Raw genomic sequence first — 57,066 nt, forward strand, 5'->3', positions numbered from 1 at the left:
ACCGCGGCCCGGGGCGGCGGGGCGTCCGGCGGCTGGGTGACGACGTAGGCGCCGCCCGCGACGATCGTGGCGCCCGCCGTCATCGCCACGGCCGGCTTGGTGAGCGCTCCGAGCAGCTTGGCGGACCAGCCGGCGGACGTGGCCGCCACCGCGGTCTTGCCGCCGAAGGCGAGCGACAGCGTGAAGCCGACGGGCAGCGGGACGAGGGCGATACCGACCAGGAGGCGTTCGGCCGGTACGACGGCCTCGCGGGTACCGCCGCAGTAGCCGCAGCCGCGGATGTGCCGGGCCAGCCGCTTGCGCCACACCGAGTCGGGCCGGCCGTCCCAGCGGCCGGTCACCTCGCGCAGGCCGGGGCAGGCGCCGTCCAGGGCCCGGACGATGCCGCGCGAGGTCTCCAGGCGTTCCTTCATCCGCTGGACGCGCACGGCGGCGTGCTGCCGGGTGACGCCGACCGCGGCGGCCAGTTCGCGCCGGGTCAGTTCGCCCGCGACCTCGAGCCACCACAGCGACAGCAGCTGCCGGTCCTCGCCGTCCAGCCAGCGCACCGCCTCGGCGACCTCCCGCCGCTGTCCTTCCAGCTGGAGCCGCAGCACGGTCAGCTCGGCGAAGTCGGAGGCCGCCGCCTCCTCCAGCCGGTCCGGGGTCTTCCGCCGGGCCCGGTCGCGGATCTGCCGCATGGCGATCGCCACCAGCCAGGACCGGAAGCTGTCCGGGTCGCGCAGCGAGCCGAGGTTGCCGACCGCGCGCAGCATGGTCTCCTGCACGACGTCGTCGACGTCGGCGTGGCCGTTCAGGGCCCGGCCCACGATGTTGTAGACCAGGGGCAGCCACCCCGCGACCAGCTCGTCCAGCGCCCGCCGGTCGCCGTCCTGCGCCGCCGTGACGACGGCGCGCCAGTGCTCACTGTCCACGGGGCCCCTCGCCGGCTGGGATCGGTGCTTTTCCGCACGCACCCTCTCAGGCGGCACGGGGGTCTTGGCTATGTGCGGGATCACATGCGGGGAGACGCCGTGAAGGTTTCCGGGATAACAGTTTTTCTCAACCGCTGAGCACCGGGGTGGCCACCGGCGCGGACAGCGCCTCCAGCCGCTTGATCCGCTGCCGTACGACGTACAGCGGGATCACCCCGAACACCCCGAAGGCCATGTCGATCACCGACCACCAGAAGGGGACTATGGGTTCCGCAGGCAGCGGAACGGCCCCGGGAGAGGCGGAGTGCCGCCCGGGGCCGTGAGATCAAAACCGCGTGGTTACGCGTCCAGCGACGTCATCACGTGCTTGATCCGCGTGTAGTCGTCGAAGCCGTACCCCGAGAGGTCCTTGCCGTAGCCGGACTTCTTGAAGCCGCCGTGCGGCATCTCGGCGACCAGCGGGATGTGGGTGTTGATCCACACGCAGCCGAAGTCGAGCTTCTTGGACATCCGCATGGCGCGGCCGTGGTCCTTGGTCCACACGGAGGAGGCCAGCGCGTACTCGACGCCGTTGGCCCACTCCACGGCCTGCGCCTCGTCGGAGAAGGACTGCACGGTGATGACCGGGCCGAAGACCTCCTTCTGGATGATCTCGTCGGTCTGCTTCAGGCCCGAGACGACGGTCGGCGCGTAGAAGTAGCCCTTGTCGCCGACCCGCTTGCCGCCGGCCTCCACGCGCGCGTGCGCGGGCAGCCGGTCGATGAAGCCCTCGACCTGCTTGAGCTGGTTGGGGTTGTTGAGCGGGCCGAACAGCACGTCCTCGTCGTCCGGCTGCCCGGTCTTCGTCTCGGAGGCGGCCTTGGCCAGCGCGGAGACGAACTCGTCGTGGATGGACTCGTGGACGAGCACGCGGGTGGCGGCCGTGCAGTCCTGGCCGGCGTTGAAGTAGCCCGCAACCGAGATGTCCTCGACGGCCTTGGCGATGTCGGTGTCCTCGAAGACCACGACCGGGGCCTTGCCGCCCAGCTCCAGGTGGACCCGCTTGACGTCCTTGGAGGCGGACTCGGCGACCTGGATGCCGGCGCGGACGGAGCCGGTGATGGAGGCCATCGCCGGGGTCTCGTGCTCGACCATCAGGCGACCGGTGTCGCGGTCGCCGCAGATGACGTTGAAGACGCCCTTGGGGACGATCGAGCCGATGATCTCGGCCATGAGGACCGTCGAGGCCGGGGTGGTGTCGGACGGCTTCAGCACGACGGTGTTGCCCGCCGCGATCGCCGGGGCGAACTTCCACACGGCCATCATCATCGGGTAGTTCCAGGGCGCGACCTGCGCGCAGACGCCGACCGGCTCGCGGCGCACGATGGAGGTCAGGCCCTCCATGTACTCACCGGCCGAGCGGCCCTCCAGCATCCGCGCCGCGCCCGCGAAGAAGCGGATCTGGTCGACCATCGGCGGGATCTCCTCGGAGCGGGTCAGCCCGATGGGCTTGCCCGTGTTCTCCACCTCGGCCGCGATCAGCTCCTCGGCGCGCTCCTCGAAGGCGTCCGCGATCTTCAGCAGGGCTTTCTGGCGCTCGGCGGGCGTGGTGTCGCGCCAGCCGGGGAAGGCCTCGGCGGCCGCCGCCATCGCGGCGTCCACGTCCGCCTGCCCGGACAGCGGAGCGGTCGCGTACGCCTCGCCCGTCGCGGGATTGACCACCTCGGTGGTCCGTCCGTCGGCGGCGTCCCGGAACTCACCGCCGATGTAGTTGCGCAGACGACGCAGCTCGGTGCTCACTGCCGGCCCTCCAGTTCGGATGTCCAGTACTTGAGACACCCACCCTAGTCGGCAGACCCACGTTTTCAACACCCCCGCTCCCTTCGATCGTGCGGAATTCGCAGGAGTCGAGGGCTCAAACAACGGATTTCATCGATCGAGGCTTGCGGAAGTGTCGAGACCTCGTGCACAGTGACCTCGTGGCCAGTCGAAGCGCAGACCAGAAGGGCTCGCGGGAGTCCCGCGAGCCCTCCCGCGAGTCCAGGAACGGCAGCTCGCCCCAGCTGGACGCCGTCTCCCTCGCCATCATCGAGCAGCTCCAGGAGGACGGCCGCCGGCCGTACGCCGCCATCGGCAAGGCCGTGGGCCTGTCGGAGGCGGCCGTGCGCCAGCGCGTCCAGAAGCTGCTCGACCAGGGCGTGATGCAGATCGTCGCCGTCACGGACCCGCTCACCGTGGGCTTCCGCAGACAGGCCATGGTCGGCGTCAACGTGGAGGGCGACGTGGAGTCGGTCGCGGACGCGCTGTCGGCCATGTCCGAATGCGAGTACGTGGTGATGACCGCAGGCTCCTTCGACCTGATGGTGGAGATCGTCTGCGAGGACGACGACCACCTCCTGGAGGTCATCAACAAACGCATACGGGCGGTGCCCGGAGTGCGCTCCACCGAGAGCTTCGTCTACCTCAAGCTCAAGAAGCAGACCTACATGTGGGGAACCCGATGATCGTGAGGACCCGATAGCCGTGAGCAAGGACCTCTCCCAGACCGCGTACGACCACCTGTGGATGCACTTCACGCGCATGTCGTCGTACGAGAAGGCCCCCGTCCCCACCATCGTCCGGGGCGAGGGCACCTACATCTACGACGACAAGGGCAAGCGCTACCTGGACGGCCTCGCCGGCCTCTTCGTGGTGCAGGCCGGGCACGGCCGGGTCGAGCTCGCCGAGACCGCCTTCAAGCAGGCGCAGGAGCTGGCGTTCTTCCCGGTGTGGTCCTACGCCCACCCCAAGGCCGTCGAACTGGCCGAGCGCCTCGCCCACCACGCCCCGGGCGACCTGAACAAGGTCTTCTTCACCACCGGCGGCGGTGAGGCGGTGGAGACCGCATGGAAGCTCGCCAAGCAGTACTTCAAGCTGGTCGGCAAGCCCACCAAGCACAAGGTCATCTCCCGTGCGGTCGCCTACCACGGCACCCCGCAGGGCGCGCTGTCCATCACCGGCCTGCCGGCCCTGAAGGCCCCCTTCGAGCCGCTGGTCCCGGGCGCCCACAAGGTCCCGAACACCAACATCTACCGCGCCCCGATCCACGGCGACGACCCCGAGGCCTACGGCCGCTGGGCCGCCGACCAGATCGAGCAGCAGATCCTCTTCGAGGGCCCGGACACCGTCGCCGCGGTCTTCCTTGAGCCGGTGCAGAACGCGGGCGGCTGCTTCCCGCCCCCGCCCGGCTACTTCCAGCGGGTCCGCGAGATCTGCGACCGGCACGACGTACTGCTCGTCTCGGACGAGGTCATCTGCGCCTTCGGCCGCCTGGGCACGTACTTCGCCTGCGACAAGTTCGACTACGTGCCGGACATGATCACCTGCGCCAAGGGCATGACCTCGGGCTACTCCCCGATCGGCGCCTGCATCATCTCCGACCGCCTCGCCGAGCCGTTCTATAAGGAGGACAACGTCTTCCTGCACGGCTACACCTTCGGCGGCCACCCGGTCTCCGCCGCCGTGGGCCTGGCCAACCTCGACCTGTTCGAGCGCGAGAACCTCAACCAGCACGTCCTGGACAACGAGGGCAACTTCCGCGCCACCCTGGAGAAGCTCCACGACCTGCCGATCGTCGGCGACGTCCGCGGCAACGGCTTCTTCTACGGCATCGAGCTGGTGAAGGACAAGGCCACCAAGGAGTCCTTCAACGACGAGGAGACCGAGCGCGTCCTGTACGGCTTCCTCTCCAAGGCGCTGTACGACAACGGTCTGTACTGCCGCGCCGACGACCGCGGCGACCCGGTCGTCCAGCTCGCCCCGCCGCTGATCTCCGACCAGTCGACGTTCGACGAGATCGAGCAGATCCTGCGCGCCACCCTCTCCGAGGCGTGGACCAGGCTCTGACCCGCGTCGCTCCGATCGTCTGCCTGGATGATCAACACCGGCCCCGGTGCCGCCCGTCCGAGTGAGAAACGGCGGCCCGGGGCCGCGTGCTGTCCGGCCTCCCGCCGCCTTCTGCCTAGCGTGCCCAGTGACCGATCGGCCCTGCCTTCGTTCCCCCGCACGGGGGACGGCACGGGAACTACGGATCTGAACCGAGGTGTACGCGCATGGAGGCCCAACCGGACGACGACGTGCTCTGGGCACGCGCCCTGCACTTCCAGCACGACGACGGCTCGCCCGCGCTCTGCGGCGTCTCGCTCGGCGTGCGCGAGGGCGAGATCCTCGCCATCGGCGGACCGCGCGGCAGCGGCAAGACGACCCTGCTGCGGTGCCTGTCCGGCCTGGTGCCCGTCCGGCGCGGCGAGGTCTGGTTCAACAGCGTGCCCGTGCACACCATGGGCCCCCTCACCCGCGAGCGGCTGCGCCGCGACCGCTTCGGCTGGATCGACCCGGCCCCCTCCCTGGTACCGGAGCTCAACGCCTGGGAGAACACCGCCCTGCCGCTGATGCTGCGCGGCACCAGCAGGCGCCGCGCCAAGACCGCGGCCCTGGAGTGGCTGGAGCGCCTGGACATCGGCGACAGCGCCCGCAAACGGCCGCACCAGCTGGTGCAGGCCGAGCGCCAGCGGGTCTGCATCGCCCGCGCCCTCGCCCCCGCGCCGTCAGTGCTGTTCGCCGACGAACCCACGGCGCCCCTGCACCGCGCCGACCGGGCCCATGTGCTGCGTACGCTCACCACGGCGGCCCGCTCCCACCGCATCACCGTCGTCCTGGCCACCCACGACGCCGAGACGGCGGCCCTCGCCGACCGCACGGTGTCCCTGCTCGACGGGCGGCGCGTGCAGACGGTCCACCTGCCGCCGGTCGCCGAGACCAGCAAGCCGGAAGGCCGGGCCGCGTGCTCGCTCTCCGTCTGACCCGCGGCGCCCATCCCGCCGTCCAGCTGCGCCGCCTCCTGGTCACGGCGGCCTCCGCGGGCACGGGCTTCCTGCTGCTCTGCGCCCTGGGCTACGCTCTGGGCCACCCGGGCTCCCCCGGCTCCGCCGCGCTGCGGCTGGCCTGGTGCGCGGCCCCGCTGGCCGCCACGGTGTACTTCGCGGTCGCGGTGGCCCGTACCGACCCAGGAACCAAGCCCCGCTCCGGCCTCTCGGCCATCGGCCTCGGTCCGGTCCGCATGATGGCCGTCTCGGCGACGACGACGGCCCTGTCCTGCACCCTGGGCGCGATGCTGGCCCTGCTCGTCTTCCTGCACCTGCGGGGCGACCTGACGGGCATGCCCTTCGACGGCGCCGCCGCCGAGTCCCTCGCCGCGGGCCGGCCCCTGCCGCTGCCGGGCGCCCTGACCCTGCTGGCGTTCGTGCCCGTCGGCGCGTCGGTCGCGGTGGCACTGGCCCTGCGCCCACACGAGGCGGCGCCGGCCGCGCCCCGGGCGGCCCGGACGTACGGCCACTTCGGCGCCCACCGGCGCACCAGCACCCGCGAGACCTTCGGGGCGTACGGCCGGTTCGGCCGGCAGATCATTCGGCCCACGGACGGCCGTGGCACCGAGCCCGCCACGAAGAGCGGCCCGCCGGCGGCCCGGAACGGCGGGTCGGCCGCGGCGGCGGCCGCAGGCCCCGGCGGGACGGTGAGCGCGGTCGCGGACCCCGCTCGACCGTCCGCGGTCGACCCGTCCGCGGTGGGCTCGGGCGGCGTGGGCCCGGGCGCGGTGGACCTGGGCTCCGTGGCCCCGTCCTCGGTGGACCCGCGAGCCGTGGGCCCAGGCGCCGTGGGCCCAGACGCGGTGGACCTGCGAGCCGTGGGCCCGGTCGTGGACGTCACTCCGCCCGCCGCCCCCCACCACCCGGGCGCACCGGAAGCGGCGGGCGCGAGGGGCCCGGCCGGCGATCCCGTCCATCGGCTCAGCGCGCACGCGGCGGCGCCGGACGCGGCCGGGGCCATCAGCCCCGCCGGGGCCCTGGCACAGCACCCGGGCCCCGAGGCGCCCGACACTCCCGATGAGGCCTCCGACGCGGCCCTGCCGGACACCATCGCCGCTCCCTCCGGTCTCCCCTGGGGCATCACCGTGCTGGCCGCGGGCCTCGCCGTGGTGAGCTACACGGGCCGTACCAGTCCGACACCCCCCGACCTCTCCTTCTCCGGCGCCTCCCCGGGCGTGCTGGCGGGCTGGGCGCTGGCCGCCGTCGGCCTGGCCCTGGCCGGTCCGGGCCTGACCCATCTGTGCGGACGGTTGCTCCAGTCGGCCCGCCCCGGCGCCCTGCGGCTCCTGGCCGGCCGCATCCTCATGGCGGAAGCCGTCCGCATCGGGCGCCCCCTGGGCGTCGTCTGCGCGGTGCTGTCCGCCGCCTGGGCCATGGCACTGCTGCACGCCCCGGACGGGCTCTCGCTCGGCCCGCTCACCACCCTCGGCGTGCTGCTCGTGACCGGCTGCACCACGGCGACGCTCCTCACGGCGGCCGTCGAGGCCAGGCAGGCCCACGCCGGCACCACCGCCGCGCTGACGCGGCTCGGCGCCACCGCCACGACACTGCGCAGCGCCGCCGCCCTCCGCACGGGCGCGCTGCTCGCCGTGTTCGGTCCGCTCACCCTGACGGTCGCCGAACTGGCGGCGCTCCCCCTGGCGCGCTGAGTCCCGCGGCCGCAAGAAGACTCGTACGAAAAAATCCGGCGATGAGTTCCGGCGGGGCGCCCGGTCTATACCCGCGTAACGACACGCACTTGATGGGAGAGACCTCGCATGTACCAGCAGATGATCTTCGTGAACCTGTGCACCGGCGACCTCGGCGCCTCCAAGAAGTTCTTCACGGAGCTCGGCTTCACGATCAACGAGCAGTTCAGCGACGACACCACCGCCTCGGTCGTGATCAGCGAGACCATCGTGGTGATGGTGCACACCAAGGAGAAGTACGCGCAGTTCACCAAGAAGGACATCGTGGACTCGACGAAGACCAGCGAGGTGCTGCTCGCGCTGAGCGCCGAGAGCCGCGAGAAGGTCGACGAGCTGGTCGAGAAGGCGGTCGCGGCGGGCGGTTCGGTCTCCGGCGAGACCCAGGACCACGGCTTCATGTACGGCCGCGCCTTCGACGACCTGGACGGCCACACCTTCGAGGTCGTGTGGATGGACCCGGCGGCCGTCCAGGGCTGACGGCGGCTGTGCCAGCATGGGCGCGTGCAGACGATGCCCGCCCATGCGGCCCACCACGACGACCGTGAGATCGAGACCCTCGAGGAGTTCGACGCGACCGTCTCGGCGCGCGGCACCCTCGCCGGATACCGCGTCCAGGCCGTCGATCTGACGGACCGTACCCGCGAGCTGCTCACCACGGACACGGCGGACGCGGTCTTCCTCGGCTGCGCGATGCGCGAGGACGCGGCCGCGAAGGTCCGCAGCGACGGCGCCCTGGTCTTCCCTCCGGTCCCGGGCCTGCCGTTCGACCCGTACCGCGGCCTGGTCTACTCGCCGGACGAACTCTTCGCGTCGCTGGCCGACGGCTACGAGGCCACGCCCGACGCCCTCGCCTACGCCTGGTTCCAGCGCACGAAGGCGGACCGCGACATCCACGCGTCGATGCTGCGCTCGATCCACGACGACTCCGTCTCGGACGCGCTCGACGAACTCCTGTCCGGCGCCCGGGTCGTGGGCGTCATGGGTGGCCACGCGATGGCCCGCGGAACCGAGGAGTACGCGGGCGCGGCGCGCCTCGGCCGGGAGCTGGCCCGCGCCGGCTTCACGATCGCCACCGGCGGCGGCCCAGGCGCGATGGAGGCGGCGAACCTCGGCGCGTACGCCGCCCCCTTCGGCGACGAGATGCTCAGCGAGTCACTCGAACTCCTCGGCAAGGCACCGCACTTCACCCCGTCGATCACCCAGTGGGCCGCGGCCGCCTTCGAGGTGCGCACCCGCTGGCCGCAGGGCGGCCGTTCGGTCGGCATCCCGACCTGGTTCTACGGCCACGAGCCGCCGAACGCCTTCGCCTCCCACATCGCCAAGTACTTCGCCAACGCCACCCGCGAGGACGGCCTGCTGGCCCGGTCCGACGCGGGTGTGGTGTTCCTGCCGGGCGCCGCCGGGACCGTACAGGAGATCTTCGACAACGCGACGCCCAACTACTACCAATCGCGCGGCGAGCCGACGCCCATGGTGCTGGTGAACCGCGTGCACTGGACGGAGAAGCTGCCCGCGTGGCCGCTGCTCCGGTCGCTGGCCCAGGGCCGCTCGATGGAGGCGCGCATCGCGCTGGTGGACCGGATCGAGGAGGCGCCGGAGGCGTTGAAACGTCTCGGCGGTTAATAAGAAGGCAAAGCAAGTGCTTGCAACCTGCATATGCGTTGACACTACTTATGCAGCGCTTATAGACCTGTGAGCCTCCGGTAGTGCTGATGTCCTGTCAACACTGCCTCCACCCCCCGCTTGAGCAATCCTGTAAGGACAAACGTGGCAGCTCTGTCCGTATCCCGCCGCGCACGTGCCGTGCGCGTCCTCGGTGTCGTCTCCGCCTCGGCCGCGCTCGCGCTCGGTACCGCCGGCAACGCGCTCGCCTGCGACATCAGCGAGTTCTCCGCCGAGGCGAAGTGCGATGGCGACAAGGGCGTCATCACCGTCACCGACGTCGACCCCGCCGGCATCGCGGCGACGGTCACCGTGTACCTGGAGAACAACGGTGCCGACGTCAAGAAGGTCGGCGAGCAGGAGGTGAAGGGCTCGCGCGAGGGCACCACCATCACCTTCGCCGAGAACTGGAAGCCGAACGCCGAGTACCGCATCCACGTCAAGGCCGCCGGGTACGTCGACGAGGACATCAAGCCGAACCTCGTCACCCCGGCCACGGCCTGCAAGAAGGAAGAGGAGGAGCCTCCGGCTTCGACTCCCCCGGCGACGCCGACCCCGTCGGCGTCCCCCTCCAAGCCGGCCGAGAAGAGCGAGAACCCCGCTCCGGAGCCGTCGGAGAGCCAGAGCACCTCGCCGGCGGGCAACGTGCCCGCCCCTGCCGGTGACTCCAACCTCGCCGAGACCGGTGCCGACTCCAACACCGGGATCATCGCCGGCATCGCGGCGGCCCTGGTCGCCGTCGGTGGCGGTGCGGTGTTCTTCGGCATGCGCCGTCGCGGGGCGAGCAGCGACAGCTGACGCCCGCGGCACACACCGTGACGTGGCCCGCCCCCGGCCGGGGGCGGGCCACGTCCTGTCTCAGCCGAAGGTGGCCCGCTCCAGCCAGAACTCCAGCAACTCCCGCTCGCCCAGGACCTCCAGCTCCTTCGTGTCCAGCGGCAGCCGGCGGTAGAACGCGAGCAGCACGAAGGTGAGCGGCCCGCGCAGGGCGACCGTGGCCTTCTCGTGGCCCCGGCGCCAGCGGACACCGTCCTCGGTGAGCTCGACGACCCATTCGGCGTTCAGGTCCGGTCCGGTGTCGGTGGCGTGCAGATGGATGCTGCGGCCCGGGCCGACCAGTTCCCCCACCACGTCCTGCGGCTCCGTCCGCTGCACGTACTCCACGATCTGGAGCCATTCGTCGATCGCGTCGGCGGCGACCTCGGGCGCGACCTCGTAGGGCAGCCCGGCGGCCAGTGCGGCGTCGGCGCGGTGCACGGTGATCTCGTGCGTCATCCTGCGGGCCCAGAACCCCGAGCTCTGTATCCCGGCCCAGCCCCACACCTTCGCGTCCGGTCCGGCCTCCCGCAGCGTGGCGACGATCTGCTCGCCCGTCTCCGCCAGCCAGGCGTCCAGTGCGGCGGCGTCACCGGCGGCCTGCGGACCGGCCCCGCCCGGCACCCGCTCCTCGGGCACCTCCTCCACGGCCCGGGTCCGCACCATCAGCTCCGCCCAGCGCAGGGCGGCGCCCGTGTGCCGGACGAGTTCCTCCAGCGACCAGTCCGGGCAGGTCGGCACCGTGCCGGACAGATCTGCCCCCGAGGTCACCACCTGCCGCAACAGGACGATCTGGTGGGCGATTTCGTCGCAGTAGCGGTCGTGCGCGAGTGGCGTCATGCCTCGCACCCTAGTGCTGCGACCGGAAAGGTTCACCGGCTTGCGACGCCCGGCACGGCACCTCGCCGCGTTGTCGCATCACCCGAGTACATCCAGTACGCGGGCGATGCTCCGCCTTGCGATGCACCGCACCGGACGCCACAAGCTTTCCGGCAAACCTTTCCGGTCACAGCACTAGGCGGGGACGGTCAGTTGAGCACCACGATTTCGGCGGCGTCGAAATCCACGCCGACCTCGTCCCCGACCTCCGGTGCCGCCCGCAGCGCGCAGGCCGCCTCCAGGCGTGGGGCGTCCTCGGGCTGGAGGTGCACGGCGACATGAGTGCCCCGGAAGGTACGCGCGGCCACCGTGCAGCGCAGGCCCGAGTCGGCGGGCACCAGGTGCACTCCTGCGGGCCGCACCAGCAGGGTCCGCGTGCCCTGCGGAGCACCCTCCGGCACCGGCACCTTGCCCCAGGGCGTGTCCGCGGCCTGCGCCCCGACCGTCGCCTCGACCACGTTCTCGAACCCGAGGAAGCGGGCGACGAACGCGTCGGCGGGCCGCTGCCACACCTGAAGGGGCGAACCCGACTGGGCGATCCGCCCGTCCCGCATCACCACGACCCGGTCGGCCAGCGCGAAGGCCTCCCCCTGGTCGTGCGTCACGGCGAGCACGGTCGTGCCCAACCGGCCGAACAGTTCCCTCAGTTCGACGACCAGCCGCTCCCGCAGCGACCGGTCGAGCTGCCCCAGCGGCTCGTCCAGCATCAGCAGCCGCGGACTCGGCGCGAGGGCCCTGGCCAGGGCGACGCGCTGCTGCTCTCCGCCGGACAGTGCGGCGACGGCCCGGCGGCCCGCGCCCGGCAGCCCCACGAGGTCCAGCAACTCCTTGACGCGGTCGGCCTGTTGCCGCTTCGACTCGCCGTGCATCCGCAGCCCGAAGGCCACGTTCGCGCCCACGTCCCGCTGCGGGAACAACTGGTGGTCCTGGAACATCAGCCCGACGCCCCGCTTGTGCGCGGGCACGCCCGCCTGGTCGCGACCGTCGAGCACCACCCGCCCGGAGTCGAGGGGTTGCAGCCCTGCCACCGCCCGCAGCAGGGTCGACTTGCCGCTGCCGCTAGGGCCGAGCACGCACACGATCTCGTGCTCGGCGATCTCCAGATCGACGGCGTCCAGCACCGCCCGCTCACCGAAACGAACCGTCGCCCCCCGCAGAGCCAGCAGCATCAGAACTCCCCCGTCCGGTCCGTGCGAAGCCTCTCCAGTACCAGCAGGGCCACCGCGCACACCATCATCAGAATCGTCGAAAGGGCCATCGCCTGGCCGTAGTTGAGGTCACCGGGGCGTCCGAGCAGCCGGGCCACGGCCACCGGCAGCGTCGGCCGGTCGGGCCGTGCGATGAACACCGTCGCGCCGAACTCCCCGAGGGACACGGCGAAGGCGAATCCGGCCGCGATCAGCAGCGCCCGCCGCACGATCGGCAGGTCCACCTCCCGCCACACCCGCCAGGGCGAGGCCCCCAGCACGGAGGCCGCCTCCCGCAGCCGGACGTCCACCGCTCTCAGCACGGGCAGCATCGTCCGTACGACGAACGGCACGCCGACCAGGGCCTGCGCGAGCGGCACCAGGATCCAGGAGGACCTGAGGTCCAGCGGCGGCTCGTCGAGGGAGATCAGGAACCCGAAGCCGACGGTCACCGCCGACACCCCGAGCGGCAGCATCAGCAGCGCGTCGAAGCCGCGCACGAACCGCCCGGCGTCCCGGCGGGTGAGCGCGACCGCGGCGAGAGAGCCGATCACCACGGCGATGATCGTGGCGGCGACGGCGTACGACAGGGAGTTGCCGATCGCCTCGATCGGCGGGACCAGGAAGAATCCGCCGTCCTCGCTGGTCAGCGCCCGGTAGTAGCCGAAGCCCGGGGCGCCAAGGGACCGCTGCACCAGCACGGCGAGCGGCAGCACGAGCAGCACGGCGACGGTGACGAGCACCCCGCCCAGCAGCGCCCGCTGTCCCGCGCCGCGCGGCCGGCGCGCCGTCACGGACGCGTCCACCAGCCGCAGTGCGGTCTCCCGCCGCCGCACGGTCCAGGCGTGCAGGGCGAGGATGGCGCCCACCGCGACGAACTGGATGAGGGTCAGCACGGCCGCCGTCGACAGGTCGAAGATCTCCGACGTCTGCCGGTAGATCTCCACCTCCAGGGTGGAGAAGGTGGGTCCGCCGAGGATCTGCACGACACCGAAGGAGGTGAAGGTGAACAGGAAGACCATGAGCGCGGCAGCGGCGACGGCCGGGGCGAGGGCAGGGAGAGTCACCTGCCGCCAGGCCCTCAGCGGAGACGCCCCGAGCATCCGCGCGGCCTCCTCCTGCCGCGGGTCCAGCTGCGCCCAGAGCCCGCCGACCGTCCGGACGACGACCGCGTAGTTGAAGAAGACGTGCGCGAGCAGGATCGCCCACACGGTGGTGTCCAGCCGTACGCCCCACAGCTCGTCGAGCAGCCCGCCCCGCCCGACCAGCGCCAGGAACGCCGTACCGACGACGACCGTCGGCAGCACGAAGGGCACGGTCACGACCGCCCGCAGGACCTGCTTGCCCGGGAAGTGGAAACGCGCGAAGACGTACGCGCCGGGGAGCGCGACGATCAGCGTGAGCGCGGTGGAGACGAACGCCTGCCAGGTGGTGAACCACAGCACGTGCCGGACGTCGGACTGCGCCAGTACCTCCCCGATCCGCCCCAGGTGCCAGGTCCCGTCGGCCTTCAGGCCACGCGCGACGATCGCGGCGACGGGGTAGGCGAAGAAGACCGCGAAGAACGCGACGGGCACGGTCAGCAGGCCGGACCGAGCCGCCGCGCTCCGCCTCCGGGCGGCTACTTCAGTACGAGTGAGGTCCACGACTTGACCCACTGGTCACGGTGGTCGGCGATCTTCGCCGGGTCCATGGTCTCCGGGTCCTTCGCCTGCGGCCCGTACTTCACGAACTCCGGCGGCACCTGGACGCCCTCGCGCACCGGGTACACGAACATGTTCATCGGCATGTCCTCCTGGAACCTCTTGCCGACGAGGAAGTCGAGGAGAGCCTTGCCGCCCTTGGTGTTCTTGGCGTTGCTGAGCAGCCCGGCGTACTCGACCTGCCGGAAGCAGGTGCCCTCGGCGACCCCGGTCGGCGCCGTGCCGGGCCTGGGGTCGGCGAAGACGACCTCGGCGGGCGGCGAGGAGGCGTACGACACGACGAGCGGCCGGTCGCCCTTGGCCTTCTTGCCGCCGGCCGAGCCGGAGAACTCCTCGTTGTAGGCCTGCTCCCAGCCGTCGACGACCTTCACGCCGTTGGCCTTGAGCTTCGTCCAGTAGCCCTCCCAGCCGGAGTCGCCGTACTTCGCGGCGGTGCCGAGCAGGAAGCCGAGGCCGGGCGAGGAAGCGGAGGCGTTCTCGGTCACGAGCAGGTTCTTGTACTGCGGCTTCACCAGGTCGTCGAAGCTCTTCGGCGGCTCCAGCTCGTGGTCGGCGAAGTACTTCTTGTCGTAGTTGACGCAGATGTCGCCGGTGTCGACGGGCGTGACACGGTGCTTGTCCTGGTCGACCCGGTACTCCGCCTTGATCCGGTCCGACCCCTTCGCCTCGTACGACTGGAAGAGGCCGTTGTCGAGGGCGCGGGACAGCAGGGTGTTGTCGACGCCGAAGAGGACGTCGCCCTGCGGGTTGTCCTTGGTCAGGATGGCCTTGTTCACGGCCTGCCCGGCGTCGCCGTCCTTGAGGACCCTGACCTTGTAGCCGGACTGCTTCTCGAAGGCCGCCATGACGTCCTTGGACGCGGCCCACGAGTCGTGGCTGACGAGCGTCACGGTCTTGGAGTCGCCGGACCCCTGGCCGCCGTCGGACGACCCGCACGCGGCGAGCGTGCCGGACACGCCGAGCGCGACGGCCGCCGCCGCCAGCCGCTTGATGTTGTTGCCCACTGGATTCCTCCTGGAGTGACCAGGAGAAGACGCGGCCCCGCCCGGGACCTCCGGGGTCCCGGGCAGGGCGCAACAGCTCGAGTGATGACCGATCTCCCTACCCAGAATGACCTGGGCCAGGTTCGGAGGGTCTGCGGCCGTGTGCCGCACTCTCAGCGCTGTGGCGCTCCCCTGTCGGAATATGCAGATGTTCTTACGGCGGTCAGACTACCGTTCGGTGGCCGCGAGCTGACCACACGCCCCGTCGATCTCCTGACCACGGGTGTCCCGGATCGTCACCGGCACACCATGGGCGGCGATCGCCTCCACGAACGCCTTCTCGTCCTCGGGCCGGGAGGCGGTCCACTTGGAGCCGGGCGTCGGGTTCAGCGGAATCAGGTTCACGTGCACGGGCTTGCCCTTGAGCAGCCGCCCGAGCCGGTCACCCCGCCAGGCCTGGTCGTTGATGTCCCGGATCAGCGCGTACTCGATGGACAGCCGCCGCCCCGACCTGGCGCTGTACTCGAAACCGGAGTCCAGCACCTCCCGGACCTTCCAGCGCGTGTTCACCGGCACGAGCGTGTCGCGCAGCTCGTCGTCGGGGGCGTGCAGCGAGATGGCGAGGCGGCACTTGAAGCCCTCGTCGGAGAACCGGTGGATGGCCGGGACGAGCCCGACCGTCGAGACGGTGATACCGCGCTGCGAGAGCCCCAGCCCGTCGGGCTCGGGGTCGGTGAGCCGCCGGATGGATCCGACGACCCGGTTGTAGTTGGCGAGCGGCTCACCCATGCCCATGAAGACGATGTTGCTGAGCCGCGCGGGACCGCCGGGAACCTCTCCGTCCCGCAGGGCCCGCATCCCGTCCACGATCTGATGGACGATCTCGGCGGTGGACAGATTCCGGTCGAGACCCGCCTGCCCGGTCGCACAGAACGGGCAGTTCATCCCGCACCCGGCCTGGGAGCTGATGCACATGGTCACCCGGTCCGGGTAGCGCATCAGCACGGACTCGACGAGCGTCCCGTCGAACAGCCGCCACAGCGTCTTGCGGGTGGTGCCCTGGTCGGTCGACAGATGCCGCACGACGGTCATCAGCTCGGGCAGCAGCGCCTCCTGCAGCCGCCCCCGGGCACCGGCCGGAATATCGGTCCACTGCTCCGGATCATGCGCGTACCGCGCGAAGTAGTGCTGCGAGAGCTGCTTGGCACGAAACGGCTTCTCCCCGACAGCGGCAACGGCCTCCTTGCGCTCGGCAGGAGTGAGATCGGCAAGATGCCGCGGCGGCTTCTTGGCTCCGCGGGGGGCGACGAATGTGAGTTCTCCGGGTGCAGGCATAACTCTCCCAGTGTGGCAGATCAACTGCCACAGCCCAGGCCGGAGCGGGGTGGGGGTGGTCACCCGTGGGTGCCGACTGTCAGCGTTGGTCGGCTTCGGACGGCCCAGGGACGGCCCAGCCAGCGCCGCAGACCTTACAGTTTAAATTAACGCAATTCTAGAATGCTATGCAATTCTTGCAACTTATTGGCACAGTCACGCATTCCGATATAATTCACGGAGGCATGCTCCGACCCCCTTTCCAGTTCGGCAATAGCTTGATGGTCTGATCCCAGAATGTACCGGGCGATCGCAAGGATCCTTGTCACATGGGGTGAAATCTCCCTGTGGTAAGAGTTGACGCGATCGCTCGTATACTCCATAAGCCTCGCCGAGCGTTCTTGGAATGGGGCATTGGAGTGCCAGTGCATGTACGGATCGTTTCGCTCCCATACTGCACAGAACGAAATGCCTCGCCGAGCGTTCTTGGAATGGGGCATTGGAGTGCCAGTGCATGTACGGATCGTTTCGCTCCCATACTGCACAGAACGAAAGAAGGAGTTCCCTTGCGGCGGTGATGTCTGCGAGCAGGAGTCCCACTTGGTCGGCTGCGGCTGTCGCGTCCCTTACTGCGCTTGCTTCCGCGTGCCGCTTCCACACTGCCAGCACCTCTGGTGGATACGCGTCAGGCTCACTATCGATGATCTTCGCGCATGTCTTACACAGCCAGATGCCATTCTGAATTGATTTCCGCTCGGCCGATGTCATGGCTGCGTTATATCTCGGGCCATTAGGGCTCGCGGCATAGATGTGAGCTGCATCGCCCAAGTTGAGAAAATCCTCTGCATCCTGCCATGCCGGACGGGTAGTTAGGCGTCGACATGTCAAGTTACTACAGCGGTAACCGGCCCGGGCCGCCAATGAGGACTTCGTCTTTGCAGTGAAATTATCGCGATTCGTCCCAGCCATCTCTTGATCGTAGCGACTCACGGAGGTCGGCGGAGTCTTAATGGTCGAGTAAAGGGCCTCTGATGGGCCGCTGGTGCTGTCAGGCGTCGGTCTCGGCGGCCTCTTCGAGCAGGTCCATGGCGTGGTTGTGGAAGCGGCGCTCGGCGTCCCGGCATGGGGCGGTGAAGAAGGCTCGTTGGGCTTCAGCAAGATCGCAGTTCAGCAGGCCCATGGTCACGAATACGGCTTCCACTCCGTGGCACCCGTTGTCCTTGAGGAACTGCTGGAGTGCGTCCGTGTCGCCGGTGGCCTCCCAGACGGGCCGGGCGGTTTCCTGCATGGCAGTGATGCGTGCTGTTCGTTCTGCGTCGAAGCCCACTGGACCCACCTTCCTGGTTTGGCCCGCAGGCTACCGCCGGGTGGGCGGGCCCGCCGCCATGCGCGGATGCGCCATCTTCGCGTCCTGTTCAGTCGGCGCCATGCAGCCGAGGGTACCCAGCTCAGACGACATGCAGCCTGTTGGCCAGGTCCGCCAGACTGCGGCTCGGCCGGCCTCGCTGGTTCCGGTCCCAGGTGAGCACCAGCTCGCGGGCGAGGTAGTGGCTCCGTACCTGCTCGGGCGCCCAGCTCTCCGCTTCGAGGATCTTCGCCAGTGCGTCGTCCATGCGGTTATGAGCGCTGAGGGCTCGGGCCACTTCGAGATTGTGCCGGGTCCGGCGCTCGGTCGGCAGGCAGGCACGTCGGCCACCAGCGGGAGACGGCGGTATTGCGGTCGGCAAGAGCCCCGGTCCGAGACGCCGAGCTTTCCGTCGAACAGCCATGGGGTTATGCCTGATGCTGAGACCCATGAACTTCGGGCAAGGCAGCCGTGTCTCACAAACTGACGTGCGTTGAGCAGTGCCGTCCGTGCACACTCCACGCATGGGTGCTGACATCGTCGTTTCGCTGCAGGAAAAGGCTCTGCAACATGTCGCGGCTTCATGTGGAGGAGAGCCGCTCGCTGGGGACCTCCGGGTGACGATGCACTTTCATCCCGATCGTCCCGCAGGAGATCGTCTCGTCCTGGCGCAAATGGCGGAAGACGGCGTTTACCGGTCACAGTTCATGACAGGCACGAGCAACGGTGGTGTAACCGCTCATCCTGGTGGAGACCGGTGGCGCTGGGAGAGCCGTATCTTCGGCGGTGCGTACGACGAGGCCCCGGCTGACCAACGTCCCGTATACGGTGCGCTGAACTACCGCCGTGATCCGGTCGGTGGTGCACCGCGGTTCGGCTCTTCGTACTTCAGACTCAACACCGAGACCCTGAGACGCACCACGTTCTGCTACCCGGACAGTTCCACCGAGCCTGCCGACTTCGGCAAAGCCGACCGTTGCTCGCTTATCGAACTGGCGGAGGCGGGCGAGTCGGACGTCCTGGACTGTCACATTGAGGCACAGATCCACGGACTGGTCAGGTTCGACTGTGACGTCGAGGCGCTGGTGCTGGACCCCAGCTATCGCGGCACAGAGGTTGAATTCGCAGCTCATCACCTCCCGTGCCCAATCGAATGGCATCCGGGTTTCAGGCTCAGCGTGGCTGAACTACGGCGTCACTCAAGCTACCGGGGACAGGAATACGTTGACCTGGGTGCTGAGATCGCCGTTGATGACGTGCTGAACCCCAAGGTGATCGGGGATGCAGCCGGAACTGGCCGTTACGGCCTTCAGGACCTCAAGAAGGTCTGGCACTGTCTGGCGCGCTTCGGAGTGCGCACCGCCTGCTGAGTAGCAACGCCCCTTCGGGGCCGGACCGGCTGGCTGCCAAGGAATTACGACTCGGACTGCGGCCCGGGCTCCTGATAGGGCGTGACTCGGTAGCTCCGAGGGCAGCGAGGTAGCCGGCCCAGCGCGGGCAGCATCCGGTCGGGAAGCCACACTCAGGCCACCGTTGGGTGCACGATTCCTTCGGCAGCCTTCAGCCGTGCTCGGTCAGCCCGACGGTGATGCCCTCAGAGCCACTGCGGTGGCATCTACCCGCCCGTCTCCTCCAGCCGGTCCTTGAGGAGCTGCTCGTTGCGCGGGAGTTCCTTGCGGACCTGGGGGCGTGCCACGAGGGGGACCAGGACCTTGCCCATGCCGTGGCCCTCGAAGTCGATGGCGATGGTGACGTGGGAGCGCCGGCCCTCGTCGTACGGTTCGACCTCTCCGTGCACCTGCGCCCGGACGGGGCCGTCGACGCCGCGCATGCCCCAGCTGTGCGGAGGGTCGTACTCGGTGACCTCCATGGTCATCGGCATGACACGACGGCCGATGTGCCGGGTCACCCGGACCTGGGTGCCGACGCCGACGGGCCCCTCGTCGAGGCGCTCCGCGGAGACGGCGCTCAGCTGCCACTCCGGCATGCGCTGAGGGTCCATGACGTACTGGTAGACCTCCTCCGGACGGCGGTCGACATCGATGCTCTCTCGGATGATGGCCATGATGGCCTCCTTTGGGAGGTACATCTGAATCGTCCCACTTCAGGCCCCCGGGCGTCTCCCCGGGACGACAGCGAGCCCCTGCCCATCGGGGCAGGGGCTCGTCGACGAGGGTCGCCTCAGCCCGACCCGACGAACACCACGAACAGCAGCCACACCACCGGAGCCGTGGGCAGCAGCGAGTCGAGCCGGTCCATGATGCCGCCGTGGCCCGGCAGCAGCGTGCCCATGTCCTTGATACCGAGATCCCGCTTGATCATGGACTCGCCGAGGTCGCCGAGCGTGGCGGTGACCGCGACCGCGAGGCCCAGCACCAGTCCCTGCCACCAGGCACCGTCGTCGATGAGGAACTGCATGCACAGGGCCCCCGCGACCATGGCGAAGGAGATCGCGCCGAGCAGGCCCTCGCGGGTCTTGCCGGGGCTGATGCGCGGGGCGAGCTTGTGCCGGCCGAACCGCCAGCCGACGGCGTAGGCCCCGGTGTCGCTGACGACCGTGAGCAGCAGGAAGGTGAGCACCCGCCGCGGTCCGTCGTCCGCGGTCAGCATCATCGCGACGAAGGTCGCCAGGAACGGCACGTAGAACGCCGCGAAGACGCCCGCGGTGACGTCCCTCAGATAGTTCTCGGGCGGTTCGGTCATGCGCCAGACCAGGACGGCCAGTGCCGTGAGCGCCATCGCCACCCACGCGCCCTCGGCGCCCCGGACGTACCCGGCGACGACCATCGCGGCCCCGCCGAGCGCGAGCGGCACGAGCGGTGCCCGGATGCCCTTGCGCTCCTCCAGCCGCTTGGTCAGCTCCCAGAGGCCGACCACGACGGCGACCGCGACGACACCGACGAAGACTGCCTTGACGACGAACAGCGACGCGACGATCACCGCACCGAGCCCGACACCGACCCCTATCGCGGCGCTCAGGTCGCGACCCGCGCTCTTCTTCGGCGGCTTGGGCGCCGGCTGCGAGGCGTCGGGCATGGGCTCCGCATTCGTGTCGTTTCGGACCGGGGTGCCGCTCAGCCGAGCAGCTCCCCGGTCGTCATCCTGGTTTCCGCCGAAGTCGGTCACGTCGGGCACGATGGGCATGGGGCGAGTCTGAGGCGCTTCATACGCATCGTATGCGGGACCCGCCGGGCCGGCCCCTTGGACGTGCCCGGGGCCGGGTCCCTGGATGTGCCCGTGACCATGCCCTTGGTCAGTGGGTCCCCAGTACCCGGCCTGTGGCGGCGCCCCCCAGGAAGAGTCGTTCATCAGACCTCGAGCAGCTCCGCTTCCTTGTGCTTCAGGAGCTCGTCCACCTGCGCGACGTACTTCGCGGTGGTGTCGTCGAGCTCCTTCTCCGCACGGCGGCCCTCGTCCTCGCCGACCTCGCCGTCCTTGATCAGCTTGTCGATGGCGTCCTTGGCCTTGCGGCGCACTGAGCGGATGGAGACCTTGGCGTCCTCACCCTTGCTCTTGGCGACCTTGATGTACTCGCGGCGGCGCTCCTCGGTGAGCTCGGGGAACACCACCCGGATGATGTTGCCGTCGTTGCTCGGGTTGACGCCCAGGTCGGAGTCGCGGATCGCCTGCTCGATGTTGCGCAGCGCGCTCTTGTCGAAGGGGGTCACCACGGCCATACGCGGCTCGGGCACGGAGAACGAGGCCAGCTGGTTGATCGGCGTCGGCGCGCCGTAGTAGTCGGCCACGATCTTGTTGAACATCGCCGGGTGCGCACGGCCGGTGCGGATCGCGGCGAAGTCCTCCTTGGCGACCACGACGGCCTTCTCCATCTTCTCCTCGGCCTCGAGGAGGGTCTCTTCGATCACCACTTGCTCCTGCGTGTCTTGAGTAGGCCCGGCTGCGGTTCCATGTGGGGCGGCGGCCGGCTGCGTCGCGTCTTCTTCTGAACGGTTCCCGACCGGCGGGACATTGTCCATCCCCCCGGCCCGGCTCCGTCCCGTCCGTCCCCCGGACGGGGTGGTTCTCGGGTCTCAGTCCCGGCTGCCGGGGTCCCCCACCAGCGTGCCGATCTTCTCACCCTTGACGGCGCGGGCGATGTTGCCCTCCGCCAGCAGCTCGAAGACGACGATCGGGAGCTTGTTGTCGCGGCACAGCGTCACGGCCGTGGCGTCGGCGACCTTCAGATCGCGCGTGATGACCTCGCCGTAGCCGAGGTGGTCGAACTTCACCGCGTCCGGGTTGGTCTTCGGGTCGGAGTCGTAGACCCCGTCCACGCCGTTCTTGCCCATCAGCAGCGCCTCGGCGTCGATCTCCAGGGCGCGCTGGGCGGCGGTGGTGTCGGTGGAGAAGTACGGCATGCCCATCCCGGCGCCGAAGATCACCACACGGCTCTTCTCCAGGTGCCGTACGGCGCGCAGCGGGATGTACGGCTCGGCGACCTGGCCCATGGTGATGGCGGTCTGCACGCGGCAGTCCACGCCCTCCTTCTCGAGGAAGTCCTGGAGGGCGAGGCAGTTCATGACGGTGCCGAGCATGCCCATGTAGTCGGAGCGGGCCCGGTCCATGCCGCGCTGCTGGAGTTCGGCGCCGCGGAAGAAGTTGCCGCCGCCGATGACGATCGCGATCTCCGCACCGTCGCGCACGACGGCCGCGATCTCGCGGGCGATCTTGTGCACCACGTCGGGGTCGACGCCAAGGCCGCCGCCGCCGGAGAAGGCCTCTCCGGACAGCTTCAGCAGAAACCGGCCGCGCACTTTGCCGTCGTCGCTCTTCTGGGCCTTGGTCATGGGGGATCCCGCCTCTTTCACGTGTTGCACATACCAAGAAGGCCATTGCCGGTGGGGCGTGTTTCGCATCCCATACGGCAATGGCCTCCTTGTCAGATCTGCTGTCGTCCGCCACCCATGCGACGGCGTACGCGGACGACTGCTGTCGACCTTATCGGGGTCGGGCGTCGAGCGCGGTACGGACTCAGATGCCGACCTTGATGCGCGTGAAGCGCTTCAGGGTGACACCGGCCTCGTCCAGGACCTTCTGGACGGACTTCTTGTTGTCGAGCGCGTACGGCTGGCCGAGCAGCGTGGCGTCCTTGAAGAAGCCGTTGAGGCGACCCTCGACGATCTTCGGCAGGGCGGCCTCGGGCTTGCCCTCGGCGCGGGTGGTCTCCTCGGCGACGCGGCGCTCGGACTCGACGACCTCGGCCGGCACGTCCTCCTTGGAGAGGTACTTCGGCGCGAAGGCGGCGATGTGCTGGGCGACGCCCTTGGCGATCTCCGCGTTCGGCTTGTCCAGCTCGACGAGGACACCGATCTGCGGGGGCAGGTCGGGCATCGTGCGGTGCATGTACGCCGTCACGAAGCCGTCGGCGTACTGCGCGAAGCGGTCCAGGACGATCTTCTCGCCCAGGTTGGCGTTGGCCTCGTCGACGAACGCCTGGACGGTCTTGCCGGCCTCGATCTCGGAGGCGAGCAGGGCCTCCAGGTCGGCCGGGGAGGTCTTGGCGACGTGCTCGGCGATGGTCTTGGCCACGGCCTGGAACTTGTCACCCTTGGCGACGAAGTCCGTCTCGCACTTCAGCTCGACGAGGACACCGGAGGAGTTGTCGTCGGCGATGATCGAGACGACGGCACCGTTCTCGGCGGAACGGCCCTCGCGCTTGGCGACGCCCTTCTGGCCCTTGATGCGGAGCGCCTCGACGGCCTTCTCGACGTTGCCCTCGGCCTCGTCCAGCGCCTTCTTGCAGTCCATCATGCCGGCGCCCGTGAGCTCACGGAGCTTCTTGACGTCGGCGGCGGTGTAGTTCGCCATGAGTCTGTGAATCTCTCTCGAAGTCTGGAAGATCGAAGATCTCTGCGGATCCTGCGGATGCGCCCTCCATGGAGCCGGAGGGCGCTGTCCTTCCGCTGACCTACGGGTGAACGACGGGAGCGGACTTCACCGCGCCGAGGGCGCTGGTGGATGCGGTACCGCTCCCGCCGTCACCACGGGACTGACGGGTCAGGCCTGCTCGGCCTCGGCCGGCTTCTCGCCCTCGGCCGGCTTCTCGGTCTCGGCAGCGGGGGCCTCGTCGGCCGGAGCGGCCTCGGCGGCGGGGGCAGTCTCGGCGACCTCAGCGGCCGGAGCAGCGTCAGCGGCGGGGGCGGCCTCGGCGGCGGGGGCCTCGTCGGCCTTCTTCTCGCCCTCGAGCAGGTCGCGCTCCCACGCGGCCAGCGGCTCGCCCGCGGCCTTGTCGCCCTTGCCCTCGGTGGCGACACCGGAGCGGGAGATGAGGCCCTCGGCGACCGCGTCAGCGATCACACGGGTGAGCAGGGTGACGGAGCGGATCGCGTCGTCGTTGCCCGGGATCTTGTAGTCGACCTCGTCGGGGTCGCAGTTGGTGTCGAGGATCGCGACGACCGGGATGTTCAGCTTCCGGGCCTCACCAACGGCGATGTGCTCCTTCTTGGTGTCCACGATCCAGACGGCGCTGGGCACCTTGGACATCTCGCGGATACCGCCGAGGGTCTTCTCCAGCTTGGCCTTCTCGCGGGAGAGGACCAGCAGCTCCTTCTTGGTGAGGCCGGAAGCGGCCACGTCCTCGAAGTCGATCTGCTCGAGCTCCTTCAGGCGCTGCAGGCGCTTGTAGACGGTCGAGAAGTTGGTGAGCATGCCGCCCAGCCAGCGCTGGTTGACGAAGGGCATGCCGACGCGGGTGGCCTGCTCGGCGATGGCCTCCTGCGCCTGCTTCTTCGTGCCGACGAACATGACCGTGCCGCCGTGGGCGACGGTCTCCTTGACGAACTCGAAGGCGCGGTCGATGTACGACAGCGACTGGAGCAGGTCGATGATGTAGATGCCGTTGCGCTCCGTGAAGATGAAGCGCTTCATCTTCGGGTTCCAACGACGGGTCTGGTGACCGAAGTGGACGCCGCTTTCCAGCAGCTCCCGCATCGTGACGACGGCCATGGCCGTATCTCCTTGATTTTCTCGGTTGTGCCGCGGACGCCGGACGGCCTCCGCGCCTGACGCCCACTGCGCGCCGTTCCACCAGGGACCGAGGGGCGCTGACACGGGCCCGTTGCCGGGGTTCGTGTCGGGGCGTGCGAAGTCGACCCGATGGCTCGGGTCGCCACCAGAAGTGTACGGGACCCGTGGGGTGCCGGGTGACGCCGTTGTCCACAACCGCGCACCCGCCCACAGCCGGGAGCGGCGGCACCGGCGCTCCGGGACGCTTTCCGCATGCGAGCGAACCGATGTGCACGCCTGTGTGCACGCCTGATCCTGCTGCTGATCGTCACGGCGGCGGCCCTGCTGGCCCCGCCACCACCGCTGTTCGCGGCGGACGCGCCCCCCGCGGACGCCACCGTGCCGGCGATCGGCCGCACCTGGCCCGTCGGCTTGCGTCCCCGGGTCCTGCGGGGCTGGGAGCCCCCGGCTACGCCCTACGGCCCCGGCCATCGGGGGGTGGATCTGACAGCGCCCGCGGGCACACCGGTTCGAGCGGTGACCGCGGGCCGGGTCTCCTTCGCGGGCCGGGTGGCCGGCAAGGGAGTCGTCTCGGTGGACCTCACGGGGACGGGTGATCCGCCCTTGCGCACGACGTACGAACCGGTGACGGCGACGGTCGAGGAGGGCGAGGAGGTGGAACCGGGCGAGGTGATCGGCACGGTGGACGCGAGCGGCTCGCACTGCACGGCGGCCCCGTGCGTCCACTGGGGACTGCGCCGCGGCACGGTGTACTTGAACCCGCTGTCGCTGCTGCCGCCATGGCTCCTGCACAGAGGCCCGTCGAGGCTGCTGCCGCTCGCCTGACTTTCCGCGGATGGCCGCTCGCCTGACTTTCCGCGGGTGGCCGTGCCCTGACTTTCCGCGGGTGGCCGTGCCCTGACTTTCCGCAGGCGAGCGTGCCCTTCGGGCCGGCACGGCCCGCTGTCGCTGCCGCCGCCATGGCTCCTGCACACGCGCCCACCGAAGCTGCTGCCGCTCGCCTGACTTTCCGCGGGTGGCCGTGCCCCTCGGGTCAGCACGGGTGGCCCTGTCGGCACCCCGCCCCGCCGGCTGCGGGAGGGGCACTCCTAGCCCCGGACCCACCGCCGGCTACGGGACGGCGCCTCCTAGCCCCGGACCCCCCGCAGAGCCATGGAAACCGCCGCATCGACAATGGCGGCCGGTTCCTCCGCGGCTCCCAGCTCGATCCTCCGCACGGCCGCGTCCACGACCCCCTGCAACAGCATGGCCGCCAGCCGGGGCTGCGCGTGCCCCAGCTCGCCCAGCGCCTCGACGATCATCGCGACCAGTCCGCCGTGCGCCGCCCTGATCTTCTCCCGCGCTCCCGCGTCCAGCTCACTCGCGGAGATCGCGACCACAGCCCGGTGTCTCCGGTCCCCGACCAGTTCCAGTTGCTGCCGTACATACGCCTCGACCTTGGCCTCGGCCGTGCCGGCCCGCTCCATCGCCGCCGACACGTCCGCCGCCCAGACCGGGAAGTCGACCTCGCACAGTTCCTCGACCACGGCCGCCCGCGACCGGAAGTACTCGTAGACGGACGATCGCGCGAGGCCCGTCCGCTCGGCGAGGGCCGGGAAGGTCAGCGCCTCCGTACCGCCCTCGGACAACAAGGAACGAGCCGCGTCCAGCAGGGCGGCTCGCTGCATCGACCGGTGCTCGGCCACGGAGGCCGCTCGAATCCTTGGCACGTCAACACTCTACGGACGCGGCCCGCCGTACGGGAGTGGTTGATGCCGAACCGAGGGCATCCGGCCTGGTCAGCGGCCGAAGCTCGCCAGCTTCGCTCTCAGCTGCAGCACTGACTTGGTGTGGATCTGGCTGACCCGGCTCTCGGTCACACCCAGCACGTTCCCGATCTCGGCCAGGGTGAGGCCCTCGTAGTAGTACAGCGTGACCACGGTCTTCTCCCGGTCGGGCAGCGTGTTGATCGCCCTGGCCAGGAACCTTCTCAGCTCCCGGTCCTCGGCGACCTCGACGGGGTTGTCGGCGGTGGTGTCCTCCAGCGTGTCCATGACGCTGAGCCCGTCGCCGCCCTCACCGCTCCCGTGCAGCAGCTCCTCCAGGGCCACCACGTTGGCCAGCGACAACTGACTGAACACCGCGTGGAGTTCCTCGACGGCGATGCCCATCTCGGAGGCCACCTCACCCTCGCTCGGAGTCCGCCGCAGCCTGGCCTCCAGCGTGGCGTACGCACGCTCGACGTTGCGCGCCTTCTGCCGCACCGAGCGGGGGATCCAGTCCAGCGCCCGGAGTTCGTCGATCATCGCGCCGCGGATCCGGGTGATCGCGTACGTCTCGAACTTGATCTCGCGGTCGACGTCGAACTTCTCGATCGCGTCGATCAGTCCGAACACTCCGGACGAGACGAAGTCCGCCTGCTCGACGTTGGACGGCAGGCCCACGCTGACCCGTCCCGCGACGTACTTGACGAGCGGCGAGTAGTGCAGGATCAGCTGCTCCCGCAGCCGCTCGTCCCCCGTCGCCTTGTACGACCGCCACAGCTCGTCGAGCGTCGAGGGAGCGGGCGGCCGCACGCTGCCACCGTCACGGGCGGCTGGGGGGATCGCCGCCCGGTCGGACCCGGAGGTGTGCTGGGGCATTCGTCGCCTTGTGCCGTTCTGCTGCGGAGTGGTGCTGCTGAGATGAGCTGTCTGTCTGATGTCGAGTTGCCTGTCCGTGTCGGGATCCTCGTGAGCGTAGCGTGACTGCGGAGTCGCGGTGCGCGAAGGGAGGAGGCCAAGGCGGGCGCAGATACGTTCCCGAGGACGTCCCGCCGGGGCGTCGCGGTGGCCCGGTGTGATCACCCGAAGGCTCAACTGGGCGCATTTCCAAGGGTTGTCGGGATTCCCCCGGACGGCCGAACGGGCACGGTCAACCCGGCCCTCGGCCGTCGCGGACCGACATCACCGCCTGGCGTGTCAACTTCCAGCCGTCGCCGTGTCGTTCGACGTAACCGAGTGCTCGGAGTTCGTACAGTCTCGCGATCGCGTCGTCCTGTGCGGTCTGTGCGGAGCGAGCGATCTCGTCCGGCCGGGCCGCCCCGCGCCCGGGCAGTGCGGCGAGTACCTGCCGGGTGGCCGGTTCCAGCAGGTCCCGGGGCAGGACGGGGCCGCGCCGGTCGGGGGCCAGCTCTCCGATCTCGCCGACCAGTTCGACGACGTCCGCGACGTCGGTGACCAGGACGGCCTCCCCGCGCAGCAGATCGTGCACGCCGGCGGAAAGCCCGCTGGTGGCGGGCCCCGGCACGCCCATCGTGTGCCGGCCGAGGCGCTGTGCCGCCCGCGCGGTGACCAGGGAGCCGCTGCGGTGGGCGGCCTCGACGACGACCGTGCCGCGGGTGAGTGCGGCGATCAGTCTGTTCCGCAGGATGAACCGGCTCGGGGTCGGGTGATCACCGGGTGGCAACTCACCGATCACCAGCCCCTGTTCGGCGATCCTGTTGATCAGCCGGGTGTGGCCGCGGGGGTAGGGCCGGTCGACGCCGCAGGCGAGGACGGCGACGGTGGCGCCGCCGGCTCCGAGCGCTCCGCGATGGGCGGCACCGTCGACTCCGTAGGCGCCGCCGGACACCACGACCCAGCCCTGCTCCGCGAGGCCGGCGGCGAGGGTCGCGGCCATGTGCGCCCCGTACTCGGTGCAGGCCCGGGCGCCGACCACGGCGACCGACCTCAGCGCCCACATCCGCAGACTGGGCCGCCCGCGCACCCACAGCGCCAGGGGCCGTGCATCCCCCAGATCGTCGAGCTGCCCCGGCCACTCGGCGTCGCCGGGAGACACGAACCGCACTCCGGCGTCCCGGGCGGCCTCCAGATCCCGTCGTGGCCGGGCGGCCTGCGCCCTGGCCACCAGCCCGGCCCACCGTGTCCCGCTCACACCCGGCAGCGGGGGCCCGCCCTTCGCGAGCCGCCGCACCACCTCCCCGACACCGAGCTCCCGGACCCACCGCCCGCCGACCTCGTCGCCGGGCTCGATGACACGGGTGAGCAGGACCCGGCCGAGCAGCTCACCGCCCGGTTCACCGGCGATGCTCATGTCAGCGCCCCGATGGCCATGGGGACGCCTCGCGGCACTCCGGTGCGCAGCTGGAGCGCGAGGGCGACGTCCGTGGCGTCGGGCCGGTCGTGGCCGACGAGGTCGGCGACGGTCCAGGCCACCCGTAGGACGCGATCGAGGCCGCGGACGGTGAGGACGCCCCGCTCCAGGTTCCGCTCGGCCTCGTCCATCGCGCCCGGCACGGCATACCAGCGGTTGCGCAGTTCACGGCCCGGCACCTCGCTGTTCGTGCACCAGGGGGTGCCGGCGAGGCGGCCCGAGGCCCGTTCCCGGGCCGCCCTCACCCGGTCGGCGACCGTCGCGGTCGACTCGCCCCTGGCGCCGGAGGCGGTCAGCTGGGTGCGGGTGACGCGGTCCACCTCGACACGCAGGTCGACCCGGTCGAGCAGCGGGCCGGAGAGCCTGGCCTGGTAGCGGCGGATGGCCGAGGGCGGGCACTCGCACAGGTCGTCTCGCTGTGAGAACCGGCCGCACGGGCAGGGGTTGGCCGCGAGCACCATGAGGAACTTCGCGGGGAAGCGCACGACTCCCGCACTGCGCGCGATCACGACGTGCCCCGCTTCCAGCGGCTGCCGCAGCGCGTCCAGGACATGGCTGCTGAATTCCGGCGTCTCGTCCAGGAACAGCACCCCGCGGTGGGACAGCGACACCGCGCCGGGCCGGGCGACGCCCGGGCCACCGCCGACGAGTGCCTGCATGGTGGCCGAGTGGTGCGGGGCGCAGTAGGGGGCGACGTCGATCAGCGGCTTGCCCGGGGGCAGCAGGCCCGCCACCGAGTGGACCGCGGTGACCTCAAGCGACTCCTGCCGGCCGAGCCGGGGCAGGATGGTCGGCAGCCGCTCGGCGAGCATCGTCTTGCCGGCGCCGGGCGGTCCTTCGAGGAAGAGATGGTGCCCGCCCGCCGCGGCCACCTCCACGGCTGTGCGCGCCGAGGTCTGCCCGACGACATCGGCCAGGTCATGGCCGTGGTCGTGCCGGGCAGCGCCGACGCTGGGCATGCCCGTGGCCGCGCCGGTCCCCGGCATGCGCAGCCCGGCGAGCAGGGGGTCCGGGCGGCCCTGCTCGTCCGGATCCTCGTCGGGCACCGGTTCGTCGGCCAGGATGGCGATCAGCTGCCGCAGGCTGCGGACGCCCAGCACCGACACGCCGGGCACGAGGGACGCCTCGGCGGCGGCGCCCTCCGGGACCACCACCTGCTCGTACCCGGCACCGGCCGCGGCCAGGACGGCAGGCAGCACTCCGCGCACCGGCCGCACCCGACCGTCCAGCCCGAGTTCGCCGATCATCACGATGTCGGCGAGGACGCGCGGGTCGATGCGCTCCGCCGCGCCGAGGACCGCCGCCGCGACGGCCAGGTCGAATCCGCTGCCGGACTTCGGCACGGAGGCCGGGCTCAGGCCGACGGTGAGCTTCTTCTGCGGCCAGGCCGCGCCCGAGTTGACGACCGCTGCGCGTACCCGGTCCCGGCTCTCCGTGAGGCTCTTGTCGGGCAGCCCCACCAGGGTGAAGGCCGCGACGCCCGGTTCCAGGTCCGCCTGGACCTCGACGACCACGCCCTCGACGCCCACCAGTGCGACCGAACACGTACGGGCGAAAGCCATTCAGGCCACCCCCCGCACATGCTCGACCACGGCGGCGCCCCGGGCGGGCAGCAGCACGCCGACCAGGTCGATGCGGACTCCGCCGGGCGGTGCGCCTCCGTGGGCCTGGATCCACCGCTCGGCCAGGTCCCGCAGCCGCTCCGCCTTCTGGGGGGTCACGGCCGCCATCGGATGCTCGAAGGGGCCCTCCCTGCGGGTCTTCACCTCGCAGACGACCAGGACGTCCCCGTCCCTGGCCACGATGTCGATCTCGCCGGTCCGGCCGGAGCGCCAGTTGCGCTCCAGGATCGCCAGACCGGTCTCGGCCAGCCGCCGCGCGGCCAGGCTTTCTCCGTACTTGCCCATGGCACTGCGTGCCAGATGTGCGGTCATGTCGGCACCACCTCCGGTGCCAACGATCAGCCGTCCGCCGCCACGAAGTGGATCTTGGTGGACAGCTCGGCGGCTGTGGACAACCTCGTCACCCTTCGGGGTGACCGGGTGGGCATCACCCGCTCGGCAGCTCCAAATCGCTCTTGTTCAGCTCCTCGATGTTCACGTCCTTGAACGTGAGGACCCGGACCTGCTTCACGAACCGTGCCGGCCGGTACATGTCCCACACCCAGGCATCCGCCATGGACACCTCGAAGAACACCTCACCCTGGACCGAGTGCACCTGCATCTCATAGTCATTGGTCAGGTAGAAGCGCCGCTCGGTCTCGATCACGTATTTGAACAGACCGACGACATCGCGGTACTCCCGGTAGAGCTTCAGCTCCATCTCGGTCTCGTACTTTTCGAGGTCCTCGGCGCTCATGGCATGTTCCCCTTCAGCCGTGCGATCCCCCCATTGTGCGCCAGTCCCGTGAGCCCCTAGACGATTTCCGGGTCAAGGATCACAGGCCTGGCCGGGGGACCTTCGTCGAGCAGCGTGTGCAGCAGCCCGGCGAGTCTGGTCGGATACACCGTCTCATGTGCCCGGCTCAGTTCCGGACACGTCCACCAGCGCGCTCCGGCGACACTGCGCCGTTCCAGCTCGGTCAGTCCGGTGGCGGCCACCTCCGTACGGTCCGTGCGGGCGAGGTAGTACCACTCGTCCTGGTCCCAGCGGCGTCCGGCGAAGGGGAAGGAGCACCTTCGCCGCCACAGAACCGGGCCGAGCTCGACCTCGGTGATGCCCGTCTCCTCGGTGAGTTCCCGCAGGGCGGCCTGCTCACGGGTCTCGTCGCCCTCCACACCCCCGCCGGGGGTGAACCACCAGTCGTCGGCCGGATCGTCCGGCTCGTGCCCGTGGAGGAGCAGGATGCGGTCCTGCGGGTCGAGCAGCACGACCCGGGCGACCTTGCGCAGCCCGCCCGCGTAGGTGTCCTCGCCCGTTTCCGCGGCCTCAGCGGGCACCTGTGGGCTCCGCACTCCCCCGCCGGGCCCGGGCCGCGCCCGCGCGCTTGGCGACGGGCCCGTAGGCGCCTCCGCCCAGGACGAGCACGGCGCCGGCGATCACAAGGAAGGTGATCGTCCGCAGCGGGCCGGGCGAGGAGAGGGTGCTGAGCGCCTCGAAGCCGGTGGGGCGCTCCAGCATGCCCTTCATGGGCCAGACGACGGCGTCGACGCGTGCGTCCACGGCGGTACGCGCCACTGTGCCATTGGCGGCGTCGGTCAGGTGGGCGGTGGAGTCCACGGAGTTGCCACGCTCGTCGCCGAGCAGGAAGAGGCGGCCCTCGGGGACGGTCACGGTCGGGAAGTTGCTCATTTCGGCCGGTGTGCCCTTGGGCAGGTACGTTTCGTCGATCTCCTTGCCATTGACCTTCAGCCTGCCGTCCTGGCAGCAGGAGACCGTGTCGCCTCCGACGGCGACCACGCGCTTGACCATGGGCGCGTTGGCCCAGGTCGCGTCCTTGAAGACGACGACGTCGCCGCGGCGCACCTCGCCGCCGTCGACGCGCTGCGCCAGGATCCTGTCGCCCGCGTCGATCGTCGGTGTCATCGAACTGGTGGGGACGGTGTACGGCCGGTAGACCACCGCTCCCCAGGCGAACCCGCCGAGGAACAGCACAAGGCCCAGTGCGACGGCCAGCCCGGACAACCGCTGTCCGGTCCGGCTGCCCACCGGGCCCGTCCCTGAGCCGCCGCTGCGCGGGGCCGTGTGCGTCATGCTCTCGCCACCCATGGGTCCGCACCCTACCGGGGGGTACCGGCCAGGGTCAGCCCATGGCCGGGATCACCGCTTCCGGCGACGCCAGAGCACCACCGGCACCACACCGAGGAGCGCGATCCCCTGCGGCGCGACCGGCAGGCCCGCCGCGTTCGGCTGGGCGTTCAGACCGGACTGGTCGAAGGTGTCCGGCACCGGCAGGGTGCCCCAGCGGTTGATCGGCCAGGCGACGACGACGGCGCGTCCGACGACGTCCTTCACCGGGACCATGCCGTGGTTCTTGTCGGACTGGTTGTAGCGGGAGTCCCGCGAGTTCTGCCGGTGGTCGCCCATGACCCAGATGTAGCCCTCGGGGAGCTTCACCTTGAACTGGCCGCCCTGGTCGTCGGCGCTGCACGGCGTGTTGCCCGCGTAGACGTAGGAGCGCTCGTCCAGTGCCTTGCCGTTCACCGTGAGCGGGCCGGTGCCCTTGCACTCGATGGTGTCACCGCCGACGCCGACGACGCGCTTGATGAGGTCCTTCTCCTCCGCGGACGGCATGAGGCCGATCCAGCTGAGGAAGGTCTGCAGGGCGTTCGGGTCCGTGGTCGGCTCACCGGCCAGCCAGTTGTCCGGGTCGTGGAAGACCACGACCTCGCCGCGCTCGGGCTCGGAGCCGAACCAGGGGGTGAGTTTGTCGACCAGGACGCGGTCACCCTGCTGGAGGGTGTTCTGCATCGAGTCGGAGGGGATGGAGAAGGCCTGCACCAGGAAGGTCTTGATCAGCAGCGCCAGCACCAGCGCGATACCGATCAGGATGGGCAGCTCCTTCCAGAAGGAGCGCGGCTTCTTCGGTGTCCGGGCCGGTCCGCCCGGCCCCTCGTCATCGGCTGTCGTGTGTTCGTCCGTCACCCTGCCGTCCTCGGCTGCCCCGGAGTCACTCCCGGAGGTCACGGCGCTGTCCGCGGCCGGGACGGCGGATTCCGCGGGGCGTCCGCGATGCTCCTCGCCGTCGTGTCCGGACCGTGCGCCAACCGCCACATCCCCCACGCCAACTCCTCACTCTGTGCCGCCGCCTGCCCCACACACGGCGCAGGCCCACCACTCCCATAACGAGCGGGAGTTCCGCAGGGGTCGGGAGCTGGATCGTTCCGTTCGAATCGTAAGGGGCAACCCTATGCGACAGTCCGGGAGCAGCGGTCGACCCGGTGGCCGAGTCGGACACGGAGGCGTACGTATTCGGTTCCTCCAGCATGTTCCAGTGCCCGAAGGGCCAGGCGATGACCATGGCGCGGCCCACCACCTCGTCCTCGGAGACGGTGCCCCCGTAGTCGGTGTCCTGGTGGGCGCGGGAGTCCGCGGAGTTGTTCCGGTGGTCGCCCATCACCCACAGCCGCCCCTGGGGGACGGTGATGTCGAACGGCGTGTCGGACGGGGCGATGCCGGGATACAGGTAGTCCTCGACCAGCGGGACGCCGTTGACGGTCACGCGCCCCTGCGTGTCGCAGCACTTGACGCGGTCGCCGCCGACGCCGACGACCCGCTTGATGAGGTCCTTCTCGTTCTCGGACGGCAGCAGGCCGATGAAGGTGAGCCCTTCCTTGACCTGTTTGATGACGACGGGGTCGGCCTTCTGCGTGGTGGGCTGCTCGTCCTGGAGCCAGCCGCCGGGGTCCTTGAAGACGACGACGTCCCCGCGCTGCGGCTTCGAGCCGAACCACGGGGTGAGTTTGTCGACCAGGACGCGGTCGCCGATCTGGATCGTCTGCTCCATGGAGCCGGACGGGATGACGAAGGCCTGCACGAGGAACGTCTTCAGCACGAGCGCTATCAGGACGGCCACGCCCACGAGGAGCGGTATCTCCTTGACGGCACCTCGCCTGCGGCGCCGCTTGACCTTGCGCTGGAGCTTGCGCCGCTCGGCGCGTGTCCGGCCACTGGAGGCGCCGGCGGCGCGCCGGGCGCCGGTGGGCAGCAGGTTCTCCGCTGGGCTCGCGGGGACGCCACGCGGTTTGCCGCGGTTACCCATGGGCGCCCGCCCTTCCGGCGGCGGGCACGCGCGCGTAGGCGTCGGGGCGGTGCAGCCGGGTGGCGTGGCCGAAGGGCCAGATGATCCAGTCGGCGCGTCCGATGACGTCGCCGACGGGGATCATGCCGCCGCCCGGCGAGCCGAGGTGGTCGCGGGAGTCGCTGGAGTGGCTGCGGTGGTCGCCGAGGACGAACAGGGTGCCGCCGGGCACGACTACGTCGAAGGGCACGGCGGACGGACTGTCGCCGGGATACAGGAAGCCCGACTCGTCAACCGGCCGGCCGTTCACCTGGATCCTCCCCTCCCTGTCGCAGCAGAGCACGCGGTCTCCCCCCACACCGGCAACGCGTTTGATGTAGTCCGCGTGCCCGAAGTACCCGGTCCCGTCGAACACGACGATGTCTCCCCGCTGCGGCACGGCACCGAAACGGTACGCCAACTTATTTACGAGAACCCGGTCCCCGATCCTCAATCCCTGCTCCATGGATCCGCTGGGGATCTGGAACGGGCGCAGCACGAACGTGCTGAGCAGCAGCAGGAAGAGCAGGCAGACGAGCAGCGTGAGAGTGATCCGGCCGCCCGGGATCCAGGCACTGACACGCGACACCAACGCGAAACGCGACCGGTCCTCCGACCCTGCGGCCTCCGAGGTGGTTCCCTCGGATGCGGAAGGGCGGGAGGAGCGGTCGCGCTCCGTCGGCTGTGCTTCGGTGTCCATCGGAGCCAGATGCTATCCGGCCCCGGCATGAACCCCGGAGAGCGCTCAGTTCTCGCGCTTCTCCTTGATCTTCGCGGCCTTGCCGCGCAGCTCGCGCAGGTAGTACAGCTTGGCGCGGCGGACGTCACCCTTGGTGACGAGCTCGATCTTCTCCACGATCGGGGTGTGCACCGGGAAGGTGCGCTCGACGCCGACGGAGAAGGAGACCTTGCGGACCGTGAAGGTCTCGCGCACGCCGGAGCCCTGGCGGCGGATCACGACGCCCTTGAACTGCTGCACACGGGAGCGGTTGCCCTCGATGACGCGGACGTGGACGTTGACCGTGTCGCCCGGGCGGAAGGCGGGGACGTCGCTGCGCAGCGACGCGGAGTCGACGGTGTCGAGCAGGTGAGACATTTCGTCTGCTTTCCTCGCTGATGCCACAGGTCATCAACGGAAACTAGGTGTATCGGGATCAGGTGTGTGCGGTCGGGCGGACGTCGTCTCCCCCTGTGGCAGGGGCGCACGCCGGACGGACGCACAACAGCTGGCTATTCTTCCACGCCGTCGGTCCTGCGCCAAAATCGGCCGTACGGCTCCCCCGCCGGGTCGGGTGCCCAGCCGAGGATGGAGAGCATCTCGCGGTCCTTCTTGTCGAAGGCCTTGGGGTCGCACCGCTCGATGAGGTCGGGCCGGTGGGCGGTGGTGCGCTTGAGGGCCTCGTCGCGGCGCCAGCGGGCGATCTTCCCGTGGTGGCCGCTGAGCAGCACGTCGGGGATGTCCCGGCCGCGCCACTCGGGCGGCTTGGTGTAGACGGGCCCCTCCAGCAGGCTCGCCATCGCGCCGGGCGCGAAGGAGTCGTCCCGGTGGGACTCGGCGTTGCCCAGGACCCCGGGCAGCAGCCGCGCCACGGCCTCCGTGACGACGAGGACGGCCGCCTCGCCGCCGGCCAGCACATAGTCGCCGATGGACACCTCGTAGACCGGCATCCGTATCGCGTACTCGTCGACGACGCGGCGGTCGATGCCCTCGTAACGGGCCGGCGTGAAGATCAGCCAGGGGCGCTCGGAGAGGTGGACGGCGAGTTCCTGGGTGAAGGGTCGGCCGCTGGGCGTGGGCACGATGAGGGCCGGCTCGTTGGAGCCCGTCTCGTAGCCGTCGGCCAGGACGGAGTCCAGCGCGTCCCCCCACGGCCCGGTCTTCATGACCATGCCGGGGCCGCCGCCGTACGGGGTGTCGTCGACGGTGTTGTGGCGGTCGTAGGTCCACGAGCGCAGGTCGTGGACGTGCACGTCGAGCTGTCCCCGCGCGCGTGCCTTGCCGACGAGGGAGACGTTCAGCGGTTCCAGGTACTCGGGGAAGATCGTGACGACGTCGAGGCGCATCTACGGCTCTTCCCGGCTGGACGCGATCTCGGCGCGGTCGTCGATCAGGCCGGGCGGCGGGGTGATGACGGCCCTCTGCTCCTCCAGGTCGATCTCGGTGACGATCTCCTCGACGAAGGGGATCAGCACCTCGCCGCCGTCGGGGCGCTCCACGATGAACAGGTCCTGCGAGGGCAGGTGGGAGATCTCCGTGATCCGGCCGACCTGGGTGCCGTCCGCGGTGACCACGTCGAGGTCGATGAGCTGGTGGTCGTAGTACTCGTCGTCGTCCTCGGGGCGTTCCTCGGGATCGACCTCGGCGATCAGGAGTGTGTTGCGCAGGGCCTCGGCGCCGCTGCGGTCGCTGACGCCCTCGAAGCGCAGCAGGAGGCGGCCGCTGTGGACGCGGCCCGTCTCGATGGTGAGCGGTCCCGTGGTGGCGGGATCGGTGGCGAGCACGGCACCGGGGGCGAGCCTCAGCTCCGGCTCGTCGGTCCGTACCTCGACGGTGACCTCACCCTTGATGCCATGGGCACGGCCGATCCGTGCGACTACCAGCTGCACGTGTCCAAGTCTCCTGTCATACAGCGACGGGCCGGGGACGGCCCTCAGGCCCTCCCCGGCCCGAGCCGGTTGCGATAAGCGTCAGCGGACGTGATCCACGTCGACGAGGTCGACGCGGACTCCGCGACCGCCGATGGCGCCCACGACGGTACGCAGGGCGCGTGCGGTGCGGCCGTTGCGGCCGATCACCTTGCCGAGGTCGTCCGGGTGGACCCGGACCTCGAGCACGCGACCGCGGCGCAGGTCGCGCGAGGCGACCTGCACATCGTCAGGGTTGTCGACGATGCCCTTCACGAGGTGCTCGAGAGCCTCCTCGAGCATGCTCAGGCCTCGGTCGAAGCGGACTCAGCGGCGGCGTCGTCCTTCTTCTCAGCCTTCTTCTTCTGGGTGATCGCCTCACCCTTGCCCTCGTCGTCGCCGCCGATGGCCTCGAACGACGGACGCGCGGCCTTCTCCGGCTGCGTCAGCAGCGGAGCCGGGGCGGGCTCGCCCTTGAACTTCTGCCAGTCGCCGGTCTTCTTGAGGATGGCCATCACGGGCTCGGTCGGCTGCGCGCCGACACCGAGCCAGTACGCCACACGCTCGGCGTCGACCTCCATCACCGACGGGTTGTACGTCGGGTGGTACTTGCCGATCTCCTCGATGGCCCGGCCGTCACGGCGGGTACGGGAGTCGGCGACGACGATGCGGTAGTGAGGCGAACGGATCTTGCCCAGACGCTTCAGCTTGATCTTGACTGCCACGGGAGTGGGTTCTCCTGGTTTTGACGTGGTTGGGCACGGCGGAAATGCCGCGTGGGGTTGCGGTACCCGAGTGCCCGATGGACGCGTCAGCCGGAGGCGAGAGGGTTCCTGTGCGGCTGTCGAGTACAGCTAGCCATTGTGCCACACCCCGGGGGCCGCTCCGGGCCGGGGGCCTGCTCCGGTGCGCGGGCATGCCGACGGCGCACCCGGCGTGGCGGTGAGACACGACGGGTGCGCGACACGGCTCGAGCCCCGCGCCGACGACCGGCAGCCACGAGATGCCGGTGGAGGGCCTCAGCTCGCTACCGCTCCGACGACGTCCGGGATCCGGAACGGCTTGCCGCAGCCGCCGCAGACGATCGGGGCCTGGGCGAGGACCGACGGGACGACCCGGACGTTGCGGCCGCAGTCGCACACCGCCTTGACACGGACGCCGCCGCCGGAGGAGCCGTGCCGGGCGGCCGGCCCCCGGAAGGTACGGGAGGTGTCGGAGGAGGTCGCGGCGGTGTGCGCCTTCAGGGCGCGCTGGAGACGCTCCATCGTCGGGCGGTAGCGCCGCTTCGCCTCGGGGGTGAGCGTGACCAGGGAGAAGCCGCTGCTGGGGTGCGGTTCCTCGGGGTGGTCCAGGCCCAGCTCCTCGGCGATCGCGAGGAATCTGCGGTTGTGGTAGCGGCCGGCACGGGAGGTGTCGCGGACGCCGCGCGAGGCGGCGATGCCATGGACTGCCTCATGGAGCAGTCGCTCGAAGGAGAGTTCGTGACCGCACGCGGACGACGACTCCCCGATCAGGGACTCTGGCGCGGCAAGGTCGGGCAGCTCGGGGTGGTACCGCTGGATGTCGGCCCACGCCTGTGCCAGCTCTGCGGCGAGAACAGGTGGTGTCTGTGTCGTGCTCACGTAATGACAACGAGCCGGGGTGCCTCAGTGTTCCGATTCCGGGCCATCCCAAATAATTTGCACGTACCCGTCAGTTGCCTCTGATGCGTCCCGACGAGGGCGGGTGCGCTGATCTGTGGAGAAGCCACGCAGCTCACCACAAGGTGGTGCGTAGTCCCGCGTACGCCCGTCCGTCTTGCGCCACCGCCCTCAGACGAGGCCCTTCAAGCCGCCCTCTGCATCGGCGCGTAGTGGACATCCGCATGCCGGGGCACCAGCGACGCAGGTACGCAAGAGGGGTTTCGGCCGCCTTGCGCCCCACGCGGTCAGCGCGTGCGACGAAGGAGCAAGCGGGTGCGACGACCGCGACGTTACCGGGGACGTCGTCGACGTCCGGCACCGCCCCGTCCTCGGCGACCGGACGGGGTGAGAACGGGTGCCTCGGCCATGGCGGGATGGTACGTGCCCAGGTTGCCGGAATGTGAAATCTCGCCATAGGCACATGACAACTCATAAGCACTGCCGCATTCCACTGGACGACAGGTCGAGGGGGGAGTTTCCTGGCATACGGGGGTAGTGCGAGCGCACTGTCACGGGGGCCATGGAATCGGGCAAGAGGCAACTCTCGGCGGATTGGGGCGCTTACTTATGACACCTACGCTCGTGCGGCAGCACCTGCCTCACGCGGGGGCCGCACCCCGCGTGGACCTGCGTGCACGCGCGCGTGACTGGTCCGAGATCCAGGAGCGGATGCTCGTACCGCTCTACGAGGCCGTCTACGAGCGACTGGAAGTGGGTCCGGCCACGCGGCTGCTCGGCCTCGGCTGCGGTTCCGGACTCTCCCTGCTGATGGCCGTCGCCCGGGGAGCGGCGGTCACCGGTGTCGACGCTTCCCCCGAAAGAATGGCCCTGGCGCGGGAGCGGCTGCTTCCCGGGACGCCGGGTACGCGGTCGGGCCAGGACGCCCGGCTGGTCGACGGCTCACCCCGGGACACCGCGGTGCCCGGCGCTCCCGGGTACACCCTGGTGACCGCCTTCGAGCCGATCGGGTGCCTGGCGGGCGACTCGGAGGGCCTGGGCGGGCTGCTCGCGGAGGCGACGCCGCTCACGCAGCGCGGTGCCGCCGTGGTGCTGGCCGGCTGGGGTCCGCCGGAGCGCTGCGCCACGGCGTCCGTGATGCGGGTGGCCACGAAGCTGGCGGAACCGCTGCGCGCCTCGGGCAGCTGGCGTCCGGCCTGCCGCGACGATCTGGAGGACGTCGCCCAGCGGGCCGGGCTCAGGCCGGACGGTTCGGGGCGGGTGGCGTGCCCCTTCGGCTACGCCGATGTGGACAGCGCGGTGCGCGGCCTGAAGTCGACGGGCCTGTTCGACGCGGCGATGACGGCGACGGACCAGGTGCAGGTGGACAAGGAACTGACCGAGGCCCTGCATCCGCACCGGCGGCAGGACGGCACGGTGTGGATGCCGAATGTGTTCCGGTATCTGATCGCCCGGACTCCCTGACGAACGGGTTTCCGATGCAGGTGTGAATGGTGTGAAGAAGGCACCATGGGGTGCTTTTGATTTCACCAAGTAGATCATGAACGCCTAATGTGATCCACCGCTCGAGTGATCTACACATCTGCATACAGGAGCTGCTGTGCCGCACCACCAGACCGCGCTGCGCCTCGTCGCGCCCGTCGCCGTCCTCGCTCTGACGCTCACCGCCTGCGGGGGCGGCGACGACACCGCCGACGCGAAGAGCGCGGGCACCGCCCAGGCCAAGGCCTCCCCGTCGCCGGAGCCCACCTCCGGCGGCGAGATGGGGACCGGCGAGAGCGCGACGGGCAAGGTCGCGGAGGACCCGGGCGAGGTCACCTACGAGGTGCTGGCGCAGAAGGTCGACGTGGGCACCGAGGCGGAGGCGGCGAAGGCCGTCTCGGAGCCCGACAAGGTCAAGGGCAAGGTGCTGGCCGTCGCGCACCTGAAGTACACGCACAAGAGCGGGCCCGCCCTCACCGACGGTTCCGATGTGCACGACGGCACCACGGTCTTCGCCGACGGGCAGCGCGGCACCGTCCTGATCGGCGCGTCCGAGGACGCGGCGGGCTGCGAGGACCCGTACGACGTCGACAGCTGGAAGCAGGGCGAGAGTCATGTCTTCTGCGAGACCTACGTGATCCCGGCGAACGCCAAGAGCGTCGAGGTCCACTGGTCCGAGGAGGACGGCGAGCCGTTCATCTGGAAGTTCCCGAACGGCTGACCGGCCAGCCGCCGGCACAACCACTGAGGGCGCCCTCCTGGTCAGGGGGGCGCCCTCAGTGCGGTTCGGACGGGCCGTCAGCCCATGAACTTCTTGAACTCGTCGGGGAGTTCGAAGTCCTTGCCGCCCTGCTGCGGGAGTCCGAAGGCGCCGCCGCCCTCGGCCGCGGCGGCCCGGCGTGCGGCCTCCTCCTGCTCCTGCTGCTTGCGCTTCATCGGGTTGCCGGAGCGCTGCTTGCCCTTGGCCTGCTTCTGCTTCTTCTTCGCCCGCCCGGGGCCGCCACCCATGCCCGGCATCCCCGGCATCCCGGGCATGCCGCCGCCCTGGGCCATGCGGGACATCATCTTGCGGGCCTCGAAGAACCGCTCGACCAGGTTCTTGACCGCGCTGACCTCGACGCCGGAGCCCTTGGCGATACGGGCGCGGCGCGAGCCGTTGATGATCGTCGGCTCCTGGCGCTCGGCCGGGGTCATCGACTTGATGATGGCGGCCGTGCGGTCGACGTCCCGCTCGTCGAGGTTGTTGATCTGGTCCTTCATCTGGCCCATGCCCGGCAGCATGCCGAGCAGCTTGGAGATCGAGCCCATCTTGCGGACCTGCTCCATCTGGGCCAGGAAGTCGTCCAGGGTGAAGTCCTGGCCCTTCTTGGACGCCAGCTTGGAGGCCATCTTCTCGGCCTCTTCCTGGCTGAACGTCTTCTCCGCCTGCTCGATCAGGGTGAGCAGGTCACCCATGTCGAGGATGCGGGAGGCCATCCGGTCAGGGTGGAAGGCGTCGAAGTCGTCGAGCTTCTCGCCGTTCGACGCGAACATGATCGGCTTGCCGGTGATCTGCCGGATCGACAGGGCCGCACCACCGCGGGCGTCACCGTCGAGCTTGGAGAGCACCACGCCGTCGAAGCCCACGCCGTCGCGGAAGGACTCGGCGGTGTTGACGGCGTCCTGGCCGATCATCGCGTCGACGACGAACAGGATCTCGTCCGGGGAGACGGCGTCGCGGATGTCCGCGGCCTGCTGCATCATCTCCTGGTCGATGCCGAGGCGCCCGGCGGTGTCCACGATCACGATGTCGTGGACCTTCGACTTGGCGTGCTCGATGGAGTCCTTGGCGACCTTGACCGGGTCACCGACGCCGTTGCCCGGCTCGGGGGCGTAGACCGCGACACCGGCGCGCTCGGCGACGACGCTGAGCTGGTTCACGGCGTTGGGGCGCTGGAGGTCACAGGCGACGAGCAGCGGCGAGTGGCCCTGCTCCTTGAGCCAGCGGCCGAGCTTGCCCGCGAGGGTGGTCTTACCGGCACCCTGCAGACCCGCCAGCATGATCACAGTCGGGGGCTGCTTGGCGAAGCGCAGACGACGGGTCTCGCCGCCGAGGATGGTGACCAGTTCCTCGTTGACGATCTTGAGGACCTGCTGGGCCGGGTTCAGCGCCTTGCTGACCTCGGCACCGAGGGCACGCTCCTTGACGTTCTTGATGAACGTCCGGACGACCGGAAGGGCCACGTCCGCCTCAAGGAGCGCGATCCGGATCTCGCGCGCCGTGGCGTCGATGTCCGCCTCGGAGAGCCGTCCCTTGCCGCGCAGGTTCTTGAAGGTCGCTGAGAGGCGATCGGAAAGAGTATCGAACACGGCGCTCGCGGTCCTCGGGGTCGGTGGCTAAGGTAATCGCCCTCCAGGGTATCCCGGCGTGACAAGTCGCCGGGTCGGCCTCACCCCCGCAGTGTCTCCTCAAGCTTCCGCGCCACCGCCGCCGCCTCGTCCCCGGGCAGGGGGGCGCCCTCCGGGCCGGTCACATAGAAGGCGTCGACGGCGTTGGCGCCGAGCGTCGAGACATGCGCGCTGCGCACCCGTACGCTCGCGTCCTCCAGGGCGCGGCCTATGCGGAACAGCAGGCCCGGAGCGTCCTGGGAGCGGACCTCGATGACCGTGGCCAGCCGGGAGGCGGCCGGGTGGACGGACACCCTGGCCGCGGGGGCGATCACGCCCCGCCGGCGCGGATAGGCCGCGTCCCGTTCGGCGAGGCGGCCGGCGATGTCCAGGGAGCCGTCCAGGGCCCGGACGAGGTCCGAGCGCAGGCGGGCGGCCTGCGGCAGGGAGCCGTACTCGGCGGCGACCCGCCAGTCCAGCAGCAGGACGGAGCCGTCGACGCCGTCCGGGAGGTGCAGGGAGCGCAGCTCGGCGGTGCGTACGGTCAGCCGGTGCATGGCGAGGACACCGGCCACCGCGGGCAGCACTCCGGGCTGGTCGGGGACGGCGATGAGCAGCTCCACGCCGAGCGGCTCGGGATAACCGGACGGCTCCTGCCCGGCGGGCGGCTCGGTCTGGGCCCGCAGGGCGAGCACGGGGCTGCCCGTGGCGGCCGCCTCCAGGGCGAGCCGCTCCTGCTCGGCGGTCGGTGCGGCCTCCTCTGGGTCGTCCGGGGTGTCTCCGGCGAGCACCGCCGCAACCCGCTTGACCAGGTCGGCGACGAGCGAGCCGCGCCAGGACGACCAGGCGGCCGGGCCGGTCGCGAGGGCGTCGGCCTCGGTGAGCGCGTGCAGCAGCTCCAGGGTGCCCTGGGAGCCGACGGCCTCTGCGACGGAGCGCACGGTGGCCGGATCCTCGAGGTCGCGCCTGGTGGCGGTGTCGATGAGCAGCAGGTGGTGGCGTACGAGGATGGCGACGACGGTCACGTCGTGGCGGTCGAAGCCGATGCGGGCGGCCACGTCCTTGGCGATGATCTCGCCCGCCACGGAGTGGTCGCCGGGCCAGCCCTTGCCGATGTCGTGCAGCAGCGCTGCGACCAGCAGCAGGTCGGGGCGGCTGACCCGGCGGGTGAACTCGGAGGCGCGCACCGCGGTCTCGATCAGGTGCCGGTCGACGGTCCACAGGTGCACGGCGTTGCGCTGCGGGCGGCAGCGCACCCGTTCCCAGTCGGGCAGCAGCCGGGTGATCAGCCCCTCGGCCTCCAGCGCCTCCCACACCTCGATGGTGGGGCGGCCGGAGCCGAGCAGGGTGACGAGCTGTTCGCGGGCCTCGGCGGGCCAGGGCGTGGGCAGCGGGCGCACGGTGGCCGCCAGGCGCCGTACGGCGTGCAGGGAGAGGGGCAGTCCGGCCTGTGCGGCGGCGGCCGCGGCGCGCAGCGGCAGCACGGGGTCGCGCTCGGGGCGCGCGGCGCGGGCGAGGACCACCTCGCCGTCCTGCTCCACCACGCCCTCGGCCAGCGGGGACCGCTCGGTGGTCGGCTTTCCGCCGCCCAGCATGGCGCGCAGCCTTGGCCGCACGGCGCGCGAGCGCAGCACGCGCCCCACCTCGCGCCAGGTGACGTCGCTGGCGTACGAGATCAGCCGCGCCGCCTCGTACACCTGCCGCAGCAGCGTGTCCGCGTCGAGCAGGCCTAGTTCGGCTGCCACCTGGTCCTGCTCCTGGAGCGCGAGCCGGTCGGTCGCGCGCCCGGTGGCCAGGTGCAGTGCGTCCCGGACGTCGAGGAGCCGGCGCCGGGCATCGGCCAGGCCCTCGCGCGGGGCGTCGGCGAGCCAGGAGGCGGCGACGGCCCGCAGGGCGGTGGCGTCGCGCAGGCCGCCGCGGGCCTCCTTCAGATCGGGCTCCAGCAGGTACTGCAGCTCGCCCTGGCGCTCGGCGCGCTCGGCGCAGAGTTCCTGGAGTTCGGGGAGGCGTCTGGGCGCCTGGTTGCGCCAGTCGGCCAGGACGGCGGTGCGCAGCGAGGCGGTGAGGCCGAGGTCACCGGCGATGTGCCGGGCGTCCAGGAGGCCGAGCTGCACCTTGAGGTCCTCGCCCGCGGTCTTGCGGGCCTCGGCCGGTGTGCGGACGGAGTGGTCGAGGTCCAGGCCCAGGTCCCAGACGGGGTACCAGAGCCGGTCGGCGAGGGTGGCGACGGCCTTGGTGTCACTGCCGTCGTGCAGCAGAAGCAGGTCGAGGTCGCTGCGCGGGGACAGCTCACCCCGTCCGTAGCCGCCGACGGCGACCAGTGAGGCACCGCGCAGCCCATCGGCGCCGGCCGCGAACAGGCCGGTCAGCCAGTCGTCGGTCAGTTCGGCCAGGGCCGCACGGCGCGGCGGCCCGGACCGCGCCTCCTCGGTGAGGAGACGCAGCCGGGCCGCCGCGTAGCCGCTGGGTCCCGAGTCCTCTGCTTCCTTCTGCACGTCCGTACCCGTCACCCGGCGACTCCTGTTCTGTTTGCCTGCCTCGAGGGCTTGTCAGAGCGCGTCGGGACCGCGCTCGCCGGTCCTGACCCGTACGGCCGTGTCGACCGGGATGGACCAGACCTTGCCGTCCCCGATCTTGCCGGTGCGGGCCGCCTTGACCACCACCTCGATCAGCTGCTCGGCGTCGTCGTCCTCGACCAGGACCTCGATGCGGATCTTGGGGACGAGGTCCACGGTGTACTCGGCACCGCGGTAGACCTCGGTGTGGCCCCGCTGACGACCGTAGCCGCTGGCCTCGGTGACCGTGAGGCCGTGTACTCCGAAGGCCTGCAGGGCCTCCTTGATCTCGTCGAGCCGGTGCGGCTTCACGACGGCGGTGATGAGCTTCATGCGTCCACCTTCTTGCTCGCGGCTGCGGCGACCGGGGCCGTGACGGCCGTCTTGGCGGCACCGCCACCGGCGCCGCTGAAGTCGTATGCGGTCTCGGCGTGCTCGGCCTGGTCGATGCCGGCGACCTCGTCGTCCTCGGGGACCCGCATGCCCATGGTCTTGTCGAGGATGAAGGCGAGGATCGCGGAGACGATCAGGGAGTAGGCAAGGACACCGAAGACACCGGCGCACTGCTTCCAGAACTGGTCCAGGCCGCCCCCGTAGAACAGACCCGCGACGTCGGACTGGCCCTTGCCGGTCGCGAAGAAGCCGATGAGCAGGGAGCCGAGGATGCCGCCGACCAGGTGGACGCCGACCACGTCGAGGGAGTCGTCGTAGCCGAACTTGTACTTCAGCCCGACCGCCATGGCGCACAGCACGCCGGCGATGAGACCGACGGCGATGGCGCCGAGCGGGGAGATCGCGCCGCCGGCCGGGGTGATGGCGACGAGGCCCGCGACCGCGCCGGAAGCGGCGCCCAGCGTGGTGAAGGCGCCGTGGCGGATCTTCTCGTAGGCGAGCCAGCCGAGGACGGCGGCGGCGGTGGCGACCTGCGTGTTGACGAACATCAGCGCGCCGACGCCGTCGTCGTTGCCGAGCCAGGAGCCGGCGTTGAAGCCGAACCAGCCGAACCACAGCAGACCGGCGCCGAGCATGACCAGCGGCAGGCTGTGCGGGCGCATCGGGTCCTTCTTGAAGCCGACGCGCTTGCCGATGACGAGGATCACGCCGAGCGCCGCGGCACCCGCGTTGATGTGCACCGCCGTACCACCGGCGAAGTCGATGACGCCCAGCTCGAAGGCCCAGCCGCCGGCGCCCCACACCCAGTGCGCGACCGGGAAGTAGACGACCGTGGCCCACAGGGCGATGAACAGCGCCCACGCGCTGAACTTCACGCGGTCCGCGAGGGCGCCGCTGATCAGGGCGGGGGTGATGATCGCGAACATCAGCTGGAAGACCAGGAACACGAACACCGGGATCGTGTAGCCGGGCCACAGCTCCGTCAGGCCGATGTTGCCGAGGCCGACCCAGTCGGAGTTCCAGCCGATGAGGCTGCCGGAGTCGGTGCCGAACGCCATGGAGAAGCCGTACAGCACCCACAGGATGGTGACGATCCCGAGGCTGATGAAACTCATCATCAGCATGTTCAGGGTGCTCTTGACGCGGACCATGCCTCCGTAGAAGAAGGCCAGACCCGGGGTCATGAGCATCACCAGGGCGGAACAGATGAGCATGAACCCTGTGTTCGCGGCAGAGAGCTTGGGCGCCTCTGCGGCAAGGGTGATGGCTGGTGCCATCGGCGTCTCCTCGTCATTGGTACGGCCCCGTGCGGGCGAAGCCTCGAGCGGATTGAGGGGCAGGCCGGTTATGCGCCACGAGATTGGCGCAGCGCGGTTTCGGTGAAAGCCCCTCGTTGTTTCGCGGCCGTGACGAAGGCGCCTGCTGTGTTACGCGTCGATGAACTGCCGGATTGCGGGTGCGCCGATCGTTATCGTGGCGCAACCTTCGGCTTCAGGGAGCCGTGGGCACAGGGACCGGCCGCGGTCGGCCTTCCGATGACCTGGCATGGGGGAGCCGAGTCGGGCAGTTCGGGAGGGCCGGCCGCGGCCGGGGTTCTGGGGTTGTACGGGCTTCTCAGACCGCCTCGGCGGTCTCGGGCAGTTCGACGGCGAGCCGCTCGGTGAGGTCGACGACCTCACCCAGGTCGCCGAAGTCGCGGGCGGCGGTGTCGACCGTCTTCCGGATGCGGGTGTTGACGCGCTCGGAGCGGACCTTCTTCGCGACCTGCATGGCCTCGGTGGCGAAGACCGTGCTCCGCTCGGGCTCGCGCTGCAGGAGGTGCACCGTGGCCACGCCGATCAGGTTCAGCGCGTACGACCGCTGGTGCTCGTCGTCCTCGGCGAAGAGCTCCACGGCCCGGTTCATCAGGGGCTCGGCCAGCGAGGCGTAGGTGGGGCTGCGCCCGGCGACGTAGGCCAGGTCGCGGTAGGAGTGGGAGTTCTCGCCGTACAGCTCGGCTTCGGAGAAGAAGCGGATCCAGTCGGGGTCCGGCTCGTCCCACTCGTCGGCTTCGGCGAAGGTGTCCTCGGCCATCCGGACCGCGCGCTTGCACTTGCCGGGCTGCCCCATGTTGGCGTAGGCGCGGGCCTCCATCGCATACAGCATCGACTGCGTGCGCGGGCTCGCGCAGTCCCGGCTGCCGTACTGCGCGAGGTGGATCAGCTCCAGCGCGTCGTCGGGCCGGCCGAGGTGGATCATCTGGCGGCTCATGCTGGACAGCACGTACGAGCCGAGGGGCCGGTCACCGGCCTCCTTGGCGGCGTGCAACGCGAGGACGAAGTACTTCTGCGCGGTCGGCTGGAGACCGATGTCGTACGACATCCAGCCGGCCAGCTCGGCGAGTTCGGCGGCGACCTTGAACAGCCGGCGGGTGGTGGACTCCGGCTGAGGCTCCTGGAGGAGGTCGGTCACCTCGTGCAGCTGGCCGACGACCGCTTTGCGGCGCAGGCCGCCGCCGCACTGGGCGTCCCACTGCCGGAACATCACCGTCGTGGACTCCAGGAGGTCCAGTTCGGGCCTGGAGAGCCGGCCTCGGGCGCGACCGGAGCCGCCCGCGGGCTCGGGCTCGGAGCGCGGGGCGGCAGGCGAGGGGACGAGCCAGCGCTGCATGGGCTCGATGAGGGCCGGGCCCGCGGACAGGACCAGCGAGCTCCCGAGGAAGCCGCGCCGCGCCAGCATGAGGTCGCTGCGCGAGAACTCGCTGAGCAGGGCCACTGTTTGCGGGCCCGTCCAGGGGAGGTCGACGCCGGTCGCGGAGGGTGACTGGCGGGCGGTGCGCAGCCCCAGGTCCTCGACGGAGACGACGACGCCGAAGCGCTCCGAGAACAGCTCGGAGAGGATCCTGGGGATCGGCTCGCGGGGGTTCTCGCCGTCGAGCCAGCGGCGCACGCGGGAGGTGTCCGTGGAGATGTGGTTGGCGCCCAACTGCCGTGCCCTGCGGTTGACCTGGCGGGCGAGCTCGCCCTTGGACCAGCCGCTGCGCACGAACCAGGAGGTGAGCAGCTCGTTCGGGCGCTTGTCAGCGTGCGTCGCGCTCGCAGCGTTCGTTCCGCTTCCGCCGTTGCCGCTCACTGGAACGCCCCCATCCCTGAGACCACTTGTCGCCGAGTGCGCCAAGCCCTATCAGCATGCCGGTTCGTACGGCCGCCCGTCCGGCCCTTGTCACCCTTCGAACGGAATGACGACTTGCCTCCGGCATACCCACGAGCGCATGTGCCCCCAGGACTCGTGCACACAAAGTAATCCTACGATCACCCGTCCAGCCACGGCTCACACGGAAACGCCACCATTCGCCACCCCTTCGAATGAACTCACGTACGGCTACGCGCGATTGACTTGACACAGCACAACCGGAAGCGGGTGCAGTGATGCACTCGGAGGCGCGCGGCGCCGGGCACGCAACCGTGGGCACGTCCGGGCGCCGAGTTAACCGGACGCCGCCGGGAAGGCGGAAGCAGAGAGTCACGCACCGCGATCGCAGCGTAACCACCGGTGCGGCGGACCCGTTGGAGGGGGCATGGGCTTCACGATCGGCATCAGCCGGGGCATGCGCGACATCCGGTCCGGCTCACGCCGCCGCGGCCGCACGTCGGACGGTACGGCCGTGGCCGAGTACACCGGCCTGTGGGGCTGGGACGTGGTGCCGGGCGCCCGGACCTCGGCGGGCGCCTGCTCCTGCGGCCGCGGCGACTGCCCGGCGCCGGGCGCGCACCCCCTGGACTTCGCGCCGGTGCTCGCCGCCGGGGCGACGCTGGACGACGTGACGGAATGCTGGGGCGAGTTCCCCGGCGCCTCGGTGATGCTCCCGGTCGGCCGGGCGTTCGACGTCATCGAGGTGGCCGAGCCCGCCGGCTGCCGCGCACTGGCCCGCCTGGAGCGCATGGGCCTGCCCGTGGGCCCGGTCGCGGCCACCCCTGACGGCCGCGCCCACTTCTTCGTCGCCCCCGGCGCCGCCGCCGACCTGCCCGGCCTGCTCTACCGCATGGGCTGGGACGACCCGGACTCCCTCGACCTGCGCGGCCTCGGCCCCGGCGCGCACATCACGGCACCGCCCTCCGACCGCGGCGGTCTCGGCCCGGTCCGCTGGCTGCGCTCCCCCGCCCTGGACTCGGCCTCCGGGCCGCCGGAGGCCCGCCTGGTGCTGGGCACGCTGGCCTACGTGGCGCACCGGTCACGGGCGTAGGCGCGGCAAGGACGGCGACAAGGACAAGGGCACAGAGCGAAGCGCCCGGCCCCGACTGCGTCTCGGGGGCGGGCGCTTCTCGCACAGGTACGGTTCTTCGCAGGTCGTGCCGCGGCTGGTACCGAGCTCACTCCCCGATAAGGGCGTCAACGAACGCCTCCGGCTCGAACGGCGCCAGGTCGTCCGCGCCCTCGCCGAGCCCGACGAGCTTGACCGGCACGCCCAGCTCGCGCTGGACCGCGACCACGATGCCGCCCTTGGCCGTGCCGTCCAGCTTGGTGAGCACGATGCCGGTGATGTCGACGACCTCGGAGAAGACCCGGGCCTGGACCAGGCCGTTCTGGCCGGTGGTGGCGTCCAGGACGAGCAGCACCTCGTCGACCGGGGCCTGCTTCTCCACGACCCGCTTGACCTTGCCGAGCTCGTCCATGAGGCCGGTCTTGGTGTGCAGGCGGCCGGCGGTGTCGATGAGCACGACGTTCGCGCCCATCTCCTTGCCCTCCTTGACCGCGTCGAAGGCGACGGAGGCGGGGTCGCCGCCCTCCGGTCCGCGCACGGTGTGGGCGCCGACCCGCTCGCCCCAGGTCTGGAGCTGGTCGGCGGCGGCGGCCCGGAAGGTGTCCGCGGCGCCGAGGACCACGCTCTGGCCGTCGGCCACCAGGACCCGGGCGAGCTTGCCTGTGGTGGTGGTCTTGCCGGTGCCGTTGACGCCGACGACCATGACAATGCCGGGCTTGCGGTCCTCCGGCTCGGTCTTGACCACGCGGTCCATGTCGCGGCCGACCAGCGTGACCAGCTCCTCGCGGAGCAGGGTGCGCAGTTCCTCGGGGGAGCGGGTGCCGAGCACCTTCACACGCTCGCGCAGCCGCTCGACCAGTTCCTGGGTGGGCCGCACACCGACGTCGGCCGTGAGCAGCGTGTCCTCGATCTCCTCCCAGGTGTCCTCGTCGAGGTGCTCGCGGGACAGCAGGGTGAGCAGCCCCTTGCCGAGGGCGTTCTGCGAGCGGGAGAGCCGGGTGCGCAGCCGGACCAGACGGCCGGCCGTGGGTTCCGGGATCTCGATCTCGGGAGCTTCGGCGGGCGGCTCCTCGACTACGACCGGAGCCGAGCCGTCCGGGAGATCCACCTCCTCTATCGTGCGCCGCGGTTCCTCCCGCGGCGTCTCGGCCTCGTCGCCGACGTGCGGCTCGGCCGGTGGGGCGGTGATGTCGGGCGCTGCTGGCGGGGGCGGGGGCAGCTGCTTCTTGCGCCGGCTGCCGGCGATGAGCCCGCCGAGCGCGCCGAGCACGACCACGGCGATGACTACAGCAAGGATGACGATGTCCATAACGGGTCCAGTATCGGTCATGGGCCCCCGGGACACCCCGCTCGCACCGCCCCGCGGGGTCGCGGGGCGCCGGATCTCCACACCCCTGGCCGTCTGACGCATCGTCAGCTAACGTCCCCCGGACACCCGCCCGGTGGAGGGAGACGCCGCCATGCCCGTCACGGTCGCACGCTTCAACCTCGTCGCTCCCGGGGCCGGCCCCGCCGAGCTCGGCGCCCGGTACCGGGCGGCTTTGGAGATGGCCGCGTACGCCGACGACCGGGGCGTCAGCACGGTCCAGACGGAGGAGCACCACGGGGCGGAGAACAACTGGCTGCCGTCGCCGTTCGCCTTCGCCGGTGCGGTCTTCGGCGTCACCCGGCGGATCGCGGTCACGGTCTCGGCGATCATCGGACCGCTGCACGACCCGCTGCGACTGGCCGAGGAGATCGCCGTGCTGGACCTGCTGAGCGGCGGCCGGCTGGTGACGGTCGCCGGGATCGGGTACCGGCCCGAGGAGTACCACCTGTTCGGCGTGGACTTCGCCCGGCGCGGGCGGCTGCAGGACGAACTGCTCCAGACCCTGCTGCGGGCGTGGACCGGCGAACCCTTCTCCTACCGGGGCCGCACGGTCCGTGTCACACCGCGCCCGTACACCGAACCGCACCCGCTGCTCCTGGTCGGCGGCTCCTCGAAGGCCGCCGCCCGCCGGGCCGCCCGGCTTGGCCTGCCCTTCTTCCCCAGTGCGCACCTGCCGGAGCTGGAGGCGTACTACTGTCGGGCGGGATGCCGGTGGAGGAGGGGTTGGAGCTGCTCACCAAGGAGTGCACACAACGCCTGAGTTAGCTCGATCGTGTGATCGTCCGCTTGTGGGCTTGCGGTGTCCTGGGCTGATCGGGCTAACGTGATCGTGCGACCTGGGACACCGGGTACGGCGTCAGCGTGCGGGGCCCCTGCTCCACCAGAGGATGGTTCAGGGCCTCCCCGTCGCCTCTGGCCGTACCCAACCGGCCAGGTCGCAAGGGAACTGGCCTCCCGGGCCCGGACCACGCACAGGATGCGTGTCGCCACCCGGGGTCGAGTACGCCGGGGACCAGCTCGCCCAAGACCGTTCGGGGCGCGCGGCTGAACGGACTCACTCCCGCTCAGTCCACAGGAACGGTGGCGGAGTCTGCAGCTGTTCTGTGAGCGGGTGCTGCCGGAGCTGGCGGGCTGACGCGCCCTCGACGCCCCCGAGGAGTGCGACGGCCGGGCCGCTTCGAGGTCCGGCGTCCTGGTCCGGTGAACGACGGACCGCCGCCCCGGCTCGGGCAGTGGCCGAACCGGGGCGGCGGCGGGTTACGGGGAGAGCGGCAGCGGGGACTTGGGCCCCTCTCCCCGAGTGTGCGGGACGGGGCTCAGCCCATCTCCTCCAGCGTCTTGCCCTTTGTCTCCTTGACGAACTTCAGGACGAACGGGATCGAGAGCGCGGCGAACGCGGTGTAGATCACGTACGTGACGGAGAGGTTCCAGTCGGCCAGCGACGGGAAGCTCGCGGTGATGGCCCAGTTGGCGATCCACTGCGCGGCGGCGGCCACGCCCAGCGCGGCGGCGCGGATCCGGTTGGGGAACATCTCGCCGAGCATGACCCAGACGACCACACCCCAGGACAGGGCGAAGAAGAGGACGAAGATGTGCGCGGCGATCAGGGCGACCCAGCCCTGTGTGGCCGGCAGCTTGCCGTCGACCAGGTGGTACGAGAACGCCCAGGCCTCCAGTGCGAGGCCGACGACCATGCCGACCGAGCCGATGATCGCCAGCGGCCTGCGTCCGATGCGGTCGACGAAGATCATCGCGATGACGGTGCCGAGGATGTTGATGATCGACGTGGTGAAGGAGTAGAAGAACGAGTCCGTCGGGTCCACGCCGACCGACTGCCACAGCGTCGAGGAGTAGTAGAACGCGACGTTGATGCCGACGAACTGCTGGAAGACCGACAGGCCGATACCGATCCAGACGATCGGCTTGAAGAAGAAGCTGCCGCCGAGCAGGTCCTTGAAGGACGACTTGTGCTCGCTCTTCATGGCGCCCTCGATCTCGGCGACGCGAGCGTCCAGGTCGATGTCCTTGCCCTCGACCTCGGTGAGGATCTCCCGGGCGCGCTCGTGCTTGCCGACGGAGATGAGGAAGCGCGGGGACTCGGGGATGGCGAAGGAGAGCAGCCCGTAGAGGATGGCCGGGACGACCATGACGCCGAGCATGACCTGCCAGGCCTCCAGGCCCATCAGCTTGCCGCGCTGGTCACCGTCGGCGGCGTTCAGCAGACCCCAGTTGACCAGCTGCGACACGGCGATGCCGATGACGATGGCGGCCTGCTGGAAGGATCCGAGCCGGCCGCGGTAGGCGGGCGGGGCGACCTCGGCGATGTAGGCCGGGCCGATCACGGAGGCCATGCCGATGGCGAAGCCGCCGACGACGCGCCAGAAGGCGAGGTCCCAGAGCGCGAAGGGGAGCGCGGAGCCGACGGCGCTGACGGTGAAGAGGACCGCGGCGATCTGCATGCACCGGATGCGGCCGATGCGGTCGGCTATGCGGCCGGCGGTGGCGGCGCCGATGGCGCAGCCGATGAGGGCGATGGCGATGACCTGGGCCAGGGCCGCGGAACCGACGTCGTAGCGGCCACGGATGGCCTCGACGGCGCCGTTGATCACGGAGCTGTCGTAGCCGAAGAGGAAACCGCCCATCGCGGCCGCCGCCGCGATGAAGATGACGTGCCCGAGATGATCGGGGTGAGCCGTACCGGCTCCTGACTTGTGTGCCTGCGCTGTGCTGGTCACGTGTACTCCTCGGGCCACCGGCAACGCTGCCGGAGGGGATCAGCCCTTCGAGGTCCACCTGAAGGTACCTGAAGGTAAACGGAACGTTGCCGAGACTATTCCTTCAAGTTCCGAAGTCAATAGGTCCGCAGCTGTGGATCCAGGCATGAGTGTGGGGGCTATGTGTTCAAGTGTTGAAGCCACTGAGGGCATGCAGGTGGGCAGGTGTAGAGCACACACATTCAACGGAGGCGCTGGCTGATGACCTTCGACACACCGTCGCCCTGCATGGAGACCCCGTAGAGGGCGTCGGCGACCTCCATCGTGCGCTTCTGGTGGGTGATCACGATCAGCTGTGAGGCTTCCTGGAGCTCCTGCATGATCCGGATGAGCCGCTGGAGGTTGGTGTCGTCGAGCGCGGCCTCGACCTCGTCCATGACGTAGAAGGGGCTGGGTCGCGCCTTGAAGATCGACACGAGCATCGCCACCGCGGTCAGCGACCGCTCCCCGCCCGAGAGCAGCGACAGCCGCTTGACCTTCTTGCCCGGCGGACGGGCCTCGACGTCCACGCCCGTGGTGAGCATGTTGTCGGGGTCGGTCAGGATCAGCCGTCCCTCACCGCCGGGGAACAGGCGGGAGAACACACCCTCGAACTCCCGGGCCGTGTCCCGGTAGGCCTCGGTGAAGACCTGCTCGACGCGCTCGTCGACCTCCTTCACCACCTGCAGGAGGTCCGCCCGTGTCTTCTTCAGGTCTTCCAGCTGCTCACTGAGGAACTGGTGGCGTTCCTCCAGCGCCGCGAACTCCTCCAGGGCGAGCGGGTTCACCTTGCCGAGCTGCTGGTAGGCCCGCTCGGCCGACTTCAGGCGCTTCTCCTGCTCGGACCGGAGATACGGCCTCGGGCGGTTGCGCGGGTGCTCCGGGTCCTCCGGCAGCTCCTCGCCCTCGGCGGGGGGCGAGGGCGGTACGAGCTGGTGCGGTCCGTACTCCGCCACCAGCCCGGCCGGTTCGACACCCAGCTCCTCCAGTGCCTTGGTCTCCAACTGCTCGATGCGCAGCCGCTTCTCGGCGCCGAGTACCTCGCCCCGGTGGACCGAATCCGTCAACTTGTCGAGTTCCGCCTTGAGATCGCGCCCTTCGGTGCGGGCCCGGGTCAGTTCCTGCTCGCGCCGGGCCTTGGCGGCCTCGGCGGCGGTGCGCTCCTCGTCGGCACGTGCCAGGGAGACCTCCACGTGTGCGAGCAGCTGCCTCGCACCCGCGCCGACGGCCTCGGCGACGGCCGCCTCGTGCCGGAGCCGGGCCCGACGCTGCTCGGCACGCGCGCGTGCCTCGCGTTCCGCGCGGGCGGCCCGGTCCAGCGAGTCGGCCCGTCCGGCCAGGCCCTTGACGCGTTCCTCGTGCGTACGGGCCTGAAGACGGGCCTCCATCTCCGTCTGGCGTGCGTTGGCGCCGTCGGCGGCCAGCCGGTCCCGGACGGAGGTGTCGGGCTCCTCCTCGAACGGCATCTCCTCGGCGACGGCGAGCCGCTCGGCGAGTTCCTCGACCTCTTGGAGCGCCTTGTCGAGGGCGTCCTGGGCACGGGCCGCGGCTGCGGTGGCACGTTCCGCCTCGCCGGTGGCGCCGCGCGCCTGGCCCGCGAGCCGCCCGAGCTGCTGCGCGACGCCCGACTTCTCCCGGTCGGCGGCCCGGCGCCGCTCCCCCAGCTCCTCCACCAGGGCCGCGCACTCCTTGCGGCGCCCGGCCGCCGTGTGCTGCGTCTCGGTGAGCTCCGCGCAGCGGACGGCCAGCTCTTCCAGCTCGGCGGCGGCCTCGTCGACGGAGGCCTGCACTTCGAGGAGGCTGGGGGCGCCGGCGGAGCCACCGTGGGCGAAGTGGGTGCCGAGGAGGTCGCCTTCGGCGGTGACCGCGGTGAGGTGGGGGTGGCCGTATACGAGGTCTTCCGCGTCCTCGAGGGTGCCGACGACGACGATGCCGTGGAGCAGCCGGCGGACGGCCGGCATGAGGTCGGACGGGCCGCGGACCAGGTCGGCGGCGAAGGGGTGCCGTGTGTCTGCGGGTCCGTCGTGGCTGGTCGCGCGGTGCCCCGCGCCCCCGGGGTGAGGATCTCCGGCCAGGAGCAGGGTCGCCCGGCCTCCGTCCTGCTTGCGAAGGAGTCTGATCGCGTCTGCCGCCGAAGAGGGGCTGGTCGTCGCGATCGCGTCCGCCGCGGCACCGAAGGCAGCCGCGAGGGCGACTTCGTGGCCCGGGGTCACCGTCAGCAGTTCCGCCGCCGGGCCGAGGATGCCGGAGAGACGGTCCTTCGCCGCGAGCAGTATCCCGGTGCCGTCCTTGCGGCGCAGACCGAGGGCGAGCGTCTCGTGGCGTGCCTGGGTGGCGGCGCGTCTGCGTTCCGCCGCCGTGGCCTCCTCGCGGGCTGCCGTGAGGGCCGCCTCGGCCTCTGCCAGCTGCTGCTTCGCCGCCTCGTGCCGCGCGGAGAGTTCCGCGTCACCGGCGTCGAGGCCGTCGACCTCGGCCTTGAGTGCCTCGTACTCCTCCTGGGCGGCGACGGCACGTTCCCGCGCTTCGTCGCGGGCGGCCGCCAGTCGTTCGATCTCGGCCTGGGCGGAGGCCGCGCGGGACCGGGCGGCGTTGACCTGGCCACTGAGCCGCGCCAAACCCTCACGCCGGTCGGCGATGGCCCGGGCGGCGTCCTTCAGGCGCCGCTCCTCCTGCGTGAGCGCGCGTTCCAGCTCGGCGCGGTGGGCGACCGTGTCCTCCAGGGCCCGTTCGGCCGCCTCCAGGGCCGCCTCCAGCTCGGCCTCCTGCTCGCGGATGCGGGCGGCCTCGCGCTCCATGTCCTCGGGGTCGCGGCCGCGCCGCTCCTCGGGGGGCGGGGAGGTGGCGCTCTTCACGCGGGCGTCGGCCAGCGAGATCGTGCCCCGTACGCGTTCGGCGAGCTGGGAGAGGTCGTACCAGGTCTGCTGGGCGCGCTGGAGCCGCGGCGTGAGCTGCCGTACCTCGTCCTCCAGGAGCGCCTCGCGCTGGAGCGCCCTGCGCAGTTCCTGTTCGGCGGACTCCTTGCGCTCCTTCAGCGCGGCCTCGTCGGCGACCTCGGCCTTGAGGGCCTCCCGGAGCCGTACGAGGTCGTCGGCCAGGAGGCGCAGGCGGGCGTCGCGCAGGTCGGCCTGGATGACGGCGGCCCTGCGGGCGACGGCGGCCTGGCGGCCGAGCGGCTTGAGCTGCCGCCTGAGCTCGTCGGTGAGGTCCTGCACGCGCGCGAGGTTGGCCTGCATCGCGTCCAGCTTGCGCAGCGCCTTCTCCTTGCGCTTGCGGTGCTTGAGGACGCCGGCGGCCTCCTCGATGAAGGCACGCCGGCCCATGGGATCGGCGTGCAGTACGGAGTCGAGCTGGCCCTGCCCGACGATCACGTGCATCTCGCGGCCGATGCCGGAGTCGGAGAGGAGCTCCTGGATGTCGAGGAGGCGGCAGGTGTCGCCGTTGATCTGGTACTCGCTGCCGCCGTTGCGGAA

At 70.5% G+C, this 57,066-nt stretch carries 52 protein-coding genes, 1 pseudogene and 1 riboswitch (1 of these 54 only partly in view); of the genes and pseudogenes, 13 read left to right on the forward strand and 40 right to left on the reverse strand.

What is annotated here, in order from left to right; all coding sequences use genetic code 11:
* Both C1J00_RS01020 and C1J00_RS01025 read right to left on the reverse strand, forming a co-directional pair.
* On the reverse strand, positions 1 to 914 hold a 914-nt coding region (locus tag C1J00_RS01020; RefSeq protein WP_146046112.1), incomplete at its 3' end, for a sigma-70 family RNA polymerase sigma factor.
* A gap of 339 nt (positions 915 to 1,253) precedes the next feature.
* Complete coding sequence (locus C1J00_RS01025; RefSeq protein WP_102907131.1) at positions 1,254 to 2,693, reverse strand: gamma-aminobutyraldehyde dehydrogenase; 1,440 nt, start codon at positions 2,691 to 2,693, stop codon at positions 1,254 to 1,256.
* A gap of 164 nt (positions 2,694 to 2,857) precedes the next feature.
* Here C1J00_RS01025 and C1J00_RS01030 point away from each other — a divergent pair, with 164 nt between their 5' ends.
* The 7 genes from C1J00_RS01030 to C1J00_RS01060 all read left to right on the forward strand — a co-directional run bounded on the left by C1J00_RS01030 (position 2,858) and on the right by C1J00_RS01060 (position 9,945).
* On the forward strand, positions 2,858 to 3,397 hold the full coding sequence (locus C1J00_RS01030) for an Lrp/AsnC family transcriptional regulator (protein WP_031138236.1): 540 nt from the start codon (positions 2,858 to 2,860) through the stop codon (positions 3,395 to 3,397).
* A gap of 19 nt (positions 3,398 to 3,416) precedes the next feature.
* Positions 3,417 to 4,778, forward strand: a complete 1,362-nt coding sequence (locus tag C1J00_RS01035) for an aspartate aminotransferase family protein (RefSeq protein WP_102907132.1) — start codon at positions 3,417 to 3,419, stop codon at positions 4,776 to 4,778.
* Between the two features lie 206 nt (positions 4,779 to 4,984).
* Complete coding sequence (locus C1J00_RS01040; protein ID WP_102907133.1) at positions 4,985 to 5,734, forward strand: ABC transporter ATP-binding protein; 750 nt, start codon at positions 4,985 to 4,987, stop codon at positions 5,732 to 5,734.
* Complete coding sequence (locus C1J00_RS01045) at positions 5,716 to 7,446, forward strand: hypothetical protein (protein ID WP_102907134.1); 1,731 nt, start codon at positions 5,716 to 5,718, stop codon at positions 7,444 to 7,446. Before C1J00_RS01040 ends, C1J00_RS01045 begins: the two co-directional genes overlap by 19 nt.
* A gap of 108 nt (positions 7,447 to 7,554) precedes the next feature.
* On the forward strand, positions 7,555 to 7,962 hold the full coding sequence (locus C1J00_RS01050) for a VOC family protein (RefSeq protein WP_102907135.1): 408 nt from the start codon (positions 7,555 to 7,557) through the stop codon (positions 7,960 to 7,962).
* Between the two features lie 24 nt (positions 7,963 to 7,986).
* Complete coding sequence (locus tag C1J00_RS01055; protein WP_102907136.1) at positions 7,987 to 9,108, forward strand: LOG family protein; 1,122 nt, start codon at positions 7,987 to 7,989, stop codon at positions 9,106 to 9,108.
* Positions 9,109 to 9,261: 153 nt separating this feature from the next.
* The gene (locus tag C1J00_RS01060; protein ID WP_102907176.1) at positions 9,262 to 9,945 is read left to right on the forward strand and encodes an LAETG motif-containing sortase-dependent surface protein; all 684 of its coding nucleotides are present in this window, start codon (positions 9,262 to 9,264) and stop codon (positions 9,943 to 9,945) included.
* A 60-nt stretch (positions 9,946 to 10,005) separates the two neighbouring features.
* Here the strand turns inward: C1J00_RS01060 and C1J00_RS01065 are convergent, their stop codons facing one another.
* The 7 genes from C1J00_RS01065 to C1J00_RS01095 all read right to left on the reverse strand — a co-directional run bounded on the left by C1J00_RS01065 (position 10,006) and on the right by C1J00_RS01095 (position 17,642).
* On the reverse strand, positions 10,006 to 10,803 hold the full coding sequence (locus C1J00_RS01065) for a maleylpyruvate isomerase family mycothiol-dependent enzyme (RefSeq protein ID WP_102907137.1): 798 nt from the start codon (positions 10,801 to 10,803) through the stop codon (positions 10,006 to 10,008).
* Positions 10,804 to 10,991: 188 nt separating this feature from the next.
* Complete coding sequence (locus C1J00_RS01070) at positions 10,992 to 12,011, reverse strand: ABC transporter ATP-binding protein (RefSeq protein ID WP_102907138.1); 1,020 nt, start codon at positions 12,009 to 12,011, stop codon at positions 10,992 to 10,994.
* Positions 12,011 to 13,612, reverse strand: a complete 1,602-nt coding sequence (locus C1J00_RS01075; protein WP_102907177.1) for an ABC transporter permease — start codon at positions 13,610 to 13,612, stop codon at positions 12,011 to 12,013. Before C1J00_RS01075 ends, C1J00_RS01070 begins: the two co-directional genes overlap by 1 nt.
* Before the next feature lie 38 nt (positions 13,613 to 13,650).
* Positions 13,651 to 14,736 (reverse strand): thiamine ABC transporter substrate-binding protein, encoded by a 1,086-nt coding sequence (locus C1J00_RS01080; RefSeq protein ID WP_102907139.1) that lies wholly within the window; start codon positions 14,734 to 14,736, stop codon positions 13,651 to 13,653.
* A gap of 76 nt (positions 14,737 to 14,812) precedes the next feature.
* Positions 14,813 to 14,919: riboswitch (TPP riboswitch) on the reverse strand.
* Between the two features lie 24 nt (positions 14,920 to 14,943).
* A complete protein-coding gene (gene rlmN, locus C1J00_RS01085) occupies positions 14,944 to 16,050 on the reverse strand; it encodes a dual-specificity RNA methyltransferase RlmN (protein ID WP_102907140.1) in 1,107 nt (368 codons plus the stop codon).
* A gap of 1,027 nt (positions 16,051 to 17,077) precedes the next feature.
* On the reverse strand, positions 17,078 to 17,317 hold the full coding sequence (locus C1J00_RS01090; RefSeq protein ID WP_146046113.1) for a hypothetical protein: 240 nt from the start codon (positions 17,315 to 17,317) through the stop codon (positions 17,078 to 17,080).
* A gap of 160 nt (positions 17,318 to 17,477) precedes the next feature.
* The gene (locus C1J00_RS01095; protein ID WP_180989350.1) at positions 17,478 to 17,642 is read right to left on the reverse strand and encodes a hypothetical protein; all 165 of its coding nucleotides are present in this window, start codon (positions 17,640 to 17,642) and stop codon (positions 17,478 to 17,480) included.
* A 256-nt stretch (positions 17,643 to 17,898) separates the two neighbouring features.
* Here C1J00_RS01095 and C1J00_RS01100 point away from each other — a divergent pair, with 256 nt between their 5' ends.
* Complete coding sequence (locus C1J00_RS01100) at positions 17,899 to 18,744, forward strand: DUF3626 domain-containing protein (RefSeq protein ID WP_180989351.1); 846 nt, start codon at positions 17,899 to 17,901, stop codon at positions 18,742 to 18,744.
* A gap of 245 nt (positions 18,745 to 18,989) precedes the next feature.
* Here C1J00_RS01100 and C1J00_RS01105 read toward each other — a convergent pair whose 3' ends face one another.
* The 6 genes from C1J00_RS01105 to rpsB all read right to left on the reverse strand — a co-directional run bounded on the left by C1J00_RS01105 (position 18,990) and on the right by rpsB (position 24,319).
* The gene (locus C1J00_RS01105) at positions 18,990 to 19,439 is read right to left on the reverse strand and encodes an SRPBCC family protein (RefSeq protein WP_102907142.1); all 450 of its coding nucleotides are present in this window, start codon (positions 19,437 to 19,439) and stop codon (positions 18,990 to 18,992) included.
* Between the two features lie 116 nt (positions 19,440 to 19,555).
* On the reverse strand, positions 19,556 to 20,683 hold the full coding sequence (locus C1J00_RS01110) for a phosphatidate cytidylyltransferase (RefSeq protein WP_102907143.1): 1,128 nt from the start codon (positions 20,681 to 20,683) through the stop codon (positions 19,556 to 19,558).
* Positions 20,683 to 21,240 (reverse strand): ribosome recycling factor, encoded by a 558-nt coding sequence (gene frr / locus C1J00_RS01115; protein WP_031120910.1) that lies wholly within the window; start codon positions 21,238 to 21,240, stop codon positions 20,683 to 20,685. The genes C1J00_RS01110 and frr overlap by 1 nt, the downstream gene beginning before the upstream one ends.
* Positions 21,241 to 21,405: 165 nt before the next feature.
* Positions 21,406 to 22,161 (reverse strand): UMP kinase, encoded by a 756-nt coding sequence (gene pyrH, locus C1J00_RS01120; protein ID WP_102907144.1) that lies wholly within the window; start codon positions 22,159 to 22,161, stop codon positions 21,406 to 21,408.
* Positions 22,162 to 22,345: 184 nt separating this feature from the next.
* Positions 22,346 to 23,182 (reverse strand): translation elongation factor Ts, encoded by an 837-nt coding sequence (gene tsf / locus C1J00_RS01125; RefSeq protein WP_031103424.1) that lies wholly within the window; start codon positions 23,180 to 23,182, stop codon positions 22,346 to 22,348.
* A 189-nt stretch (positions 23,183 to 23,371) separates the two neighbouring features.
* The gene (gene rpsB / locus C1J00_RS01130; RefSeq protein ID WP_102907145.1) at positions 23,372 to 24,319 is read right to left on the reverse strand and encodes a 30S ribosomal protein S2; all 948 of its coding nucleotides are present in this window, start codon (positions 24,317 to 24,319) and stop codon (positions 23,372 to 23,374) included.
* Between the two features lie 273 nt (positions 24,320 to 24,592).
* Here rpsB and C1J00_RS01135 point away from each other — a divergent pair, with 273 nt between their 5' ends.
* Positions 24,593 to 25,165 carry a M23 family metallopeptidase gene (locus C1J00_RS01135; protein ID WP_102907146.1) on the forward strand — a complete coding sequence of 191 codons (573 nt, stop codon included), beginning with the start codon at positions 24,593 to 24,595 and terminating at the stop codon, positions 25,163 to 25,165.
* A 302-nt stretch (positions 25,166 to 25,467) separates the two neighbouring features.
* Here C1J00_RS01135 and C1J00_RS01140 read toward each other — a convergent pair whose 3' ends face one another.
* The 17 genes from C1J00_RS01140 to C1J00_RS01220 form a co-directional block, all read right to left on the reverse strand.
* Positions 25,468 to 26,025, reverse strand: coding sequence for a TetR/AcrR family transcriptional regulator (locus C1J00_RS01140; protein WP_062929307.1), 558 nt, complete (start codon positions 26,023 to 26,025; stop codon positions 25,468 to 25,470).
* A 93-nt stretch (positions 26,026 to 26,118) separates the two neighbouring features.
* Positions 26,119 to 26,961, reverse strand: coding sequence for an RNA polymerase sigma factor WhiG (gene whiG / locus C1J00_RS01145; RefSeq protein WP_102907147.1), 843 nt, complete (start codon positions 26,959 to 26,961; stop codon positions 26,119 to 26,121).
* Between the two features lie 271 nt (positions 26,962 to 27,232).
* Positions 27,233 to 28,393 carry a DNA-processing protein DprA gene (gene dprA / locus C1J00_RS01150; protein WP_102907148.1) on the reverse strand — a complete coding sequence of 387 codons (1,161 nt, stop codon included), beginning with the start codon at positions 28,391 to 28,393 and terminating at the stop codon, positions 27,233 to 27,235.
* Positions 28,390 to 30,015 (reverse strand): YifB family Mg chelatase-like AAA ATPase, encoded by a 1,626-nt coding sequence (locus C1J00_RS01155; RefSeq protein WP_102907149.1) that lies wholly within the window; start codon positions 30,013 to 30,015, stop codon positions 28,390 to 28,392. Before C1J00_RS01155 ends, dprA begins: the two co-directional genes overlap by 4 nt.
* Positions 30,016 to 30,417 carry a YraN family protein gene (locus C1J00_RS01160; RefSeq protein WP_102907150.1) on the reverse strand — a complete coding sequence of 134 codons (402 nt, stop codon included), beginning with the start codon at positions 30,415 to 30,417 and terminating at the stop codon, positions 30,016 to 30,018.
* 85 nt (positions 30,418 to 30,502) lie between these two features.
* A complete protein-coding gene (locus tag C1J00_RS01165) occupies positions 30,503 to 30,811 on the reverse strand; it encodes a DUF2469 domain-containing protein (protein ID WP_003993268.1) in 309 nt (102 codons plus the stop codon).
* 56 nt (positions 30,812 to 30,867) lie between these two features.
* Positions 30,868 to 31,392 (reverse strand): NUDIX hydrolase, encoded by a 525-nt coding sequence (locus C1J00_RS01170; protein ID WP_102907151.1) that lies wholly within the window; start codon positions 31,390 to 31,392, stop codon positions 30,868 to 30,870.
* A complete protein-coding gene (gene lepB, locus C1J00_RS01175; protein WP_102907152.1) occupies positions 31,382 to 32,161 on the reverse strand; it encodes a signal peptidase I in 780 nt (259 codons plus the stop codon). Before lepB (C1J00_RS01175) ends, C1J00_RS01170 begins: the two co-directional genes overlap by 11 nt.
* Before the next feature lie 51 nt (positions 32,162 to 32,212).
* The gene (lepB, locus tag C1J00_RS01180; protein ID WP_102907153.1) at positions 32,213 to 33,175 is read right to left on the reverse strand and encodes a signal peptidase I; all 963 of its coding nucleotides are present in this window, start codon (positions 33,173 to 33,175) and stop codon (positions 32,213 to 32,215) included.
* Positions 33,063 to 34,154 carry a signal peptidase I gene (lepB, locus tag C1J00_RS01185; RefSeq protein WP_102907154.1) on the reverse strand — a complete coding sequence of 364 codons (1,092 nt, stop codon included), beginning with the start codon at positions 34,152 to 34,154 and terminating at the stop codon, positions 33,063 to 33,065. Before lepB (C1J00_RS01185) ends, lepB (C1J00_RS01180) begins: the two co-directional genes overlap by 113 nt.
* A complete protein-coding gene (gene lepB / locus C1J00_RS01190) occupies positions 34,147 to 34,872 on the reverse strand; it encodes a signal peptidase I (RefSeq protein ID WP_102907155.1) in 726 nt (241 codons plus the stop codon). The genes lepB (C1J00_RS01185) and lepB (C1J00_RS01190) overlap by 8 nt, the downstream gene beginning before the upstream one ends.
* 45 nt (positions 34,873 to 34,917) lie before the next feature.
* Positions 34,918 to 35,268 (reverse strand): 50S ribosomal protein L19, encoded by a 351-nt coding sequence (gene rplS / locus C1J00_RS01195; RefSeq protein ID WP_030852073.1) that lies wholly within the window; start codon positions 35,266 to 35,268, stop codon positions 34,918 to 34,920.
* Positions 35,269 to 35,402: 134 nt separating this feature from the next.
* Positions 35,403 to 36,236, reverse strand: coding sequence for a tRNA (guanosine(37)-N1)-methyltransferase TrmD (gene trmD / locus C1J00_RS01200; protein WP_102907156.1), 834 nt, complete (start codon positions 36,234 to 36,236; stop codon positions 35,403 to 35,405).
* Positions 36,237 to 36,779, reverse strand: a complete 543-nt coding sequence (gene rimM, locus C1J00_RS01205) for a ribosome maturation factor RimM (protein WP_102907157.1) — start codon at positions 36,777 to 36,779, stop codon at positions 36,237 to 36,239.
* A gap of 81 nt (positions 36,780 to 36,860) precedes the next feature.
* Positions 36,861 to 37,100, reverse strand: coding sequence for an RNA-binding protein (locus tag C1J00_RS01210; RefSeq protein ID WP_005479813.1), 240 nt, complete (start codon positions 37,098 to 37,100; stop codon positions 36,861 to 36,863).
* A 2-nt stretch (positions 37,101 to 37,102) separates the two neighbouring features.
* Positions 37,103 to 37,522, reverse strand: coding sequence for a 30S ribosomal protein S16 (gene rpsP / locus C1J00_RS01215; protein WP_102907158.1), 420 nt, complete (start codon positions 37,520 to 37,522; stop codon positions 37,103 to 37,105).
* 294 nt (positions 37,523 to 37,816) lie between these two features.
* Positions 37,817 to 38,419: a hypothetical protein gene (locus C1J00_RS01220; protein ID WP_031107038.1), complete on the reverse strand. Its 603-nt coding sequence runs from the start codon at positions 38,417 to 38,419 to the stop codon at positions 37,817 to 37,819.
* A gap of 627 nt (positions 38,420 to 39,046) precedes the next feature.
* Here C1J00_RS01220 and C1J00_RS01225 point away from each other — a divergent pair.
* Together C1J00_RS01225 and C1J00_RS01230 are read left to right on the forward strand one after the other, a co-directional pair.
* Positions 39,047 to 39,901 (forward strand): methyltransferase domain-containing protein, encoded by an 855-nt coding sequence (locus tag C1J00_RS01225; protein ID WP_102907159.1) that lies wholly within the window; start codon positions 39,047 to 39,049, stop codon positions 39,899 to 39,901.
* Between the two features lie 136 nt (positions 39,902 to 40,037).
* Positions 40,038 to 40,640 (forward strand): hypothetical protein, encoded by a 603-nt coding sequence (locus C1J00_RS01230; protein WP_102907160.1) that lies wholly within the window; start codon positions 40,038 to 40,040, stop codon positions 40,638 to 40,640.
* Positions 40,641 to 40,717: 77 nt separating this feature from the next.
* On the opposite strand, the gene ffh is transcribed toward C1J00_RS01230, so the two are convergent.
* From ffh to nsdA, 5 genes are all read right to left on the reverse strand, one after another.
* Entirely contained in the window at positions 40,718 to 42,268 is a 1,551-nt protein-coding gene (ffh, locus tag C1J00_RS01235; protein ID WP_102907161.1) for a signal recognition particle protein, read from the reverse strand.
* Between the two features lie 80 nt (positions 42,269 to 42,348).
* The gene (locus C1J00_RS01240; RefSeq protein ID WP_102907162.1) at positions 42,349 to 44,796 is read right to left on the reverse strand and encodes a [protein-PII] uridylyltransferase; all 2,448 of its coding nucleotides are present in this window, start codon (positions 44,794 to 44,796) and stop codon (positions 42,349 to 42,351) included.
* Positions 44,797 to 44,835: 39 nt separating this feature from the next.
* Positions 44,836 to 45,174, reverse strand: coding sequence for a P-II family nitrogen regulator (locus C1J00_RS01245; RefSeq protein WP_102907163.1), 339 nt, complete (start codon positions 45,172 to 45,174; stop codon positions 44,836 to 44,838).
* Complete coding sequence (locus C1J00_RS01250) at positions 45,171 to 46,511, reverse strand: ammonium transporter (protein WP_102907164.1); 1,341 nt, start codon at positions 46,509 to 46,511, stop codon at positions 45,171 to 45,173. Before C1J00_RS01250 ends, C1J00_RS01245 begins: the two co-directional genes overlap by 4 nt.
* A 337-nt stretch (positions 46,512 to 46,848) precedes the next feature.
* Positions 46,849 to 48,345, reverse strand: coding sequence for a transcriptional repressor NsdA (nsdA, locus tag C1J00_RS01255; protein WP_102907165.1), 1,497 nt, complete (start codon positions 48,343 to 48,345; stop codon positions 46,849 to 46,851).
* A 445-nt stretch (positions 48,346 to 48,790) separates the two neighbouring features.
* Here nsdA and C1J00_RS01260 point away from each other — a divergent pair, with 445 nt between their 5' ends.
* The gene (locus C1J00_RS01260; protein ID WP_102907166.1) at positions 48,791 to 49,456 is read left to right on the forward strand and encodes a bifunctional DNA primase/polymerase; all 666 of its coding nucleotides are present in this window, start codon (positions 48,791 to 48,793) and stop codon (positions 49,454 to 49,456) included.
* A gap of 127 nt (positions 49,457 to 49,583) precedes the next feature.
* On the opposite strand, the gene ftsY is transcribed toward C1J00_RS01260, so the two are convergent.
* A complete protein-coding gene (gene ftsY, locus C1J00_RS01265) occupies positions 49,584 to 50,783 on the reverse strand; it encodes a signal recognition particle-docking protein FtsY (protein ID WP_102907167.1) in 1,200 nt (399 codons plus the stop codon).
* Between the two features lie 151 nt (positions 50,784 to 50,934).
* On the opposite strand from ftsY, the pseudogene C1J00_RS01270 reads away from it, so the two are divergent.
* A pseudogene (locus C1J00_RS01270) lies at positions 50,935 to 51,582 on the forward strand (LLM class flavin-dependent oxidoreductase); the annotation flags it as partial.
* Positions 51,583 to 52,159: 577 nt separating this feature from the next.
* On the opposite strand, the gene C1J00_RS01275 reads toward C1J00_RS01270, so the two are convergent.
* Entirely contained in the window at positions 52,160 to 53,578 is a 1,419-nt protein-coding gene (locus C1J00_RS01275) for a sugar porter family MFS transporter (protein ID WP_102907168.1), read from the reverse strand.
* Between the two features lie 221 nt (positions 53,579 to 53,799).
* A protein-coding gene (gene smc / locus C1J00_RS01280) for a chromosome segregation protein SMC (RefSeq protein WP_102907169.1) crosses the window boundary here: on the reverse strand, positions 53,800 to 57,066 show its 3' portion. It continues 312 nt past the right edge of the window; only the last 3,267 of its 3,579 coding nucleotides appear in the window; the start codon falls outside the window, past its right edge — the gene reads right to left on this strand; the stop codon is at positions 53,800 to 53,802.

The sequence above is a fragment of the Streptomyces cahuitamycinicus genome (genome assembly GCF_002891435.1).
Taxonomy (GTDB): Bacteria; Actinomycetota; Actinomycetes; order Streptomycetales; family Streptomycetaceae; genus Streptomyces; species Streptomyces cahuitamycinicus.

Excerpts from the sequence above, each read along its gene's own strand:
- C1J00_RS01040 (WP_102907133.1), top strand. The coding sequence starts at position 4,985 with ATGGAGGCCCAACCGGACGACGACGTGCTCTGGGCACGCGCCCTGCAC.
- C1J00_RS01050 (WP_102907135.1), top strand. The coding sequence starts at position 7,555 with ATGTACCAGCAGATGATCTTCGTGAACCTGTGCACCGGCGACCTCGGC.
- C1J00_RS01065 (WP_102907137.1), bottom strand. The coding sequence starts at position 10,803 with ATGACGCCACTCGCGCACGACCGCTACTGCGACGAAATCGCCCACCAG.
- C1J00_RS01070 (WP_102907138.1), bottom strand. The coding sequence starts at position 12,011 with ATGCTGCTGGCTCTGCGGGGGGCGACGGTTCGTTTCGGTGAGCGGGCG.
- rlmN (WP_102907140.1), bottom strand. The coding sequence starts at position 16,050 with ATGCCTGCACCCGGAGAACTCACATTCGTCGCCCCCCGCGGAGCCAAG.
- C1J00_RS01090 (WP_146046113.1), bottom strand. The coding sequence starts at position 17,317 with ATGCAGGAAACCGCCCGGCCCGTCTGGGAGGCCACCGGCGACACGGAC.
- C1J00_RS01095 (WP_180989350.1), bottom strand. The coding sequence starts at position 17,642 with ATGGACGACGCACTGGCGAAGATCCTCGAAGCGGAGAGCTGGGCGCCC.
- C1J00_RS01100 (WP_180989351.1), top strand. The coding sequence starts at position 17,899 with ATGGGTGCTGACATCGTCGTTTCGCTGCAGGAAAAGGCTCTGCAACAT.
- C1J00_RS01105 (WP_102907142.1), bottom strand. The coding sequence starts at position 19,439 with ATGGCCATCATCCGAGAGAGCATCGATGTCGACCGCCGTCCGGAGGAG.
- C1J00_RS01110 (WP_102907143.1), bottom strand. The coding sequence starts at position 20,683 with ATGAACGACTCTTCCTGGGGGGCGCCGCCACAGGCCGGGTACTGGGGA.
- pyrH (WP_102907144.1), bottom strand. The coding sequence starts at position 22,161 with ATGACCAAGGCCCAGAAGAGCGACGACGGCAAAGTGCGCGGCCGGTTT.
- tsf (WP_031103424.1), bottom strand. The coding sequence starts at position 23,182 with ATGGCGAACTACACCGCCGCCGACGTCAAGAAGCTCCGTGAGCTCACG.
- rpsB (WP_102907145.1), bottom strand. The coding sequence starts at position 24,319 with ATGGCCGTCGTCACGATGCGGGAGCTGCTGGAAAGCGGCGTCCACTTC.
- C1J00_RS01135 (WP_102907146.1), top strand. The coding sequence starts at position 24,593 with ATGCGAGCGAACCGATGTGCACGCCTGTGTGCACGCCTGATCCTGCTG.
- whiG (WP_102907147.1), bottom strand. The coding sequence starts at position 26,961 with ATGCCCCAGCACACCTCCGGGTCCGACCGGGCGGCGATCCCCCCAGCC.
- dprA (WP_102907148.1), bottom strand. The coding sequence starts at position 28,393 with ATGAGCATCGCCGGTGAACCGGGCGGTGAGCTGCTCGGCCGGGTCCTG.
- C1J00_RS01155 (WP_102907149.1), bottom strand. The coding sequence starts at position 30,015 with ATGGCTTTCGCCCGTACGTGTTCGGTCGCACTGGTGGGCGTCGAGGGC.
- C1J00_RS01165 (WP_003993268.1), bottom strand. The coding sequence starts at position 30,811 with ATGAGCGCCGAGGACCTCGAAAAGTACGAGACCGAGATGGAGCTGAAG.
- lepB (WP_102907152.1), bottom strand. The coding sequence starts at position 32,161 with ATGGGTGGCGAGAGCATGACGCACACGGCCCCGCGCAGCGGCGGCTCA.
- lepB (WP_102907154.1), bottom strand. The coding sequence starts at position 34,154 with ATGGGTAACCGCGGCAAACCGCGTGGCGTCCCCGCGAGCCCAGCGGAG.
- lepB (WP_102907155.1), bottom strand. The coding sequence starts at position 34,872 with ATGGACACCGAAGCACAGCCGACGGAGCGCGACCGCTCCTCCCGCCCT.
- rplS (WP_030852073.1), bottom strand. The coding sequence starts at position 35,268 with ATGTCTCACCTGCTCGACACCGTCGACTCCGCGTCGCTGCGCAGCGAC.
- trmD (WP_102907156.1), bottom strand. The coding sequence starts at position 36,236 with ATGCGCCTCGACGTCGTCACGATCTTCCCCGAGTACCTGGAACCGCTG.
- C1J00_RS01210 (WP_005479813.1), bottom strand. The coding sequence starts at position 37,100 with ATGCTCGAGGAGGCTCTCGAGCACCTCGTGAAGGGCATCGTCGACAAC.
- C1J00_RS01225 (WP_102907159.1), top strand. The coding sequence starts at position 39,047 with ATGACACCTACGCTCGTGCGGCAGCACCTGCCTCACGCGGGGGCCGCA.
- C1J00_RS01245 (WP_102907163.1), bottom strand. The coding sequence starts at position 45,174 with ATGAAGCTCATCACCGCCGTCGTGAAGCCGCACCGGCTCGACGAGATC.
- C1J00_RS01250 (WP_102907164.1), bottom strand. The coding sequence starts at position 46,511 with ATGGCACCAGCCATCACCCTTGCCGCAGAGGCGCCCAAGCTCTCTGCC.
- C1J00_RS01260 (WP_102907166.1), top strand. The coding sequence starts at position 48,791 with ATGGGCTTCACGATCGGCATCAGCCGGGGCATGCGCGACATCCGGTCC.
- ftsY (WP_102907167.1), bottom strand. The coding sequence starts at position 50,783 with ATGGACATCGTCATCCTTGCTGTAGTCATCGCCGTGGTCGTGCTCGGC.